Source organism: Halobacteria archaeon AArc-dxtr1 (genome assembly GCA_025517425.1).
GTDB lineage: Archaea > Halobacteriota > Halobacteria > Halobacteriales > Natrialbaceae > Halostagnicola.
On sequence record JAOPJY010000001.1, the window covers coordinates 1505530 to 1561943 of the forward strand.

Annotated in this window: 56 protein-coding genes (2 of these 56 only partly in view); 23 read left to right on the top strand and 33 right to left on the bottom strand. The window is 64.2% G+C overall.

What is annotated here, in order from left to right:
- Positions 1 to 959: the 5' portion of a purine permease gene (locus tag OB905_07760; GenBank protein ID MCU4925878.1), read on the bottom strand. Its footprint begins 436 nt before the window's first position; 959 of the gene's 1395 nt are visible here — the first part of the coding sequence; the start codon lies at positions 957 to 959; its stop codon lies beyond the left edge, outside the window.
- Positions 960 to 1140: 181 nt separating this feature from the next.
- Here OB905_07760 and OB905_07765 point away from each other — a divergent pair, with 181 nt between their 5' ends.
- A complete protein-coding gene (locus OB905_07765; protein MCU4925879.1) occupies positions 1141 to 2301 on the top strand; it encodes an MFS transporter in 1161 nt (386 codons plus the stop codon).
- A 25-nt stretch (positions 2302 to 2326) separates the two neighbouring features.
- Here OB905_07765 and OB905_07770 read toward each other — a convergent pair whose 3' ends face one another.
- Entirely contained in the window at positions 2327 to 4261 is a 1935-nt protein-coding gene (locus OB905_07770) for a CocE/NonD family hydrolase (protein MCU4925880.1), read from the bottom strand.
- A gap of 268 nt (positions 4262 to 4529) precedes the next feature.
- Between OB905_07770 and OB905_07775 the strand changes: the two genes are divergently transcribed.
- The 4 genes from OB905_07775 to OB905_07790 all read left to right on the top strand — a co-directional run bounded on the left by OB905_07775 (position 4530) and on the right by OB905_07790 (position 8832).
- Complete coding sequence (locus tag OB905_07775) at positions 4530 to 6104, top strand: purine/pyrimidine permease (protein ID MCU4925881.1); 1575 nt, start codon at positions 4530 to 4532, stop codon at positions 6102 to 6104.
- A 68-nt stretch (positions 6105 to 6172) separates the two neighbouring features.
- Entirely contained in the window at positions 6173 to 6613 is a 441-nt protein-coding gene (locus OB905_07780) for a hypothetical protein (protein ID MCU4925882.1), read from the top strand.
- Between the two features lie 58 nt (positions 6614 to 6671).
- Positions 6672 to 7877: a CoA transferase gene (locus OB905_07785; GenBank protein MCU4925883.1), complete on the top strand. Its 1206-nt coding sequence runs from the start codon at positions 6672 to 6674 to the stop codon at positions 7875 to 7877.
- A 265-nt stretch (positions 7878 to 8142) separates the two neighbouring features.
- Positions 8143 to 8832, top strand: coding sequence for a hypothetical protein (locus OB905_07790; GenBank protein ID MCU4925884.1), 690 nt, complete (start codon positions 8143 to 8145; stop codon positions 8830 to 8832).
- 21 nt (positions 8833 to 8853) lie between these two features.
- On the opposite strand, the gene OB905_07795 is transcribed toward OB905_07790, so the two are convergent.
- Entirely contained in the window at positions 8854 to 9222 is a 369-nt protein-coding gene (locus OB905_07795) for a group 1 truncated hemoglobin (protein MCU4925885.1), read from the bottom strand.
- Positions 9223 to 9338: 116 nt separating this feature from the next.
- On the opposite strand from OB905_07795, the gene hemC reads away from it, so the two are divergent.
- The 6 genes from hemC to OB905_07825 all read left to right on the top strand — a co-directional run bounded on the left by hemC (position 9339) and on the right by OB905_07825 (position 15496).
- Complete coding sequence (gene hemC / locus OB905_07800) at positions 9339 to 10562, top strand: hydroxymethylbilane synthase (protein MCU4925886.1); 1224 nt, start codon at positions 9339 to 9341, stop codon at positions 10560 to 10562.
- Positions 10559 to 11356, top strand: a complete 798-nt coding sequence (cobA, locus tag OB905_07805; protein MCU4925887.1) for a uroporphyrinogen-III C-methyltransferase — start codon at positions 10559 to 10561, stop codon at positions 11354 to 11356. The genes hemC and cobA overlap by 4 nt, the downstream gene beginning before the upstream one ends.
- Positions 11353 to 12129 carry a uroporphyrinogen-III synthase gene (locus OB905_07810; GenBank protein ID MCU4925888.1) on the top strand — a complete coding sequence of 259 codons (777 nt, stop codon included), beginning with the start codon at positions 11353 to 11355 and terminating at the stop codon, positions 12127 to 12129. The genes cobA and OB905_07810 overlap by 4 nt, the downstream gene beginning before the upstream one ends.
- Before the next feature lie 78 nt (positions 12130 to 12207).
- Positions 12208 to 13710 carry a DHH family phosphoesterase gene (locus OB905_07815; GenBank protein ID MCU4925889.1) on the top strand — a complete coding sequence of 501 codons (1503 nt, stop codon included), beginning with the start codon at positions 12208 to 12210 and terminating at the stop codon, positions 13708 to 13710.
- Positions 13711 to 14745: 1035 nt separating this feature from the next.
- Positions 14746 to 15060 carry a DUF5783 family protein gene (locus OB905_07820; protein ID MCU4925890.1) on the top strand — a complete coding sequence of 105 codons (315 nt, stop codon included), beginning with the start codon at positions 14746 to 14748 and terminating at the stop codon, positions 15058 to 15060.
- Positions 15061 to 15139: 79 nt separating this feature from the next.
- On the top strand, positions 15140 to 15496 hold the full coding sequence (locus OB905_07825) for a NifU family protein (GenBank protein MCU4925891.1): 357 nt from the start codon (positions 15140 to 15142) through the stop codon (positions 15494 to 15496).
- On the opposite strand, the gene OB905_07830 is transcribed toward OB905_07825, so the two are convergent.
- The 9 genes from OB905_07830 to OB905_07870 form a co-directional block, all read right to left on the bottom strand.
- Positions 15493 to 16392, bottom strand: a complete 900-nt coding sequence (locus OB905_07830; GenBank protein MCU4925892.1) for a ketopantoate reductase family protein — start codon at positions 16390 to 16392, stop codon at positions 15493 to 15495. The two genes, OB905_07825 and OB905_07830, sit on opposite strands and share 4 nt — an antisense overlap.
- Positions 16393 to 16451: 59 nt before the next feature.
- The gene (locus tag OB905_07835) at positions 16452 to 16751 is read right to left on the bottom strand and encodes a hypothetical protein (GenBank protein MCU4925893.1); all 300 of its coding nucleotides are present in this window, start codon (positions 16749 to 16751) and stop codon (positions 16452 to 16454) included.
- A 328-nt stretch (positions 16752 to 17079) separates the two neighbouring features.
- Entirely contained in the window at positions 17080 to 17238 is a 159-nt protein-coding gene (locus tag OB905_07840; protein ID MCU4925894.1) for a 30S ribosomal protein S14, read from the bottom strand.
- Positions 17235 to 17492 carry a hypothetical protein gene (locus OB905_07845; protein ID MCU4925895.1) on the bottom strand — a complete coding sequence of 86 codons (258 nt, stop codon included), beginning with the start codon at positions 17490 to 17492 and terminating at the stop codon, positions 17235 to 17237. The genes OB905_07840 and OB905_07845 overlap by 4 nt, the downstream gene beginning before the upstream one ends.
- Positions 17493 to 17724: 232 nt before the next feature.
- Complete coding sequence (locus OB905_07850; protein MCU4925896.1) at positions 17725 to 18993, bottom strand: GTP-binding protein; 1269 nt, start codon at positions 18991 to 18993, stop codon at positions 17725 to 17727.
- A 172-nt stretch (positions 18994 to 19165) separates the two neighbouring features.
- Complete coding sequence (locus OB905_07855; GenBank protein ID MCU4925897.1) at positions 19166 to 20404, bottom strand: FAD/NAD(P)-binding protein; 1239 nt, start codon at positions 20402 to 20404, stop codon at positions 19166 to 19168.
- A gap of 372 nt (positions 20405 to 20776) precedes the next feature.
- The gene (locus tag OB905_07860) at positions 20777 to 24481 is read right to left on the bottom strand and encodes a DNA polymerase II large subunit (GenBank protein MCU4925898.1); all 3705 of its coding nucleotides are present in this window, start codon (positions 24479 to 24481) and stop codon (positions 20777 to 20779) included.
- Position 24482: 1 nt separating this feature from the next.
- A complete protein-coding gene (locus OB905_07865; GenBank protein MCU4925899.1) occupies positions 24483 to 24902 on the bottom strand; it encodes a DUF296 domain-containing protein in 420 nt (139 codons plus the stop codon).
- Between the two features lie 184 nt (positions 24903 to 25086).
- Positions 25087 to 25248: a hypothetical protein gene (locus OB905_07870; GenBank protein ID MCU4925900.1), complete on the bottom strand. Its 162-nt coding sequence runs from the start codon at positions 25246 to 25248 to the stop codon at positions 25087 to 25089.
- Positions 25249 to 25387: 139 nt separating this feature from the next.
- Here OB905_07870 and OB905_07875 point away from each other — a divergent pair, with 139 nt between their 5' ends.
- Positions 25388 to 26239 carry a CBS domain-containing protein gene (locus OB905_07875; protein MCU4925901.1) on the top strand — a complete coding sequence of 284 codons (852 nt, stop codon included), beginning with the start codon at positions 25388 to 25390 and terminating at the stop codon, positions 26237 to 26239.
- 37 nt (positions 26240 to 26276) lie between these two features.
- Positions 26277 to 28061, top strand: a complete 1785-nt coding sequence (gene glyS / locus OB905_07880; protein ID MCU4925902.1) for a glycine--tRNA ligase — start codon at positions 26277 to 26279, stop codon at positions 28059 to 28061.
- A gap of 34 nt (positions 28062 to 28095) precedes the next feature.
- On the opposite strand, the gene OB905_07885 is transcribed toward glyS, so the two are convergent.
- Positions 28096 to 28824 carry a hypothetical protein gene (locus OB905_07885; protein ID MCU4925903.1) on the bottom strand — a complete coding sequence of 243 codons (729 nt, stop codon included), beginning with the start codon at positions 28822 to 28824 and terminating at the stop codon, positions 28096 to 28098.
- Between the two features lie 218 nt (positions 28825 to 29042).
- On the opposite strand from OB905_07885, the gene OB905_07890 reads away from it, so the two are divergent.
- Entirely contained in the window at positions 29043 to 29633 is a 591-nt protein-coding gene (locus OB905_07890; protein MCU4925904.1) for a dolichol kinase, read from the top strand.
- Here OB905_07890 and OB905_07895 read toward each other — a convergent pair.
- From OB905_07895 to OB905_07905, 3 genes are all read right to left on the bottom strand, one after another.
- Positions 29630 to 30256 (bottom strand): flavin reductase family protein, encoded by a 627-nt coding sequence (locus OB905_07895; GenBank protein MCU4925905.1) that lies wholly within the window; start codon positions 30254 to 30256, stop codon positions 29630 to 29632. The genes OB905_07890 and OB905_07895 overlap by 4 nt on opposite strands.
- An 86-nt stretch (positions 30257 to 30342) precedes the next feature.
- The gene (locus OB905_07900) at positions 30343 to 31176 is read right to left on the bottom strand and encodes an ABC transporter permease (protein MCU4925906.1); all 834 of its coding nucleotides are present in this window, start codon (positions 31174 to 31176) and stop codon (positions 30343 to 30345) included.
- Positions 31173 to 32117 carry an ABC transporter ATP-binding protein gene (locus OB905_07905; protein ID MCU4925907.1) on the bottom strand — a complete coding sequence of 315 codons (945 nt, stop codon included), beginning with the start codon at positions 32115 to 32117 and terminating at the stop codon, positions 31173 to 31175. Before OB905_07905 ends, OB905_07900 begins: the two co-directional genes overlap by 4 nt.
- Before the next feature lie 142 nt (positions 32118 to 32259).
- On the opposite strand from OB905_07905, the gene OB905_07910 reads away from it, so the two are divergent.
- Complete coding sequence (locus OB905_07910) at positions 32260 to 34770, top strand: DEAD/DEAH box helicase (protein ID MCU4925908.1); 2511 nt, start codon at positions 32260 to 32262, stop codon at positions 34768 to 34770.
- Positions 34771 to 34794: 24 nt separating this feature from the next.
- Here the strand turns inward: OB905_07910 and OB905_07915 are convergent, their stop codons facing one another.
- The 5 genes from OB905_07915 to OB905_07935 form a co-directional block, all read right to left on the bottom strand.
- Positions 34795 to 35247, bottom strand: a complete 453-nt coding sequence (locus tag OB905_07915) for a hypothetical protein (GenBank protein ID MCU4925909.1) — start codon at positions 35245 to 35247, stop codon at positions 34795 to 34797.
- 66 nt (positions 35248 to 35313) lie between these two features.
- Positions 35314 to 36033 carry a hypothetical protein gene (locus OB905_07920; GenBank protein ID MCU4925910.1) on the bottom strand — a complete coding sequence of 240 codons (720 nt, stop codon included), beginning with the start codon at positions 36031 to 36033 and terminating at the stop codon, positions 35314 to 35316.
- A 98-nt stretch (positions 36034 to 36131) separates the two neighbouring features.
- Positions 36132 to 36575, bottom strand: coding sequence for a TIGR00725 family protein (locus OB905_07925; protein MCU4925911.1), 444 nt, complete (start codon positions 36573 to 36575; stop codon positions 36132 to 36134).
- Between the two features lie 146 nt (positions 36576 to 36721).
- A complete protein-coding gene (locus tag OB905_07930; GenBank protein MCU4925912.1) occupies positions 36722 to 37585 on the bottom strand; it encodes a hypothetical protein in 864 nt (287 codons plus the stop codon).
- A 34-nt stretch (positions 37586 to 37619) separates the two neighbouring features.
- Complete coding sequence (locus OB905_07935) at positions 37620 to 38114, bottom strand: FxLYD domain-containing protein (protein ID MCU4925913.1); 495 nt, start codon at positions 38112 to 38114, stop codon at positions 37620 to 37622.
- A 210-nt stretch (positions 38115 to 38324) separates the two neighbouring features.
- On the opposite strand from OB905_07935, the gene OB905_07940 reads away from it, so the two are divergent.
- Positions 38325 to 39239 (top strand): malate dehydrogenase, encoded by a 915-nt coding sequence (locus OB905_07940; protein ID MCU4925914.1) that lies wholly within the window; start codon positions 38325 to 38327, stop codon positions 39237 to 39239.
- A 42-nt stretch (positions 39240 to 39281) separates the two neighbouring features.
- On the opposite strand, the gene OB905_07945 is transcribed toward OB905_07940, so the two are convergent.
- Positions 39282 to 40745 carry a cytochrome P450 gene (locus OB905_07945; protein MCU4925915.1) on the bottom strand — a complete coding sequence of 488 codons (1464 nt, stop codon included), beginning with the start codon at positions 40743 to 40745 and terminating at the stop codon, positions 39282 to 39284.
- Positions 40746 to 40826: 81 nt separating this feature from the next.
- Between OB905_07945 and OB905_07950 the strand changes: the two genes are divergently transcribed.
- A complete protein-coding gene (locus OB905_07950; GenBank protein ID MCU4925916.1) occupies positions 40827 to 41492 on the top strand; it encodes a helix-turn-helix domain-containing protein in 666 nt (221 codons plus the stop codon).
- Between the two features lie 6 nt (positions 41493 to 41498).
- On the opposite strand, the gene OB905_07955 is transcribed toward OB905_07950, so the two are convergent.
- Complete coding sequence (locus OB905_07955; GenBank protein MCU4925917.1) at positions 41499 to 41747, bottom strand: ferredoxin; 249 nt, start codon at positions 41745 to 41747, stop codon at positions 41499 to 41501.
- Positions 41748 to 41885: 138 nt separating this feature from the next.
- Between OB905_07955 and OB905_07960 the strand changes: the two genes are divergently transcribed.
- On the top strand, positions 41886 to 43094 hold the full coding sequence (locus OB905_07960; GenBank protein ID MCU4925918.1) for an inorganic phosphate transporter: 1209 nt from the start codon (positions 41886 to 41888) through the stop codon (positions 43092 to 43094).
- Positions 43095 to 43171: 77 nt separating this feature from the next.
- On the opposite strand, the gene OB905_07965 is transcribed toward OB905_07960, so the two are convergent.
- The gene (locus OB905_07965; protein MCU4925919.1) at positions 43172 to 43606 is read right to left on the bottom strand and encodes a universal stress protein; all 435 of its coding nucleotides are present in this window, start codon (positions 43604 to 43606) and stop codon (positions 43172 to 43174) included.
- A gap of 152 nt (positions 43607 to 43758) precedes the next feature.
- Between OB905_07965 and OB905_07970 the strand changes: the two genes are divergently transcribed.
- From OB905_07970 to OB905_07980, 3 genes are all read left to right on the top strand, one after another.
- Positions 43759 to 46164 (top strand): ATP-dependent DNA helicase, encoded by a 2406-nt coding sequence (locus OB905_07970; GenBank protein ID MCU4925920.1) that lies wholly within the window; start codon positions 43759 to 43761, stop codon positions 46162 to 46164.
- On the top strand, positions 46161 to 46676 hold the full coding sequence (cgi121, locus tag OB905_07975; GenBank protein MCU4925921.1) for a KEOPS complex subunit Cgi121: 516 nt from the start codon (positions 46161 to 46163) through the stop codon (positions 46674 to 46676). The genes OB905_07970 and cgi121 overlap by 4 nt, the downstream gene beginning before the upstream one ends.
- 139 nt (positions 46677 to 46815) lie before the next feature.
- On the top strand, positions 46816 to 47076 hold the full coding sequence (locus OB905_07980; protein ID MCU4925922.1) for a hypothetical protein: 261 nt from the start codon (positions 46816 to 46818) through the stop codon (positions 47074 to 47076).
- Between the two features lie 84 nt (positions 47077 to 47160).
- On the opposite strand, the gene OB905_07985 is transcribed toward OB905_07980, so the two are convergent.
- Both OB905_07985 and trxA read right to left on the bottom strand, forming a co-directional pair.
- On the bottom strand, positions 47161 to 48201 hold the full coding sequence (locus OB905_07985) for an FAD-dependent oxidoreductase (GenBank protein ID MCU4925923.1): 1041 nt from the start codon (positions 48199 to 48201) through the stop codon (positions 47161 to 47163).
- On the bottom strand, positions 48198 to 48557 hold the full coding sequence (trxA, locus tag OB905_07990; GenBank protein MCU4925924.1) for a thioredoxin: 360 nt from the start codon (positions 48555 to 48557) through the stop codon (positions 48198 to 48200). The genes OB905_07985 and trxA overlap by 4 nt, the downstream gene beginning before the upstream one ends.
- A gap of 134 nt (positions 48558 to 48691) precedes the next feature.
- Between trxA and OB905_07995 the strand changes: the two genes are divergently transcribed.
- Positions 48692 to 49135 (top strand): pyridoxamine 5'-phosphate oxidase family protein, encoded by a 444-nt coding sequence (locus OB905_07995; protein MCU4925925.1) that lies wholly within the window; start codon positions 48692 to 48694, stop codon positions 49133 to 49135.
- Between the two features lie 204 nt (positions 49136 to 49339).
- Here OB905_07995 and OB905_08000 read toward each other — a convergent pair whose 3' ends face one another.
- The 4 genes from OB905_08000 to OB905_08015 form a co-directional block, all read right to left on the bottom strand.
- Positions 49340 to 49744 carry a BlaI/MecI/CopY family transcriptional regulator gene (locus OB905_08000; protein MCU4925926.1) on the bottom strand — a complete coding sequence of 135 codons (405 nt, stop codon included), beginning with the start codon at positions 49742 to 49744 and terminating at the stop codon, positions 49340 to 49342.
- Positions 49745 to 49939: 195 nt separating this feature from the next.
- Positions 49940 to 51793, bottom strand: a complete 1854-nt coding sequence (locus tag OB905_08005; protein ID MCU4925927.1) for a cation:proton antiporter — start codon at positions 51791 to 51793, stop codon at positions 49940 to 49942.
- Between the two features lie 73 nt (positions 51794 to 51866).
- Entirely contained in the window at positions 51867 to 52895 is a 1029-nt protein-coding gene (locus OB905_08010) for a sulfite exporter TauE/SafE family protein (GenBank protein ID MCU4925928.1), read from the bottom strand.
- Positions 52896 to 53045, bottom strand: a complete 150-nt coding sequence (locus tag OB905_08015; GenBank protein MCU4925929.1) for a hypothetical protein — start codon at positions 53043 to 53045, stop codon at positions 52896 to 52898.
- A gap of 427 nt (positions 53046 to 53472) precedes the next feature.
- Between OB905_08015 and OB905_08020 the strand changes: the two genes are divergently transcribed.
- Positions 53473 to 54309: a universal stress protein gene (locus tag OB905_08020; GenBank protein ID MCU4925930.1), complete on the top strand. Its 837-nt coding sequence runs from the start codon at positions 53473 to 53475 to the stop codon at positions 54307 to 54309.
- Between the two features lie 63 nt (positions 54310 to 54372).
- Here OB905_08020 and OB905_08025 read toward each other — a convergent pair whose 3' ends face one another.
- From OB905_08025 to OB905_08035, 3 genes are all read right to left on the bottom strand, one after another.
- Entirely contained in the window at positions 54373 to 54723 is a 351-nt protein-coding gene (locus OB905_08025) for a DsrE family protein (protein ID MCU4925931.1), read from the bottom strand.
- Between the two features lie 85 nt (positions 54724 to 54808).
- On the bottom strand, positions 54809 to 55246 hold the full coding sequence (locus tag OB905_08030) for a PKD domain-containing protein (GenBank protein ID MCU4925932.1): 438 nt from the start codon (positions 55244 to 55246) through the stop codon (positions 54809 to 54811).
- 251 nt (positions 55247 to 55497) lie between these two features.
- Positions 55498 to 56414, bottom strand: partial view of an FAD-dependent oxidoreductase gene (locus OB905_08035; GenBank protein MCU4925933.1) — the 3' portion only. Its footprint extends 430 nt past the window's final position; the window shows 917 of its 1347 coding nt (coding positions 431–1347); its start codon lies off the right edge, out of view; its stop codon occupies positions 55498 to 55500.

A 56414-nucleotide genomic window follows, 5' to 3' on the forward strand; every position in this document is an offset into this window, starting at 1 on the left:
ATCAGGCCGACGTTCTGGGAGAAGGAGGTGTTGGGGAAGGCGTTGAAGAAGCCGGCGAACATGCTCATGAACCCGTCGGCGAGGAGCCCGCCGCGCATCTCCTCCGAGGTTGCTCTGCGCCCGACGCTTCCGGTCGTCCCCTCAATGTCGCCGATCGTTTCGATGGAGGTGATGACGTAGGCGAACGCCGCGATCAGGATCGCCACCGGGTGGAACTCGAGGCCGAACTCGAGGGGCATCGGCACGGCGACCCAGGACGCTTCAGCGACGCCACCGAAGTCGAGCAGACCCATCGGCCAGGCGACGAGGTAGCCGACGACGACCGCGAGGAGCACGCTCGCGATCGAGACGAAGCCGTCGAAGTACTGGTTCAAGCCGACGGCAAGGAGGAAGACGAGTCCGGCGAGACCGAGGTTGTACAGCGCCCCGAAGTCGTCGGCCCCTGGGCCGCCGGCAGAGTAATCGATGGCGACCGGGATCAGCGTCAGTCCGACGAGCATGACGACGATGCCGGTTACGAGCGGCGGAAACAGCCGCTCGAGGTCGTCGTAAAAGTATCCGACGACGATCTCGACCGGAGCCGCAACGATGATCGCCCCGAAGATCGCTGCGACGCCGAAGGCGGCGCCGATATCGATCAAGGGCGCGACGAAGATCGCACTCGTCCCCATCACGATCGGGAGCCGGGCTCCCACGGGACCGACGGAGTACACCTGAACGATCGTCGCGACCCCCGCTACCAGCAGCGCCATCTGGACAATAAACGCCGTTTCGGCGCCGTCGAGACCAATTGCCCCCGCGATGACGAGCGGCAACGCGACCGTCGAGAGGAACATCGCCAAGAGATGCTGTAAGCCGAGTGGAATTGCTTCGGCTAACGGTGGCTTGTCTTCGATTTCGTACTCGATCAGGGCGGTATCCATCCCGCCTTCGGAAGGTTGTGTGGTATCACTGGCCATAGACCACGGTATCACTCACCATAGATAGCTGTTTTGGCCGAAATAGCGTGGTAGAGGGCACGATCGTGAATCAAACACGGGATCTGAGAGCTGTTCCGGAACCGCCGTCGGGAGGGCGGAGCCAGTCCCCGTCGTCGGAGCGTCGTAACCGATATAGTGGCGTGTCGGAGTTATGGAGAGGATGACTCCGGAACCGGCGTCGGACGAGCCGAGCACGATCCCGTGGGCTGCGATTGCGGCCATCGGTCTGGGGTTGTTCGGACTCGGCCTCGCCGTCGGGGGCTACGGCGCGTACGTCTCCGTGCTCATCGAACGAGGAATCTCACCAGACGCGGCAGGGTTTGGGATGTCGCTGTTCTTGTTCGGACAGTTCGTCGCGGTGGTCCCGGCAGACCGGCTGACGCGGACGCGGCCGGTCGAACGGGTCGCTGCCGGCGGATTGGCACTCGCCGGCCTGGGAATCGCCCTCGGCGGAATCGTGACGCTCGAGGCGACGTACGCCTCCCGGCTCCTGCTCGGACTGGGGCAGGGGACGGCGTTCGTCGCCGGCATGAAGTACGTCGGCAGGCGGACGACGGGGGCGGATACGGCCACCGCGCAGGGACTGCTCGGCGCGTTGTTCACGCTCGGGCTGGCGGCCGGGCTGGCGATCGCACCGCCGGTCGTCCCAGCCGTCGGGCCGGTCGTTCCGGCAGCCGTCGCCGCCGCCGTGGCCCTGCTCGGTGCCGGGCTGACCGCCCGGGTGCCGACCACGGACGGGAACGCGATCGTGGAACTTCGATCGTACCTCGAGCCGTTCGCCTCGGCGGGCGGCCTCGCCCTCGGGCTCGGGAACATGGCCACGTTCGGCTTCCTGATGGTTGCGGCGACCTGGTACGCCGAGTTACTCGCGGGCGTCGCGCTTCCGGCGACGGCCGTGCTGGTCGGCTTTGCGCTAACGACGGTTTTGGGGCGGGCGATTGGCGGCTGGCTCTCGCGAGGGTACGGCGAGCGCGCAACGGTCGCCGGCTCGCTGCTGGGGCTCGCAGCGGTCCTTCTCGGGCTCGCCGCCGCAACCGCGGCCGGCTCGGCAGTCGGAATCGCTGCTGCGTTGATCGCAACCGGGTTCGGCTTTGGCATCCCGTTCGGACCGCTGTTTAGCCTGGCGTTCTCGGAGCTATCGGAGGACGCGGGCGTGACGCTGTCGGGGATGATGCTGGTCGGCAACGCCGGCGCGCTCGCCTACCCGTGGCTGGTCGGCTGGCTGCTGACCGCAACCGCCGGCTACGCGGCCGGTCTGGCTGCGATGGGCGCGTCGGTCGCGGCGATCTGGCTGCTCTGGCTGCGAGCGGTCGGCTACTGACCGCGGACCGCAGAAGGTGGCGACCTCAGCGCAGGATGGGCAACTCGATATGGGTCGCGTATTCTGCGTCGTGGTGGACGGTATTCGTCGCGACTCGGGACTCCTCGTCTCCATACAGTGGTCCACCCGTGTTCTGGTTGACATCGAACCGGGGCCAGTTCGACGAGGAGATGTCGAGTCGGATGCGGTGGCCCGCCTTGAACCGGTTCGCGGTGTCGTAGGGCTCCATGTAGAACTCGTAGACGTCGCCGGGTTCGAGAAGGTCGGGCTCCTCGCGATACCCCCGGTACCGACCCCGACAGATCGAGTCCGAGAGATTCAGCGCGTAGCCGTCAGGGTAGTCCTCACTTGGTGGGTGTTCGTCGATCAGTTTGGCCGTGAAGTCGGTGTCCTCGCCGTCGGTCGAGCCGTAGACCCGAACCCGAATCGGGCCGGCGATCTCGACGGCCTCCTCCAGTGGCGGCGTCCGGAAGACGAGAACGTCGTCGCGGTCGGCGAGGGGGCCGTAAGGTGCGGTTGCGCCGAAGGTGTCCTCGTCGGTGCGCTGGTCGTAGCCGCCGCGGCCGGCGAAGTCGATGATGTTTCGATCACCGAGGGGATAGGCGCCGACGGGCTCCTCGCGGGGTTCGTAGGTCAGATACGAGGAGGTGTTACCGCCGATCGTCGGGACGGGATCGTCAGGATCGAACTCGAAACTCGTCGCGGCGTTCTCGGCGTCGGGCTTCTGCTGGGAGAGGGTCCCGTCGCCGTGGGCGTAGAACGCCGTCATCTCCGTGCCGGCAGGTGGCCACTCCTGCGCACTGCGCCACTCGCCGCCGTGGAAGAGGTGGCCTGCGCCGGCTGGGTGGTCGTCGTCGGTCCGGTGGCCGTCGCCGGTCCCCATCAGGAAGTACTCGACACGCGGTCGGTCCCAGGTGTCGTCGCCCTTGAGGTAGTGATCGAAAAACGCGAGGCGCGTCTCGCGGTACTTTCGGGTCGCCTCCTCGCCGAAGGCGAGGTCGCCTGCGGTGGGGTGCTCCCAGGTCAGTGGCGGGAAGAGAAGCGCCTCACTATGGTCGTGACCGCCCGGTAGGCGGGCGAGGTGTGTCCACGGCCCCATCAGGAGGTAGTGATCCGCATCTTTTCGGTCGGCGAGCCCCCGGAAGTTGTCACAGGTCGCACCGGTGTAGGAGTCGTACCAGCCGCCGGCATAGACGGTGGGGACGTCTGCCGACTCGTCGTAGTAGCGCTCGAAGTTGATGCCCGGATTCTGCCAGAGATCGTCGCTCGCGCTTCCGGCTTCCATGATGTCGAACGCCCACTCCTCGTAGCCGGGGAGTTCGGCGAGGGCGGTCTCGCCGCGCTGGACGGGGGCGTCGTGCAGCACCTCTCGGAAGTCGACGTCGGCGAAGACCTGCTGGACCTCGGGATCGGCAAGCGACTCGTGGGCGAAGCCTGCACCAAGGGTGAACGCCCAGGAGAGCCAGCGCTGCTCGAAGGCGCCGTTGTGCCGGAACGTCTTCTTCCGGCCGTTGGCAGCCCCCATGTTGACGAACATCCCGCCGAGGCCGTCGGGATCCTGCGTCGCCAGCGCGCTCTGGACCCAGGCGCCGTAGGACGTGCCGAGCGTGGCGACCTGGCCGTCGCAGTAGGGCTGGTCGGCCAGCCACTCGACGGTGTCGGCGCCGTCTTCGGCCTCGTTGACGTAGATGTAAAAGTCGCCGTCGCTGTCGAACCGGCCGCGAACGTCCTGGATAGCGATGACGTACCCCCGCGAGGCGTACCACTCGCCGTGTCGGAGACGGCCGCCAGTTCGGTCGTACGGCGTGCGATCCAGCAGCACCGGTCTGGGCTCATCGATTGGCTCGCCGGTGTCGGGGTTGGCCGGGCGATAGATGTCTGTGGCGAGAGAGACGCCGTCGCGGGTCTCGATCTGTACGTTCAACTCGGCGTGAACCGCGTACTCCGGATCGGTCGGCATACCTCCTACAGAGTGAGGCATTCGGTAAGAGTGTATCCCCCAGCGAGCGGAGACGGGACAGCGGAGGGCGGTGAGGACTGCGGACGGCGATAGAAACGAACGTCGCTGCTCGAAAAAGTGCCCGAACAGTGGCGTGAACGGGTGGAAATCGCCAGACACCGCCGGAACTTTTATGTGTGTCGGCTGGGACTTTTAGCCCAATCTGTGCGAGTGTGGGGCACGCCCTCGTACAGCATTCCCGGTGTGGGGCCGGGCGATACGATCACACATGACGGAACACAACGACAACACAGACGAGACGCGAACGGACGGAGGCGAGATCTCCCGGGAGGAGGCTTCGTTCGTCGAGTATGGGATCGAAGACAAACCGCCGTTGGGAGAATCGGCATTCTTAGGCGTCCAGCACTACCTGACGATGATCGGGGCGACGGTAGCGATTCCGCTCATCCTCGCAGATCTCATGGAGATGCCGGGGCCAGAGACGGCGCAGTTGGTTGGGACCTTCTTTGTGGTCTCAGGGGTCGCAACGCTGTTACAGACGACGATCGGGAACCGGTATCCGATCGTCCAGGGCGGGACGTTCGCACTGTTAGCACCGGCGATCGCGATTATTCTCGCCGCAGGTGGACCGTGGGAAACCACGATCCTCGAACTACAGGGAGCGATCATCGCCGCAGCGGCGATACAGGTTATCCTGGGATACTCCGGCCTGCTGGGGAAACTCAAGTACTACCTCTCGCCGGTCGTCATCGCCCCGGTGATTGTGTTGATCGGGCTCTCGCTGGTCGACGTCGGTGAGGTAACTGACCCCGGTCAGAACTGGTGGTTACTCGGACTGACGCTGTTCCTGATCATCGCGTTCTCTCAGTACCTCGATCAGTACAGTCGGTACGCGAAACTGTTCCCAGTGCTGCTCGGCATCGCAAGCGCCTGGATCATCGCAGGCATCCTCACCGCAGCTGGCGTCTACACCGAAGCCAGCCACGAAGGAATGGGGTACGTCGACACTGCAGCAATGGTCGATGCCCCCCTCATCCAGCCGATCATGCCGTTCCAGTGGGGTATACCCGAATTTACACTGGCGTTCATGATCGGAATGTTCGCCGGTATCGTCGCATCGATGATCGAGAGTATCGGTGACTACTACGCAGTCGCTCGAATTGCTGGCGTCGGTGCGCCAAGCGAGAAGCGCATCAACCACGGGATCGGGATGGAAGGAATCGGCAACATCTTCGCCGGTATCATGGGGACCGGTAACGGGTCGACCTCCTACGGTGAGAACATCGGCGCGATCGGCATCACCGGTGTCGCCTCCCGGTACGTCGTCCAGATCGGTGCGATCGTGATGCTGGTCGTCGGGTTCTTCGGACCCTTCGGAGCGCTTATTGTCTCGATACCGAACCCGATCGTCGGCGCGTTGTACATTGCGATGTTCGGACAGATCGCAGCAGTCGGACTGTCGAATCTGAAGTTCGTCGACTTGGACGCCTCGCGAAACGTCTTCATCGTCGGTATCGCGTTGTTCCTCGGGCTTGCACTCCCGAACTACTTTGGGAACTTCGCTGGCCCCGACGAGTTCCAGGCAGTGGCAGAAGGTGCGGCGGTTATCGGCCCTGTCCTCGGAGAGCAGATCGTCTCTGACACGATCTTCGTCATCGGTTCGACGACGATGGCCGTCGGTGGGATCATCGCGTTCGTCCTCGACAACACCGTCAGAGGAACGCGCGAAGAACGCGGTCTCTCCCAGTGGGAAGAACTCGCGGAAGACGAAGACGAGTTCCAGACGGTCTTCGAGCGGATGCGTTCCGACGGCGATTCGCCCGCAGTCGACAAGGCAGACTAACCGCTCGACGGCGACGATTTTTTTGACGCGGGGAAACGTTCAATACCGGTCCGGACACAGTGTCGCCAATGCCGAGTAGACGCGGCCTCGATCTCGATCAAGGGGAACGGTTGCACTACCGCGGCACCCTTCGGAAGGGGGGCGAAATAGCCGTTACCGAGAGCCGGGTGCTAGTCCATACCGACGACGAGGTGACGAGCGTCCCCTACGAGAACGTCAGTGAGGTGGCAACCGAGAATCTCAACTGGTTTCTGGCGATCATGAGCGGCGCGCTCGTCCTGTTCGGGATCTACTCGATGACCGAAAACGCCTTCGTCGGCGCCTTCTTCGCCGCGTTCGGCCTGTGGAGCGTCTACCGGATCTACCGCAATCGCGATCGCATGCGGATTCACACCCACAGCCAGCCCAAGCCGGTCGAGGTCTTTCCCGAGGACGTCGACGCCCTGTACGCCGACTTGGAGCCGGCGATCGAGACCGTCCGGGCCGAACAGGAGCGCGACGCGGAGTGAGTTCGAGTCGGCGTGAGGCGAAGGTTTTTGCCCACACACTCGGATTGATCGATATCCCATGACAGGCGACCGCATCCTCGAGGGCGTCCGCGTCCTCGACCTGACGACGTTCGTTACCGGCGGCTTCTGCTCGCTGATGCTCGCGAACCAGGGCGCAGAGGTTGTGAAGGTAGAACGACCCGGCGCCGGCGACGACAACCGCCACTCCGGCCCCCCGTTCATCGACGGCGAATCGCCGTACTTCTGGACGGTCAACTACGGCAAACAGAGCGTCGAACTCGACCTCAAAAGCGAAGCCGGCCGAGAAGCGCTGTACGAACTCGCGAGCGAAGCCGACGTCTTCATCCAGAACTACCGACCGGGCACCGCAGCGCGACTGGACGTCGACGAGGAGACGATTCGCGCGCACAACGACGAGATCATCTACTGTGCGATCTCGGCGTTCGGCCAGACCGGCCCCTGGCGCGAACGGCCGGGATACGACCTGCTCGTCCAGGGGATGAGCGGGATCATGAGCGTCACGGGCGAGCCCGACGGTCGGCCCCTCAAGGTCGGGCTGCCGACGACCGATCTGATCACCGCGATGTGGGCCGCCTTCGGCATCTCGACGGCCCTCTACCGCCGGGAGCGTACCGGCGAGGGCGAGTACATCGACTTAGCGATGCTAGACGCCGCCCTGCCGTGGCTCACGAAGCAGGCGGGAAAGGTCTTCGCCGGCGAGTCACCCTCGCGCATGGGGACGAAAGATCCGGTGCTCGCGCCCTACCAGACGTTCGAGACGAAAGACGGCTACATCAACGTCGCCTGCCTCAACCAGAAGCTCTGGCGGGCGCTCTGTACGGCGATCGACCGGCCAGAACTGGCCGAGGACGAGCGCTTCGCGACCAACGCCGACCGCGTCGAGCACATGGACGAACTCGAGGCCGAACTCGAGGAGACCCTCCAGGAGCTGACGACCAGCGAGTGGATGACGCTGCTGGTCGACGAAGCGGGGATTCCGGCCGGACCAGTCTCGGACGTCGAGGACGCGCTGTACAACGAGCAGACCGACGCACGAAACGCCGTGACGACGATCGAAGACGACGAACGCGGCGAGATTCCGGTGATCGAGCATCCCCTCAACTACGGCCGGTCTGAGAGCGGCTTCGAGTCGCCGCCGCCCCGACTCGGCGAACACAACCGAGACGTCTTCCGGGACCTTGGCTACGACGAGGACGAAATCGACGAGCTTGCCGACCGAGGTGCGTTCGGCGATGGAGAGTGAGAGCCGCTTCACTCACGTTCGGCGAGAGCGTATCGACAGCGGTACTAGACAGACGTTTTCTCGACAGGTCTTGAGAGATCCCGATATATACCTACAAATTTACCCAGAAAAGATCGCTTTAGCAGAGATTTTGCCATGTAATACTGAGAGAGTCCCTCACTCAGAAGTATAGGTATGTCGGTTGTTTCGGCGTTGTGACGGCTCCCAAGAACGTCAGATGTCGAGCGGAGGAGTATTCAAGTTCGACCGAGTATCTCGGTCCGTGATGGGTTCGGGCGACCGGATCGGGGAGGGGGCGATCGACTGGGGACAGGTCATCGAGAGCCTAGTCTACCTCTTTCCGCCGGTGATCGGCGTCGGGATCGTGGGGCTGCTTCAGACGGCCGATCCCGGCGTTCCGGGGCTGCAGTGGGCGCTGGTGCTGTTCGGGACGTTTGGCTACGCCGTCCTTGCGCTGTCGCTTACGATCGCGCTGTTCGCCGACGCGCGGTCGTGTCGCGAGCACAGTGACTGGTCGCCGCGGCCGTGGATCATCACGCTGCTCGCGCTCGCGTCGGCACCGTTTGCACTTGCACCGTTCGTCGCCGTCGCCTACCTCTACCGGCGCTACGAGCACCTCGGTGCGACCGCGGGCTGGTCGGGATGGTGGCTCGTCGTCGCCGCCTCGCTCGCGGCGACGCTGTTCGGTCTGGTCGCGGCCGTCGTCGGGATCGTACTCGTCATTCCAGGGCTGTTACTGACGGGGGCGGCGGTTGCTGGTGCGGTCGCGTTCGGCTCGTTCCCGATCGCGATCCACCAGGACGCCGCCTACGTGGACTCTCGGGGGAGCGACTGGCAGCCCAATCCTGCGCTCTACCTGGGGCTCGCGCTCGCGAGTCTCTTCGTGGCGCCCCTACAGCCGCTGTTGGCGGGGTACTACCTGTGGCGACGGCGCCAGGCGCTCGGGGCGCCGTAGTGGTGGACGAAAGCGGGTCGTTCAGGCAGGCTGCGTGACAATCTCGTCCTCGTAGCTCGCGACGGCCTCGAGCACCGCCTCCCGATCCTCCGGATCGACGTCGAACTCGACGAGCGTCTCCGCCAGGTACGTCGCGATGGCCTCGAAATCGTCGGGCGTGATCTCGAGGTGGTCGTGTGCGGCGTCCATCTCCTCGCCGTCGTACTCGACGGGTCCGCCGGCGACGGCGCTGATAAATTGGGTCTGGTGGGCTCGCTGGGCCTGCATGTCGACGTCTTCGAAGAAGTGTTCGAGCGAGTCGTCGGCGAGGACCTTCTCGTAGAAGCGATCGACGACAGTGCCGACCCCATCGTTCCGGCCGAGTCGCTCGTACAGCGCCTGGGAGGTCATCATCCGCGGGTTTCGACGACTCGGATAAGTTCCCGGCGGGAATTCCCACTCCGAGGGGGAAGTGTCTCCCACCGCGAGAGCGTGCGCTTTTCATACCCCAGGCGCCCAGTTGACCTATGAACACGCGTGGGACGATACGGCTGGCGACGCGGGGATCGACGCTTGCCCGACGGCAGGCGGGCCTCGTCGCGGAGGCACTCGAGAACCGGCGGTACGAGGTCGAACTCGTCACCGTCGAGACGACCGGCGACCAGCTCACAGACGAGCTCATCCACCGGCTCGGAAAGACCGGGGCGTTCGTGCGGGAACTGGACGAGCGAGTCCTCTCGGGCGACGTCGACGGCGCGATTCACTCCATGAAGGACATGCCGACCGAACAGCCCAGCGAGCTCGTGACGGCGGGCGTCCCCGAGCGAGGTGCTCCCGGAGACCTTCTCCTGACACCCGACGGAACCGGGCTCGAGGAGTTGCCCGAGGGAGCGACCGTCGGTACCTCGAGTCTGCGCCGGGGCGCCCAGCTTCGAGCCGAGCGACCCGACCTCGAGATCGAACCGCTTCGCGGGAACGTCGACACCCGGATTGAGAAGCTACTCGCGCCCGCGCTCCAGCGCGAACATCAGGAGCGAAGCGAGGCCGACAAGGAGCGCAAAGGGAACGCAGGAGACAGCTACAAGCCGTCGTACGACGACAAAAGCGGGGACGAGGAGGGGACCGACGACCAGACGGTCGACGACTGGTTCGACGACCTGTCGGAACTCGAAAAGGAAGCCCTCGGCCGCGAAGTCGACGTCGAGTACGACGCGATCGTACTGGCGGAGGCGGGCCTCGAGCGAAGCGGGCTGGCCCACCACGTCGAGTACGAGCGCCTCCCGCTCTCGGAGTTCGTCCCCGCACCCGGCCAGGGTGCACTCGCGGTGACGGCGACCGACGGCGAGACGGCTCGCGACCTCCAGACGCTGCTGGATCACCCGCGCAGCCGCGTCGAGACGACCGTCGAGCGCTCGATTCTCGCCGAACTGGGCGGGGGCTGTATCGCACCGATCGGCATCTACGCCGTCCTCCAGGGCGAGTACGTCCACGCATCCGTCGCAGTCTTCGACCGCGAGGGCGAGGAGTCGATCCGGGAGAGCCGGGACCTGCCGGTCGAGAGCCACGCGGAGGCCGCCCGCGAGTTCGCCGGCGACCTCCGAGAGCGTGGCGCAGCCGACCTGATCGAGGCGGCTCGTAGAGCAGCGGAAGATGAGGGAGACGAGGAAGCTGAGGACGAAGACGAAGGGGAAAGAGCGGACAACGCAGCCGCCGTCCCCGATCGGACCGACGAGGTGGAAGAGGAGCGATGACGGCCGGAGCGACCGACACCGAAGCCGGAACCGTCGCGCTCGTCGGCAGCGGCCCCGGCGATCCGGAGCTGCTGACGGTGAAAGCGAAGCGGCTGCTGGCGGAGGCGGACGTGATCCTCCACGACAAGCTGCCAGGTCCGAAGATCATCGAGGAGCTACCCGAGGCAAAGCGCGAGGACGTCGGCAAGCGCGCAGGCGGCGAGCGCACGCCCCAGTCCGAGATCAACGAGCGACTGGTCGAGCTTGCCCGCGACGGAAAGTCGGTGGTGCGGCTCAAAGGCGGCGACTCGTTCGTCTTCGGCCGCGGCGGCGAGGAAGCCGAATACCTCGCCGAGCACGGAATTCCTTTCGAGGTCGTCCCCGGCGTGACCTCCCCGATCGCCGCCCCCGCAGTGGCGGGAATCCCCGTTACCCACCGCGATCACGCCTCCTCGGTCTCGTTCGTCACGGGCCACGAGGACCCCACCAAGGACGAGTCCGCGGTCGACTGGGAGGCCCTCGCCGCCACTGGCGGCACCATCGTCGTCCTGATGGGCGTGGGTCGACTGCCCGACTACACCGCCGCGCTCCGCGAGGCTGGAATGGGCCCTGAGACGCCGGTCGCGCTCGTCGAGCGCGGGACGTGGCCCGGCCAGCGCGTCGCCACCGGCTCCCTACAGACAATCGTCGACGTCCGCGACGAGGCCGGCATCGAGCCGCCCGCAGTGACGGTTATCGGCGAGGTGGCGGCCACCAGAGAGCGCGTCCAGGAGTTTCTCGCGAACGAATCAGGATCGAATGGAGGAGCAATATGAGAGATCTCAGCGTCGCCGTCTTCCGGCCCGATGACGAACGGCTCAGCGAGGCCGTCGAACTGGTCGACTCGCTAGGTGCGACCGCCGTTCCGGATCCGATGCTCGCGGTCGACCCAACGGGGGACTCCCCCCGATCGGACGCCGACTACGCCGTTCTGACGAGCAAGACCGGCGTCGAACTCGCCGCCGAGGCGGGCTGGGATCCCGAGGGCGCGACCGTCTGTGCCATCGGTCCGAAGACCGCCGATGCTCTCCGCGGTGCCGGCTACGAGGTCGATTTCATCCCCGAGACGTACACGTCGAGCGGACTGGTTGCCGGGATCGAGGCAGACGGCGCCGAGACGGCAGGCGGACACGAGATCGACGTCGACGGCACGCGCGTCGAGGTCGCCCGCAGCGATCACGGTAGCGACGTCTTGACTGACGGTCTCGAGAACGCGGGCGCGTACGTCCACGAGACGGTTCTCTATCGCCTCGTCAGACCCGCAGGGAGCGGCGAGTCAGCCGAACTGGCCGCGGCGGGAGATCTCGACGCCGCCTGCTTTACCTCCTCACTGACCGTCGAGCACTTCCTCGAGGCGGCAGCCGAGCAAGGGATCCGCGAGGCCGCCGTCGAGGGGCTCACGGACGCGGTCGTCGGCGTCATCGGTGAGCCGACCCGGGAGACGGCGGCTGGACACGGCATCGACGTCGACGTGGTGCCCAGCGAGGCCACGTTCGAAGCACTGGCCTGTGACACGGTCGAACGGGCCGCGCCGACGTACCACGAGTGACGGCGCTCCGGCCGGATCCGATCGACGGGCGGCGGCGGTGCGGAACTTTATAACCGAGAGAGCGTCTACTCGAGAGCAATGACCGGGCCAGTTCCAGAACTCGCCGACCACGCACAGGCGTGCGCCGAGCGCCTGCTCGCCGCCGATCGCGTGCTGCTGGCCTCGCACATCGACGCAGACGGGCTGACCAGCGCCGCGGTCGCCGCGACCGCACTCGAGCGCGCGTCGATTCCGTTCGAGACGGTCTTCGAGAAACAGTTAGACGAACCCGCGATCGAACGGATCGCGGCCACTGAGTACGAGACCGTCCTCTTTACCGACTTCGGGAGCGGGCAACTCGACGTGATCTGTGCGCACGCAGACGGCGCGTTCACGCCCGTGATCGCCGACCATCACCAGCCCGCGACGGACGAGGGGAGGTCGCGCATCGACACCGAATACCACCTCAATCCGCTGCTGGTCGGCATCAATGGCGCTTCGGAACTATCGGGCGCCGGTACGAGCTACGTGCTGGCGCGGGCGCTAGCCGCAGAGAGCGGCGGCACAACAGCCACGACCGAAGCGGAGACCGCCACAGACGGGGGCACTGCCGCCTGCGCGGGCGCGTCCACAACCGGAAACCGGGATCTGGCCGCCCTGGCGGTCGTCGGCGCCGTCGGCGACATGCAGGCCTCCGGCGGCGAGCTTCACGGAGCCAACGAGAACATCGTCGAAGAGGGCGTCGCAGCCGGCGTGCTCGAGACTGCGACCGACCTCGCAGTGTATGGCACACAGACCCGACCGCTGCCGAAGCTACTCGAGTACGCGACCGACGTCCGCATTCCGGGCATCTCGAACGACGCCAACGGCGCATTGCGATTTCTCGACGGACTCGATCTCGAGTTGAAGCGAGACGGGGAGTGGCGTCGATGGTCGGGGCTCACCCCCGAGGAGAAACAAACCGTGGCCAGCGCGCTGGTCAGGCGCGCGGTTGAGCGCGGTGTTCCAGCCGGAAAGATCGACGATCTCGTCGGTACCTCCTACGTCCTGACGCAAGAGCCAGTCGGCACGGAGCTGCGCGACGCAAGCGAGTTCTCGACGCTGCTCAACGCCACCGCGCGCTACGAGCGCGCTGACGTCGGTCTCGGCGTCTGTCTGGGCAACCGGGAAGGCGCGCTCGAACGAGCCCGAAGCCTCCTGCGGGAACACCGGCGAAATCTCTCCGCAGGGATCGATCTCGTGACCGAGGAGGGGGTAACGGTCGAAGCGCACGTCCAGTGGTTCGACGCGGGCGATCGGATCCGCGAGACCATCGTCGGCATCGTTGCGGGGATGGCGATGGGCAACGACGGTGTCAGCGCTCGAAAGCCGATCGTAGCCTTCGCTGCGAAAAGCGAAGCAGAGACGAAAGTCTCTGCGCGGGGAACACATCGACTCGTCCGCGACGGGCTCGACCTCTCGGCTGCGATAAGCGAGGCCGCTCGCACGGTGGGTGGCGACGGCGGCGGCCACGACGTTGCGGCGGGCGCGACGGTTCCCGCGGGCGCCGAGCAGGAGTTCGTCGAACAGATCGACGACCTCATCGGCGAACAGCTCTCCTGAGACGCGAACAGTAGGCGGTCACGAGTAGCGACAAGCGCAGAGAACGGCGAGCGCCGAGGATCTGTCGTCCGAAACGCACCAGTGTCGATAGTGATCAGCATACATCTGCAATTGATATAGCGTTATAAGATGTACGCAAAGCAGAGTGCAGGAACGATCCGTCGAAGGCGCTAATGGAGAGCCATCAGCCGTGCGCGTTCCCAGCGAGAGTGACAAGTCTCTGAGCTTGAGGAGACAACCTGCCCGCACCACGGCTGAAGTCGTGGAGTTATACTGACCACAGGCCAGCGCTGCTCCCAAGCGAGTCACGTGGGGTGTCGGCTGGCAGGACCTCGGTCGAGCCAGTACGACCCCGACTCAGACAGCGGAGATGGTGAGCCTGGCAGTATCTCGAAATCAGACGAGTCGAACCGCATACAGACTCGGTACAAGGTTGAGCCAACGGTTCCCCTACTCTCGCGGCGAACCACCGGTAAACCACATTCCCCTATATTGAATGTCGAGGGGCCGAAGGATCGGGAATGGAAGCAGACAACGGGACACTCTCGAACAGTTGGCGGAGAGTGAACGGATCGGAGGACTCCTCGAGATGAACACGCCGCATGCATTCGAGAAGCCCGTTCAGCGCAGCCTGACGAGTCGTAACGGAGCCGATCGTTCCGGTCGTCGAACAGTCCTCAAACGAATACCGGTAGCGTAGCACCCAGCACCGGATTGGACCGATCGGATACGAATGCGTCGTCGCCCGACAGACTCCCTCGAGTTCGATGGGTGAGCGAAGATGGCGGTAGACGAGCCGATCGTCGGTTACGGTTCCGCTACACCACCCAGGCGGGAGTTTTTCGGGTGGAATTGGCGGCTCGATGGTGTACATACAGGCGGGACGCGACTATCGGGGGTCTTCGTTTGGCTTGCATACGCAACCAGAACATACCCGACAAGACCGGATTTACCTCGAACGACTACGACAGACGCAGATCGACACGCCACGTTCGGATCGCCCGATTTTTGGTCACACCACCCGTTCGGAGGTGTATGACGGACTTCGATCCCGAGCAGTTCGAGGACAAGTACGCGAACTACTTCCCAGAGCTCCAGCAGGCGTACAAGAACGCGTTCAACCGCATGAACGACCGATACGACTCCGAGTTGGTCCACGCGATCGACCAGCAGGTACTAAACGAGAGCGAACCGTTCTATGAAGACGAGGACGGGTTCCGCGTCGAGCTTCCCGACGAGCCCTACAAGCGGCTCTCTGGCGTGATCGTCGAGGAAGAACGGTTCGAGACGGTTCTTGATGCCCACGTCACAGAGATCGAAACGGAGCTGGAGCGCGTATTCGGACTCTAGACCCGGCCTGCTGGTTCTGTTCGGCATCGAGAGTAGCGACGACGGAAGGTCTAAGGAGGTTCGCCACCAACCACGAGTCATGAGCACCGAAACCCAAGAGGGAGACGACCTGGAAGAACGAGTCACCAACTTCCTGCGTCGAAACTTCCCGCAGATTCAGATGCACGGCGGCAGCGCGGCGATCCAGGACATCGACCGGGAGACCGGCGAGGTCCACATCCAGCTCGGCGGTGCCTGCAGTGGCTGTGGCATCTCCCCGATGACGATCCAGGCGATCAAGAGCCGGATGGTAAAGGAGATCCCGGAGATTCAAAAAGTGCACGCGGGAACCGGAATGGACGGCGGTGACGAAATGGGTGGCGGGATGAGCCCGTCGTTCCCCGGCGAGACCGTCGACGACGGCGAGGCAGACGAAGGACCAGAAGCTCCGTTCTAACGGTTTTCGAGGTTCGTTTTTGCTGACGTTGTACGGACCAGCGCCGCGAGCAGTCGGTTCGTTGGCGCGTCGAGCCCAGCGGCAGCCGCAGCGTCGGCTACGTACCCCGAGATGGCGTCGATCTCCGTTGGGCCGCCGGCAGCGACATCCTGGAGCATCGAGGAGGTGTTCTCTGCGGTCGCCTCCGCGACGGACTCCATCGCCGAGACGGCCTCGCGATTCGAGAGCGAGACGCCTCGCTCGCGGGCGAGGCGGGCAGCCTCACGAGTCGCGGCCCGGGAAATTGGAGTTGCCGCCGGCTCCAGGACGACGCGATTGCGGCGCCGAGTCAGTGCCGTCACCGGATTGATGCCGGCGTTGATCGCGAGCTTTTCCCACTGGCGTCGGGGCATATCGGTGGCCGCAGTCAGGGCTAGGTCGCCGGGTGTGTCGGAGAGACGATCCGAAACCGGCGATTGCCCTCCGCCGTGGGGTCCCAGAGCGATCTCACCGAGACCGGTACACTCGACGACGCCCGGTTCACGCAGAACCGCGCCGTAGGTCGCCGTCCCCGAAAGAATCTCGGCATCCGTGTAGCGCGCGAGCGTCTCCTCGTTACCCATTCCGTTCTGGAGAGAGCAGATCGCGTCGAACGAGCCCGTTGCAAGCGTTCGAGCCGCGTCTTCGGTGTCGAACGCCTTGACCGTGAGGAGCGCGAGGTCGCCGGCCAGATTCGAGCCGTCAGCGGTCGCCTGCGGATGGACGGTGCGCTCGAACGCACCAGTCAGTCGCAGCCCGGAGTCCCGGACGGCGTCGGTGTGGTCCGGTCGGCCGACGAGGGTGACGGCATGATCGTCGGCGAGCAGCCCGCCAACGAGGCTGCCGAGGCTGCCGGCGCCGAAGACGACGATTTCCATGGCGAGAGGTGAGAGAGCGCGAATAAAATTGCTTTCGTGCGAGAGACGTCGAGATCAGCTCAATCTTCAGTCCAGTAGTACAGTGACTCGCGTTCGGCCCCGCAGTTAGGACAGGTATCGGGGAGGTCGTCGCGTAGATCGCCCATTTCACCGCAGTCGAGACACCGCCACATCAACTCCGCCTCGCCGAGGTTCTTGCCTGACCTGACGTGGTGGACGCTCATGCCCTCTACTCCCTCGCGAACGGTAACGTAGAATCCCTCCTCGTCGAAGCCGCGAACGTGACCGACCTCGGTCCCGTCTTCCGTGTAGACCGACGTTCCGAAGCCGAGTGTCGATGGATCGTTATTAGTTGCCATAGGTTTGAATAGCACCCCAGTGCACTATAATCTAGTTGCAGCGGTTGATAGGCCTGAATTTGGAAGTTTCGAGAGGGTGCAGCTTGAGCGAACGTAGCCAAGATAAATCGCATAGCGCAATATAGAATGAGCTGTGAACGCATTCGTGCCGTTCGTGACCGCGTGGAGTTCTCCCGATGGAGCCGTTTCTGTTCTTCTCGGAGAGATCGAGAAGTCCCACGGTTGTGGTCGCTCTCGGGGTGTCGGAAAGTACGGCGCTGAGTGAACCGCTCGGGGTCAAGCCCCGAGGGACTTGCCTTGCTTTCTCTGTAGAAGTGTTGCCTATCGGTCAGCTGTACTTTCGAAAGCCCATGTCGCGGGCCATCTCCCGAAACGACTGCCGACACAGCCAAATATCGTACTTGCCGATCAAGCCCTGTTCTCGACCAGTGTCTCTGCAGACGCGTTGATTTCCGGTACGTCCATCCTCGGGATCGGTATCAGTCATGCTAACTCGTCCGCTCGCTGCCGCAAGGACGGTTCGACCGTCGTGTCCTCAGCGAGTTCCTCCAGAACTGTCGACGCGTTACAGTCGGCGAGTGCGTTGAGTGCGTGTCGACGGAACTCCCCACGGAGGCCGCCCATCTGGACGAGAATGCCGAGGTTCGTCGTCTCGTTCTTTCGAGCAAGCGAATCGATTGCGTCGTATCGTTGCGTTCGTGAAACGTTCTTCTTGACTGCTGTTTGGAATGTTGTAGACATCGTTCAGTAGGTTTCGGTGGTGGTTATCGTGCGTCTTCGAGTGTACAATACGAGCCGTCGTGGGCCGAGATCCACGCAGTCACCAGCGAGTCTTCGGGCACAACCGAGTAGATTGTACACAGATCCGGCTCCGAGTCCCTCGATTCGACGATCGCGAGACACTTCGACGCTGGATGCGTGACCGCCGGTGGTGCTCCCGATTCGGCTACGTGATCGGTCGAGTGCTCGGAGGTCAATCTGCGATTCCGATCTCCGTCTGGCCATCGTGTTGTTCTGGCTCACCGTCTTCGAGCTGTGCTGGCTCCTCGAACGTCGGGAATCGATCGTCGAATGCATCCCACTCGGCGTCCATCTCCTCGTCCGTGAGCAGACAGAGTTCGAGATGTTCTCGGATCGACTCGTGGTCCATCTCGGTGCCGATCAGTACCAGTTGACTGCCGCGGTCGCCCCACTGTTCGTCCCACATCTCCTCGAGTTCAGGGTAGGCGTCGAACTGCTCTTCGCGCTCTTCGGGTGGGAGGGTGGCGATCCAGTTGCCGGCGAGGGCAACCCGAATCGACTGTCCAGCGACGTTCAACATGAGCGCCATCTCCTCGCGCCCAGCGAGCCAGAAATGGCCCTTGGATCGGACGACTTCCTCTGGAAACGCGTCAAGTAGTTCGGCGAAGCGCTCGGGGTGAAAGGGACGGCGAGCTTCGAAAACGAAGGAGGTGACGCCGTGTTCGTCTTCGGCGGACTGGTGAGGTTCTTGGAGTTCTTGTATCCAACCGGCCGACTGGCTCGCCTCCTCGAAGTCGAACCGACCGGTCTCTACAACCTCGTCGATGTCGACCTGTCCATTGGTCGTCCGGATGATTTCCGCGCGGGGCTGGAGCATCTCGAGGGTCTCCTCGATTTCCTCGAGGGTCGTTTGGTCGACGAGATCGCACTTGTTGAGCAAGAGGACGTCACAGAACTCGACTTGCTCGACGAGGAGGTCGCCGAGATGTTTTTCGGTGCCGTCGTCGTCGAGAATCTCGTCGGACTGCATCGCCTCGTGGAACTGGTGGGCGTCGACGACCGTCACGGTCGTATCGAGATGGCAGTGTTCGAGCGGTTCGATACCCGTCTCCTCGTAGAACTCGGTCGGATCGAGATCAGACTGGTCGAACCCGTGTGTAAGCGTCTGAGCGACCGGAAGCGGTTCGGCGACGCCGGTCGACTCGACGATGAGCGCGTCGAACTCGCGCTCGCGGGTGAGGTTCCCGACGGCGTCGAGTAAGTCTCCGCGTAGCTCACAGCAGATGCAGCCGTTCGAGAGCTCGACTAGCTCTTCGTCTTCGGCGGAAATGTCCGAGGACTCGGCGACGAGGTCGGCGTCGACGTTGACCTCGCCCATGTCGTTGACCAGCACGGCGAGATCGCGGTCGCCGCCCTCGTGTAGGAGGTGGTTCAGCGTCGTCGTCTTCCCCGCACCCAGTGTTCCCGAAAGCACCGTTACAGGGATCGTCTGCTCTTCCATGTATTGCCAATAAAAATGCCCGAACTAATATATCTTATTATCTCAGTAGATCTTTTTATTAACGTTCAAGAGCGGTGGCTGAGGAAATTCGAGTAGCACGCTGGCTGTTACGAATTGGATCAGTACGTCACGAGTGAGGTGAGTTCGTCCGGCGAACTGGGTTCGATTCAGTTCACAGCGTGGCTGTTCGTTTCTCGGCGGTGCGTTCGGACTCGAGGAATCCAACGATCAATTTTCCCGCCCGCCTGGCACCGATCACATTGCGAGCGAACGGTCCAAGGACCTGCTGTGCGGCGACGCCCGAAACCGCAATCCGCGAGGGCGCCCCGTCCTGGCGCATCCACCGGAGCGTATCGTCGTCGAGAACTGGCGCCCCGCGATAGCCCGTCTGTAGCGTCGATTGGTGGCGAAGATGACGGAACAGCTCACCGTCGTATGGTGATCCAAACCCCGTCGCACAAACTAGTTTGTCGAGACAGAACGCGCTGTCATCCTGACAGGTGACGACGACTGCTCCGCCGGCTTCGGTTGCAACCGCAATCTCCGATCGTTCGAGTTCGATCCATTCTCGCTCGAACGCTCGCTGTAGTCGACGAAACACGTACGGAGGCATCGTTCCGTCGTATCGGGCGTCGACAACCAGTTCCTCGCGAGCACGCGAACCGGGTGGACGGGCGTGGAGGTCCTCGATACGCCCCGAGAAATGCATCCAGTCGGTGCTCGCCTCGATCGTCTCGACGCGAAACGGGCTTCGAGCGAAGAGGATGACGTCGCGGCCCGGTTGAGCGAGCGTCGTGGCAAGCTGTGCCGCAGTAATCCCGCCTCCGACGATTCCGACCGTCGACGTCTCCCCGATAGCACCAGGGTCGAACCCCGAATCCCAGACGTGAGTTACCGGTTCCGTCGAGGCCAGGTCCGTCGCCCACGCTGGATAGGTGACCGAGCCACCGTGGCCGACAGCGAGGAGACACCACTGGGAGCGAACAGGCCCGGCGGTTGTCTGGATCTCGACGGAGTCGCCTTGATCGACGATATTCGTAACATGAGCGTCGACCCGGATCGACTCGAGATCGTACTGCTCGCAAAGTGACTCCGCGTGATCAAAAAACAACGACACAGTCGGTCGCTCCGCCCCAATCGTACTCGGAATGAGCTCGTCTTCGCGCCCGTGTGTTCGGGCAAAGTCCCTGAGTGAAAACGGATCGGTATCGACGTGGTGGACAAGTGGTGATCGAAACTCGACCATTCCACACTGGCGGCACTTCCGGCGAAACGAGTCGAGAAGGCCCGAGGAGTCAACGATACGAAGCTCACCCGGGTCGACCAGATCCGCTTGTAATAGCCGAACAGCGAGATGAACGCCGTGGACACCGCCACCGACAATCGTGACTACCGCGTCGGTGCGTCTCATCGCCCGCCATGGTTCATCGGCGAGACCGCAATGCTCGGCTCGAGGCGACACAGTGTTATCGAATGTTCCCTTAGATATAATCAAAATTGTTATTCTGAAGTGTACAGTTAATACCAAATTCACGATATGGCTGATAGAGAATATAAATGGCACGCCTCTACGACACTGATGAGGAAACTAACCGACCCGTGGACAACGCCGAAGATCGGTGCTCTTCGCGTTCGTCCGTTGTCGCGGTAAGGGCAAGGTATCGATCCGAGTCGAAATTACGAGTATCGAGGGCGATAACGAGGAGAGAACAGGCTATCGCTCGAAGTTGCGGAAGATCCGTAGAAACAGCTAGGCTACGCGTGGGGAGACGAAACGCAACTGCTACATGAAGTCTTCAATACCCGACTGTTTGTTCTTGTCATTCTCGAAAATACTCTCGAGAGCCTTTTCTAAGACCTCGAGGCGCTGTTTCGTGTAATCTCGACAGTCGTACTCGTCAGCGACGTTGATCGCTGTCTGCATGTACTTGTTCACCGAGCCCTTGTGGACGGTGAGGTTGACCCGACCACCACACTCCCGGCAGTCACCGGTCAGGGGCATCCGACGGAACTTCTCGCCACAGTCGAGACAGCGGGTTTCCTGGCGAGAGAAGGCGCGTAGGTTGCCGATCAGGTCCGGGAGGAAGTGGTACTCGATGACTCGCTCTGCGACGTCGGTCTCGTCGACTGCCTCAAGCTTGCGTGAGAGTTCGAGCTGGGCGTCCATCTTGTCCATCATCGAGCCGAGCGTCTTGTACGCTGAGAGGTCCGGCCCCATCGCGATGTCGGTCGTATCGTGGGTGTGTTCGAAGCCGGTGTACTCGCCGTCGGTGCCGAGCGTGTCCTCACCGATCTGGATGTCGATCTCCTCGGGGTCTGCCTGCTCTAAGGTCTCGAGATAGAACTCGCGGGGATACTGGCTAACGATGTCCATATTGTGTGCCTCGTCGTCGATTTCGGAGGGATCGATACGCGAGGACATGACGAGCGGCGCATCCATACGCCCCCCTCTCTTATCTGGCAAGAAACTGATACTGAAGTTCAATAGGCCATCCATGAGGAGCATCACACAATCTTCGTCACCATCACAGTTGCGGCGCTTCGCGGCGTGAAAGTACGGATGTGCGTATCCGACTGCGGCGCTCGTGAATCCAATCACTCTTCCGACAGTTGCGGCGCTCGTGTGGGGTGCCATCCCGAAGACGAGCTCACCGACCAGCTCCTGGCGGTCCTCGATCTCGTAGAACGGCTCGAGGCCGTAGTACTGCTCGAGTAGATCGTCGATGAAGTTCGCGGTCTGCATCATGTGCTGGGCCGCGCCGTCGGAGAGCACGACGTCTTGGACGTTTAGCTCGACAAGCTGGTCCTCGTGGACGAGGGGTTCGCCGTGAATATCTTCCTCGTAGCCGAGTGCCTGCAGCTGGCCGACGTCGATGTCGAGCTCACTGGCTCGAACCGAGGTCACGGGGAGGTCGGTCATGTCGTAGCGGACGGTGCCGTCTTTGAACGCCGAGACGTCGTGCTTGGCTCGCAAAACGCCCTTCTCGATGGGTTCGGGGACCTTCGTCGTCGACATCAGCCCCTTGACTCCCTTCAGGATCTCGAAGGCGTTCTCGCGCTCGCCGACCGATTCGAGGGCGTCGCGGTACTCGCCGTGGATATCGACCTCGCGATTCTCGACGCAGGTCGCTTCGATCTCACAGCGGCCGCACTCGACGCGGCCGGCGTCGTCGGGATCGACGCGCTGGTCGCAGTCGGGACACCGGTAGTCGGGTTTCGTCCGGGCGTCACACTCCGGGCAGCGGTTCTTGAACGTCTCCGTCTCGCAGTCGGGGCAGCGCTGGCGGCCGATCTGGACCTCGACGACGCCGGGGGTGTCGGACATCGTCTCGGCGTGTGTGGCGGCGTCGGCGACGTTTCGCTGCGTGCCGCCGGCTTCGCCGATGGGGAAAAGCGTGTGGACGGCGGGACTCAGATCTCGGCTCTCGGACTTCTCCGGGCGACCCATCCGGTTGCCGACGCGCGTTGGCGCGCGCTCTCGGACCGCGAAGGGGGCGACCTCGTTGACGGCCTCGATGGCGTTGTCGCCCGGTTCCTCGCCCTCGTGACTCCAGTTGTGCGCGCGCTGAGAGAGATCATCGTCGTCCCAAGTGCGCACGAGTTTGACGTCGGACTCGCCAAGAGCGCGGCCGCCAGCGGGTGCATCTGGTGGGCCCGCCTCAGACGCGCCGTCGGTCGCCGTCTGGCGGATCTCACAGCCGAGCGTCCGAACGAACGGACGCCAGTCGTCGATCTCGAGTCGACCGTCGTCAGGGCGCTGGCGGTGTTCGATGACGATCGTTTCGAGCGCGCTACGGGTATCCGCAGCGTACTCGAGGACGAGTGTGCCGTCGCCGACGTCAGCTGCGGCGTCGAAATCGGCGCCCTCGATCCAGCCGTCCGCGACCGCGTCTGCGAGGGCACAAAAGTCGCCTACCGAAAGGTCGTGCCAGAGGTAGGTGTACGTGGGGTGGAGCGGGGCATCGTACTTGCGTGCCCACTCCAGGACACGGTCGGCGTCGGGGTGCTCGAGGTCGATACTGGGATCGTCTTCGAACGCCTGAACGTCCGCGCCTGCCGCTTCGAGATCCTGAATCCACCACTCGGGAGTGTAAGAGGCGGGCGCGAGGGGGTGGTTGTTCTCGACGAACTCACCGTAGTTGACGAGGTACTCCCCGAGGTCCAGAATCTTCTCGACGCCGTTTCTGATCTCGAGAGCCTCCTCGGGGTCGTCTACCTGGCGAACGTCGCCGTTGGCGAGTTTGACGGTCGGACCCTCGATAGAGTCGACCGGGACGACACCGGCGGCCTTCCCGGGCCGTTCGGTCTTGATTTGAGTGCCGGTCGCGAGGAAGTCGTCGACGAGGTGCATCGCGGCGGGATGGACGCCTGCGGTCGCGAAGCCGTGGTTGCGCGCCCGACCGTACCGAAGGCGGAAGCCGCCGTTCGCACAGGGGTGTGAGAAGACGGGTCGGCCGGCGATCAGATCGCGGAGGAACTTCGTCGACTTCTCGACGCGGGGCGGACCAGCCGGGTCGTCGGCGTCGGAATCGCCGTTCGTCGTCGCCCCTTCGTCATCGTCAGCGTGCTCGGTGTCCTCGTCGTCTTCACTCTCGCCCTCTCCGTCGGCTCCGCCTTCGTCGGCCCCGTCGGCGTCGCCAGCGTCGTCGCCGTAGGTGCCGTCGATCAGATCCTGAAGCCACGGCCAGTCGATCTCGTCCAAATTGCGGGTGTAGCGCTGGATCTTGGGTGCTTTGAGGGCGATCCCCTCAGCCATGACGAGACACATTCCGCCCCGGGCGTTGTTAGTGTCGACGCGCTCGAGATCGCGGAAGCCCGAGACTTCCTCGTCGCCCGTCGCCTCCCCATCTAACATGATCGGGAGGTGTTTGGCGATGAATTTTGTCTCCTTGTCCTTGGGCGTATACTGCAGGCCGGTCTCCTTGTCGTAGAGGGCGACCTCTTCGGCGTAGCGCTCGACCTCGTCGTCGCGAGCGTCGTACTGGGAGAGCCCGACGAGCGCACGGGTGTAGTCGGCGACGAGCACCGACAGCGCCTGGGCGGTCCCGCCAGCCGAGCGAATCGGCCCGGCGTAGTAGACGTTGACGAACTCGGAGCCGTCCCCGTTCTGTAACAGTTCGACCTTGTCGATTCCCTCGATTGGGGCTGCGACGACACCCTCCGTCAGGAGCGCGACCGCGGTCCGGACTGCACCCTCGACCTTCCCGGCTTTGGTCTCGTAGTCGCCGACTCGCCCCTCAGCGAAGTCTTCCGCGAGTTCGAGGGCGGCCTCCTCGCGGGACATCTCACCTTCGAGCTCGCGGACGCGCTCGGCGACGCCGTCGATACCGAGGATGTTCTCGACCCGGTCGGCCATGTCCTTCGCGACGGGGATCTCGACTTCGGGTTTCGGGTCCGCACCACGTTCTTTTGCTCGCTCTGCGACGTCGAACGCCTCGTCGAGCTGGGATTCGAGCCGCGAAAAGTACCGGGTGTCTTCCTCGCGCATATCAGAGCCAGAGGTCGAGTTCGGTCGTCTCGTCGTATTCGCGCTCGAGGGAGGCGTCGAAGGCCCGCATGTAGACTTCGCCGGCCCAGACGGTCGCCTCGTTCAGGTGTCCTGCGAACGCCGCCCCGTCAGCGTCCGAGAGCACGGCGTGGGTGTGTGCAAACCGCTGCCCGTCTAAGAGCGAGACGTTTCCGACGCAGCTGGCGACCTCGAGCGGTTCGTCGAACTCGATCGACGAGTACTCACAGGCGTCCTGATCGTAGAACCACAGTTCGGCGTCCTGTACCGCACCGAGTGCGGTGAACCAGGCGGCGTCGGCGTCGACCGCCGCGGCGAGCGCCTCGATCTCGGCCCGCCAGTCGGCCCCGGTCTCGAGGCGGGCGAGGTACTCTCCGTCCGTCTCGACGGCGCGATAGTTCATACCAGCGTACAGTGCGCGCCGGGCGAAAAAGTCCATCGGTCAGCGTCCGTGACTGGGACGACCAAGAACCAGCGGCAACTATCAGAGGCGCTACGCGCCGCCAGGAGCGGAAATTGGGGACGCGGCGGACGTTGTTCGGCGAGGGCGTAGAGGACTGTTGGGTGGAGGGCGTGCAGGGGCGAGATTACCGCCAGTCCGACAGAGAGGGGGCATCGACGGCGCCCATCGAGAGCCACGCTCCGTCCGCGGAGATGTCCGCGATGACGTACTCCTCGCTCGAACCGGCCGCATCGATCGTCCCGACGATGGTGTCGTCTGCCGACGAGTGTGCGTGAGTCGTGGCCATGGTGAACAGTCACACATGACGACGTATAAACCCGTCGGAACGGCCGTACTGGTCGTCTCGTGAGAGGTCGGTTAGGATCGGCGACCCGAACGCGCGTGAAACACTGGGTTTATACGGATTTTGGCCGTACGAGGGGGACATGAACGTAGCCGACGCGATGACGTCCGGTTCGGCGGTCGTGACCGTCGAGTTGCCGGGAACGAGAGGCGACGTCCTCGAGTACCTCCAAGAGCGATCGTTTTCCTCGGTTCCGGTGGTCAAACCGACCGACGACGGACTCGAGTACCGCGGGCTGGTCTCGCGGGATACGCTGATCGAACAGCCCGACGAGGACCAGCTCGTCATGCTGATGGACGACGTGCCGACGACGACGCGCGAGACCTCCCTCGAAGCGGTCGCACAGACGATGGTCGCAGAAGATGCCCGTCGAGTTCCCGTCGTCGACGGGGAGTTCGAGGGGATCGTGACGGTGACCGACGTGATCCACGCGATCGCCACGGGTGACCAGGAGACCGACGGAGAGGTCGCGTCTCACGCCAGCCAGAACGTAAACACGACCTACGAGGGCGCGCCCCTCCCCGTCGCCGAGCGCGAACTGTCCTACGCGAACGTCCCCTACACCGTCGCACTCGACGACGACGGGCGTATGAGCGGCGTCTTAACCGAGGTCGACATCATCGACGTCGCCCGAATCGTCGAGGGCGAAGAGGAGACGGGGAACAACTTCCCCGACCAGGACGCCGACTACTCCTGGGAAGGTATCAAGGGCGTCGGCAGCCGCTACCTCCCGACTCGGGACATCGAGATTCCAGCCGAACCGGTCCGGAAGTTCATGAGCGACGACGTCGTGACCGTCTCACGACGGACCGCGATCCAGGAGGCCGCCCAGCGGCTGATCAGCAACGACATCGAGCAGATTCCGCTGGTCGCGGGCGACGACCTCGTCGGCATCGTCCGAGATGTCGACCTGCTGTCGGCGCTGTACGAGTGAGCACGAACGCGAGACCTGCGGAGACATCAATTCCACTATGACACGAGCACGCAACGAAGCGAGCGACGAGCCAGACACGGACGTCAGCGAGCAGCTGGTAGAGCTCGCGAAGCGTCGGGGGTATTTCTTCCAGTCGTCGGGCGCCTACGGCGGCGTCGGCGGTTTCTACACGTTCGGACCACAGGGAGCAGCGCTGAAGGACAACGTCGAGGACGCCTGGCGCGACCGGTTCGCCCTCCAGGAGGGGAACATGGAGATCGACGCGCCGACTATCATGCCCGAGCCGGTCTTCGAGGCATCGGGCCACTTGGACGGCTTCGACGACATGCTGGTCGAGTGCCCCGAGTGTGGCGAGAGCCACCGGGCCGACCACGTCGTCGAGGACGCAACCGACTACGAGGACGCCGAGAGCCTCCCCGTCACCGAAGTCGAGGACGTCATCGCGGAGTACGAACTCGTCTGTCCCAGCTGCGGAGCCGGGTTGGCCGGCCAGGCTGTCGAGGCCTTTAACCTCATGTTCGCGACGCAGATCGGCCCCGGCGACTCCCAGCCAGGCTACCTGCGACCCGAGACCGCCCAGGGGATCTTCGTCGAGTTCCCCCGACTCAAAGAGTACGCCCGCAACACGCTGCCCTTCGGCGTCACCCAGATCGGACGGGCCTACCGCAACGAGATCAGCCCGCGCCGGTCGATCATCCGCACGCGAGAGTTTACCCAGGCCGAACTCGAGTTCTTCGTCGACCCCGACAGCGAGGGTCCCGACCTCGAGTCGGTCGCCGACGTCGAGGTAACGCTCTATCCCGCAAGCGAGCAGAACGCAGAGGGTGGGAGCGAGATCCGGACCACGATCGGTGAGGCCGTCGAGGAGGGAATCGTCACGGACGAGTGGGTCGCCTACTTCCTCGGTGTCGCCAGACCGTGGTACGAGGCCGTCGGCGTCGACATGGACCGGTTCCGGTTCCGCCAGCACCTCTCAGGCGAGCGCGCCCACTACGCCGCAGACTGCTGGGACGCCGAGGCCGAGATCGACGACAACTGGATCGAGCTCGCAGGATTCGCCCACCGCGGCGACTACGACCTCTCGAAACACGCCGAACACTCCGGCGACCGCTTTACCGTCTTCCGGCAGTACGACGAGCCCAAAACGGTCGAGCGCGCGACGGTCGACCCGGACATGAGCTACCTCGGACCGGAGTTCGGCGGCGACGCTCAGGCCGTGGTCGGGGCACTCGAGGAACTTGCAGAACAGGATCGGTCGGCGTTCGAGGGTGACACAGTCGACATTGATCTCGACGGCGACATCCACGGGATTCCCGTCGAAAAGACCGGCTTTTCGGTCGATGAGGAGACCAAAGCCGGGGAACACATCGTCCCCCACGTCGTCGAACCCTCCTTCGGCGTCGACCGCCTCGTCTACACCGTCCTCCACCACGCCTACCGCGAGGATGAGGTTGACGGCGAGGAGCGCACCTTCCTCGAACTCGAACCGGCGATCGCCCCAACCTTCGTCGGCGTCTTCCCGCTGCAAAGCGACGACGAGCTGGAGGGACAGGCCGAGGAGATCGCCACCGAACTCCGCGAGGCCGGGCTCTCCGTGACCTACGACGACTCGGGGAACATCGGCCGGCGCTACCGCCGCCAGGACGAGGTCGGGACGCCGTTTTGCGTGACCGTCGACTACGAGACGGTCGAACAGGAGCCGACGACGGTCACGGTTCGCGAGCGCGATTCGACCGCCCAGAAGCGCCTCCCGGTCGACGGCCTCGCCGAAACGCTGTCGGCGCTTCGCGAGGGCGAGGTCGCCTTCGAGGACGTGGCGTAGTCGGATTCTGCGGGGGAGACGTTTCGGAAGGAACTCACGAGCGTTCGTCTTCGACCTCTGCAACGTAGGTTTCAGTCTCCCTCGGAGTAGCGAATTCTCGAAAACTGAACGTTATTTTCGCAGTCGCCGGGGTATGTGAAACTCGGAAGAAGGTATAGACCCTTCCACCAGGAGGTTCTCCCCCTCCGCCAGCCCACGGATCGCCGACCCGGCAACAATAGATGTGGACTGTGTCATCGTTCTCGAGCCCGACTGCCTCGATTGCGATATTCTCGTCACCGCTCCATCTCCACGGGAAGACGATCAGGGCACTCGTTTCGAAATCGGTTTCTTCGATAAACGTCGGTTCATTCGCATCTTCAGGCCCGGTGAGCGGCGTATCGCCATCGAGGGCGCTGAGATTTAACCGATCTGTCGTCTCCTCGGTAATGATCGACACGCGGTTGTCGTCCGTTCTGTGATCGAGTTCCCAGTATCCGTCTTCGAGTAGCGTCGGCGTACCGGCGGTTGAATAGTGGGACGTCGTCCACGTTCCATACTCGATCTCGGTGAGTTTGTCCGGTGGCTCGGGGCACATCTCCTCCTGTGGTCGCATCTCCTCATCGTCGTTCTCGTCATCCCTGTTGCTGGTCTCGTCGTCATCGGGTTCGGCGGTGTCATCGTCGGACTGGTCGGGATCTACCCCTTGAATTTCATCGATACAGCCGCTCAGTCCCACGAGTGTGCCTGCACCAGTCATCGCAAGGACAGTACGACGTTTCATAGTGGAAGGATTCAGTAATTATACAGTTATACTTTGGGGTCACTCAAATGGCGATTTTAGTTGGAAGAGGAACAATTGGGACGATCATGCAACTACTGCCGGGTATGGTGACAGGTGGTGGTCCATTTGCATACACACGAACCGCGTGGCACCCACCGCGACCGACCGGGGGAACCGTTTCGACGTACTGAAGGTCACATGCTCCAAGCACTCGGTACATGGCCGACGAACTGAAGCGACGGCTGGTCCACGCGAGCGGCGCCGGCCTCGTCGCGCTCTGGCTGCTCGCCCAGTCTCTCGAGGCGGGACTCACCTGGGCGCTGTTCGGCGCCCTGATGGTCGGCCTCTCGGTCGGCGTCCTCGTCCTCGAGTTCCTCCGGCTCCGGGTCGGCCTCGAGTGGTGGATCTACGAGAAGCTCACCCGCGAGTACGAGGCAGACCAGTTCGCCGGCTACGGCTACTACATGCTGAGCATGACGGCCGTCGTGCTCGTCTTCCCGCCCGAGATTGCCCTCCCCGCGATGTTGATGCTCGCGATCGGCGACCCCGTAAGTGGGGCGGTCTCCGACGACACGCTCCGGCGGGTGAAAGGGGCCAAGGTACTCGTCACAATGTTCGTCGTGAGCGCCATGCTGGCCGCACCGTTCCTCGCCGAGTACCCCCAGGCCGTCGTGGCGGCCGCACTCGGCGCAACGCTGGCCGACGGCGTGACGGTTCGCATCGGCGACTACATCGTCGACGACAACCTGACGATCCCAATCTACGCGGCCGTGCTGGCGTGGCTTGCGATCGAGTTCGTCCCTCTCTAATCCAGTTCGAGTTCTTCCGTCCGCGCGTACGTCGTCCGTCCGAGGTGGCCGACGGCGTCGAGCTCCGAGGCGTCGATCAACTCGTTACTCGCCTCGTCTGAAATCGTCCCATGCGAAATCGCTCCGTCCGAGAGCACCCCGTCCACGACGTGGACGGCGACGACCCGGCCGAACAGTAGCGTCCGGTCGCCGACGGCGAGGTCGTCGTGGTGGACGCACTCGAGCGTGACCGGCGCGTCCGCGACTCGAGGCGGATCGATCCGATCGCAGGCGCCGCGTTCGACGCCGGCAACGTCGAACTCGCTTTCCTCGGGCGGGAGGTCGGCGGCGGTCGCGTCGGTCGCCTCGACCAGCGACGGGGTCACGAGATTGATCGCGAACGCACCGGTCTCGCGGGCATTTCGAAGCGTGTCCTTGGGTCGTCCGTCCTCCCGGTTTCCGATCGCGACTGCGACGATGGGTGGCTCCGCGGAGACGTGCGTGTAGGCGCTGAAGGGGGCGAGGTTGTCGACGCCCGCGGCGCTCGTCGTACTGATCCAGGCGATCGGACGTGGCGAGACGACCGCAGAAAGAAGGTGGCCGGCTTCACCTGGAGAGAGGGAGTTGGCGTCGTAGGTGGGCATACTCGGACGGTTTTCGCGCGAGCGCCAAAGCGTTTGTCGCGGTAGGGGCGTCAGACCGGAAGCCACGGGGCTGGGAATCGCGCGGCTCAGAGATCGGCCGACCGGAACCGGTGGTAGCCAAGGCCGACGGAGACGACGATCCAGCCGAGCAAGATTCCGAGCGCGAAGCCGGGCCGCTCGTAGAACGCGGGCTCCGCAGGCGGCTGGACGAGCGTCCCTGGACTGACGTCTTCGAAGAGCCCGGAAACCAGGTGCGTGTAGGCGGCCACAGGGTTGAGCGCCTCGACGAAGGTGACCCACTCCGGCGACGCGTCGGGCATCGAGAAGCCGTGGCGAGCGTACAACAGCGCCTGGGGAACCGCCGTCCAGAGCTGGAAGTAAAAGAGCAAGAACAGCCCCATCGCGCCCGCAGTCGCTCGGGTCGTCGTCCGAGAGATCGCAGAGAGTCCGATCGAGAGGGCGGTAAACGTCACGCCGAGCAGCGAGAGCAAGAGGAGTGCGCCGACGAACCCGACGGGGTCGAGGGGAACACCCTGAACCAGCGCGACGGGGACGGCTGCGAGAAAGGCCGCAAACAGGGCGCCACAGATGACGATGCTGCGGCCGAGGAAGGTCCCGAAGACGACGGTTCCGCGGGAGACGGGCAGCCCAAGAACGACTTTGAGCGCCCCACTGGCCCGTCGTTCGACGACCGCTGGCGCGAAGAAGCCGAGCGTAAGCAGGACGGTGAACATGGTAAACAGCGGGAGCAAGGGTTCTGCGACGGTCGCCTCGTCGCTACCCGCCGACCGGCCTGCAGTGTAGGTCATAAACAAGCTCAACAGCACGTAGAGCCCGACGAAGATCTGTAACTGACGCTCGCGTCGCGTGTCGCGGATATCCTCGCGGACGAACAGCGAGAGTGCAGCGAGGCGGCTCACTGGGCGACACCTCGCGTGTACCGCTCGAAGAGGTCGTCGAGGGAGGTCTCCCCAGTCTCGACGTTCGTCACCGTCGCCGGCGAGTCGTGGACAGCGGCGATGGCGGGTGCTTTCGCGGCATCGTTGCAGGTGACGACGACGGTCGTTCCCTCGGCCGTAACGCCGGCGACGCCCTCGATGGTGCGGATTCGGTCGAGAGTGGGTTCGGGAAGCGCCGCGTCACCCGAAAGTTCGATCTCGAGCGTCGCGGAACCGCCGGCCGAGTCGCGAAGGGCGTCGATCGTGTCGACGGCGACAAGCGTTCCGCCGTCCAAAATGCCGACGCGGTCGCAGACAGCCTCGACTTGCTCCATGATGTGACTCGAGAAGAACACCGTTGCACCGCGCTCGTTCTCCTCGCGGACGATCTCGCGCATCCGGCGGGCGCCGTTCGGGTCGAGTCCAGTCGAGGGCTCGTCGAGCACGAGGAGATCGGGCTCGCCGACGAGCGCGACTGCGAGCATGAGCCGCTGGGCCATCCCCTTCGAGTACTGCGCGACGGGGTAGGCGTCGGGCCCGCGCATGCCGACGCGCTCGATGAGCTCGTCGGGGTCGTCGTCGGCCCCTTTCGCTTCGATCGCGAACTCGACGTGCTCGCGGCCAGTTCGCTCCCCGATCGGACCGAAGCCGTCGGGGAGGACGCCGACCCGACTTCTGGCCGCGACGCCCTCGCCGGGAACGTCGTAGCCGAGCAGTTCGATCGAGCCGTCGGTCGGCTGCGTGTAGCCGAGCAGGATGTCAATCGTGGTCGACTTCCCGGCGCCGTTGGGACCCAGAAAGCCGAAAACCTCGCCCTCGCGAACGGAGAGGTCGACGTCGCGCAGAGCGGTGACCGAGCGGTTTCCCAAGAGCCCGTAGCTGACGTAGCGCTTGGTGACGCCGCGGAGTTCGATGGCGGCCATACTCGGAGGAGTGCAGGTAGGGGTTGTAATTCTTGTGGATCGAATTACACGTCTCCGGCGGTAGCGAGCGTCGCATGGACGGCAGGTTCACTTTCACCGCGGTACATCAACGCTTATTCGCGGCGGCGGCGAACGAGTGACAATGGCAGCGACGGACGAGCACCAGCCCGCGATCGAGCATCCGCTTTTACAGCCGGACTTCTTGGAGCGCCGGCTCTACCAGTTGAAACTCGCCGGAACAGCGGCAAACGACCATACGCTCGTCTGTCTCCCGACAGGCCTCGGGAAGACGACCGTGAGCCTGCTCGTGACGGCACGGCGGGTAGACGAGGTCGGCGGGAAGTCGATGATGCTCGCACCGACCAAACCGCTCGTCCAGCAACACGCCGACTTCTACCGCGAGGCGCTACAGATTCCCGACGACGAGATCGTCGTCTTCACGGGCGACGTCAGCCCGGACGACCGCGCCGCCCTCTGGGAAGAGGCGACGGTCGTAATGGCGACCCCGCAGGTGATCGAGAACGACCTCGTCGGGAGCCGCATCTCGCTTGCGGACGTCACCCACCTGACCTTCGACGAGTGCCACCGCGCGACTGGCGACTACGCGTACAACTACATCGCCGAGCGCTACCACGCCGACGCAGAGAATCCTCTGGTGACCGGGATGTCGGCCTCCCCTGGAGGGGACGAGGAGGCCATTCTCGAGGTCTGTGAGAACCTCGGGCTCCGAGAGGTGGAGGTGATGACCGAAGACGACGCCGACGTCGCCGAGTTCACCCACGACACCGACGTCGAGTGGGAGCGCATCGAACTGCCCGAAGAGGTACTCGAAATCCGAAACGCGTTGAACGAGGTTATCAGCGACCGGCTTGAGAAGCTAAAGGAGCTCGGGGTGGCGAAGTCGACCCAGCCCGACCAGTCCCAGACGGACCTGAATCGAATGCGGGCGGAGCTCCAGCAGCTGATCAACAACGACCAGTCGGAGGGGTACAAGGGAATGTCCGTCCACGCCGAGGTGATGAAGCTCCGCCAGGCCGTGACGCTCGTCGAGACCCAGAGCGTCGAGGCCCTGCGACGGTACTTCGAGCGCCAGCGCAACCAGGCGCGCTCATCAGGGGCCTCGAAGGCGAGTCAGCGAATGGTCAGCGATCCGCGGGTCACGGAAGCGATGCGCCGCGCTGAGAGCTTCGATCAGCTTCACCCGAAATACCGCAAGACTCGGATGCTGCTCGCCGAGACTCTGGGACTGGAAGGCGGCGAGCGCGTCATCGCCTTCACCGAATCACGAGACACGGCGGAGGCGCTGACGGAGTTCCTCTCGGAGAGCTTCGACGCCAAGCGGTTCGTCGGCCAGGGCGACCGCGAAGGGAGCGACGGGATGACCCAGAACCAACAACAGGAGGTTCTCGACGACTTTCGCGCCGGCGAGTTCGAGGTGCTCGTCTCGACCTCCGTCGCCGAGGAGGGCCTCGACGTCCCCGAAGTCGACCTCGTACTCTTTTACGAGCCCGTGCCGACGGCGATCCGATCCATCCAGCGCAAGGGTCGGACCGGCCGCCAGTCCGAGGGGCGGGTCGTCGTCCTCCTCGCAGAGGACACCCGCGACGAGGCGTACTTCTGGATCTCCCGCCGTCGCGAGAAAGAGATGGAATCAGAGCTACGCGAGCTGAAGGGAATGGCCGACGACCTCGAAGCAGAGCTCGACGACGCCCAGCAGTCGCTCGCGGCGTTCGACACCGGAGCGAAAGTGGACGCCGGGGACGGAAAAACGCAACCAGGCGACGGGGAGCGCAGTGGAACTGAGGGGGTTGCCTCCCGGCCGGGATTGACCGACTTCGCGGGCGACGATGAGGGGGACGAGAGCGACGCCGAGGGGGAGGGCAACGACGCCGAGACCGACGACGGTGCCGGCAAACGGGAGGAGGCCGATGTCGACGAACCAGACGAGATCGAAACGCACGAGCCCCACGCCGAGGGCGACGCGATCGAGATCGTCGCCGACCAGCGCGAGATGGACGCCAACATCGCCCGCGAGCTCTCCCGACGCGAGGAGATCGAGATCCGCCTCGAGACCTTAGACGTCGGCGACTACGTCTGCTCTGACCGGGTCGTCGTCGAGCGCAAGTCCGTTGCGGACTTCGTCGACTCGCTGGTCGGGGGCGACCGCTCGGTCTTCGAGCAGGTGGGTGCGATGGCCAGAAGCTACTCGCGGCCGGTCGTGATCGTCGAGGGCGAGGGACTGTACGAACAGCGGGACATCCACCCGAACGCGATCCGGGGCGCACTCTCCTCGCTGGCGATCGACTTCGGCGCGAGCGTTCTGCGAACCGAAAGTGAGGACGACACCACCGAACTACTCGCGGTCCTCGCGGGTCGCGAGCAGGAAACGGCCGACCGGGAAGTCTCGGTTCACGGTGAGAAGGGCGCGAAGACGCTGGGCGAGCAACAGGAGTACGTCGTCTCCTCGATCGCCGAGATCGGCCCCGTCACGGCGCGCTCGCTGCTCGAGACGTTCGGCGGCGTCGAGGCGGTGATGACCGCCGACGAAGACGACCTACAGGAGGCAGAGGGCGTCGGCGCGGTCACCGCAGAGCGTATCCGGGAGGTCGTCGGAAGCGAGTACGCCGGTGTCGGATCGGGCGACGGTGAGTGACTGAAACGAGAGATGGGTTCCGTTTCAAAACAGGAACACGAGGAGAATCAGCGGCGACACTACCAGGAGTGTGAACAGGTGGCGCCACGTTCCGTACGGCGGTTCGCTGTGAACGTCGTCACGCGATCGCGCTCGCTCGTAGGCGATCCACGCGCCGAGGACGACGGCTACGGCGCCAATCGGGACGAGCGCGAACATGACGAAGCTCCAGCCGAGGAGCGCGGCGAATCCTGCGAGGCCGACGACGAGACCGATGAGGGCGCCGCCGAGGAGCGCACCGGTCGAGAGGCGGCGCCATACGCCCAGTACCGTCGTACCAATTGCGATGGCGGCGAGCCACCCGACGAGGACGGTGTCACCGAGCGGCGAGAGCGGGGTCGCCAGCGGCCCGGTCACCACATACAGTGAGGTTGTGGGGACGAGCGCGCCGAAAGCAAGCGCCTCAGCGACCATGAGAACGGGGATCCGGTCGGTCACGAGCGGCGAATGGGTTCGCGCCCGAATAGTCGTTTGGGCGCGCCTCACGCGATCGTGTGTCCGTACTCACCGCAACGCATCGAGGGCCTCGGCAGCCTCCCGCGCGGCCTGCAGACAGTCCCTCGCGTATCGGGGGTCGTCAGTCTCCGCGGCCGCCTGCGCGAAGCGTTCGAGCGCGGCGACAAGCGCGTCGTGGCCGGCGTCGAGATCGCCGTCGACGCCCGGTTCCGACGCGCCGGTGGCGGGTGGAGCCGACGCCTGTCTAGAAGTCGACGGCGCCTCGGCGTTGCGAGGCGACTCCGAACGGGATGGCCCCTCGTCGTTGGTCCGAGCGATCGTCGGATCGGCGGTGACTGCTTCCGGATCGGGGTCGGCGGGACCACCCTGTGGCTCGGAAGCGGACGCGACGCCGTCGTCCGACTCGTCAGCGGCGTTCTCGTCCGGTTCGGGCGCTGGGGTATCGGCACCCGGTTTGGGCGCTGGGGAATCCGCCGGTTGGGAGGTGGCGGCGCCCGATTTGGACGTTCCGGCACTGCTCGATCCCGGCTCGTTTCCGTCTTCGATCGACGCCTCGACGCCCTCGGGACCGCCGTGACAGGAGGGGCAGAACGTGGTCCCGTTCTGCTCGAACAGCGGATCGCCGCAGGTTCCACAGTGCGTGTTGGTCATCCGAGCGCCCTTCAAGAGGAGGTCGCTCATCCGCTGGGTCGCCTCGCGATCGGCCTGCTCCTGCTCGTACTTCTTGCGGAGCTTCTCGCGTTCGGCTTCCTTGTCGAAGTCGCTCATACGCGTGGACACGTCGCCCGAGAGGGAAAAAGCTGCGACACGAACGGGGTGCTTGCGGACGGGACCGAACAGCGTGCGGCGCGACAGCGGAGCGCCGCCTACCGCATGGCCGCTTCGACGGCGTCGACAGCTGCCGCGGGCGTCTCGACCGCGCGGACGTCGGGGACGTCGTGCGTATCGATCCCCACGACGGGACGGTCGTAGATCCCGGCGAACCCAATCTCGGAGAGCGTGCCGGCGCCGCCGGCGAGCGCGATCACCGCGTCGCCGTTCATCGCGACGAGCGCGTTCCTGGCGTGGCCCAGTCCGGTCGCGATGGCAGTGTCGATGTGCTCGTTGGCCGCCTCGCGGCGCTCACCCGGTAGAATACCGATCGTCTCGCCGCCCTCGCGCTTCGCACCGCGACAGACCGCCGTCATCGTCCCGCCACGACCGCCACAGACGACGATGTGGCCCCGTCGGGCGAGTTCGGCGCCCAACTCCTCGGCGATCACCGCACCATCTTCGGAAACGGTTCCACCACCGATGACGCTGACGCGCATACCAGAAGATCGGTGGCGGGAGCTATGTTCGGTTCGGTTTCCCACGAGACGTCCCCAGAGACGAGAGTCGGGAGAACGTGATTACAGTCGGCCTACGGAGAGGCTCAAAAGGGCCTCGCGGGCAAGGATCGCGTTCCCCGGACCGCTTACGGATCGTTCGCCCACACCCAGTCGGCGGGCTCGTCCGCGTCGCTCTCGGCGACGCCGTCGGTGTACGCGGCGAGACTCTCGAACTCGTTGCGCAGGCCGTGGTCGTAGTAGGGACGTTCGAAGCCCGTGCCCTCCTTGGTCGTCATCCATGGACTGTCGACGGTGACCGTTTCGTGGATCTCGCTCGGTTCCTCGGTCTCCGAACTCCCCGGTCCGGGGACTTCGACTGGTGGCGGCCGGAAGTACACGTCTGCTTCGCGATCGCGGATGTGAAGTTCGTAGAACGAGTAGCCAGCCACGGCGGGAAACGAGACGACGCCCGTGTCCGTCCGGGCGACGTCATAGACGTCGCCCCACGCGTCGAGAAGCAACATCTCCAGGTCGTCACCCTCCAGGGGTTCGTCCTGGTACTCGACCGTCACGGTCACCTCGACGACGTTCCAGTCGTCGCCCGGTTCGACTCCGATCCCGTAGCTTCGACCGCCTTCGATCTCCCGGGTTTCGGTTCGATACTCGTCGTGCGTGACGACGAGGTAGTACGTCGTGCCGTCGTCGACGTCGAACCAGACCTCGCCCCACTCGTCTGTCGTCTCGCGGTGAACGGGTGGCTCGCCACCATTGTACTCGTCCCGGGTGCGGTACAGTTCGACGGTCGCGCCCTGGAGGAACTCCGCGTCGGTGGTCTCGACGCCGACAAAGGTTCCCCCCTCTACCCAGTCCGCATCCGCGTCTTCGACGTCGCTGTCCCCGTTCCCGTTCGCGCCGTCCGAACCCGGATCGCTATCCTCATCGCCGTCCGAATCCGGATCGCTGTCGTCACCGCCGTCGCTCGCACACCCTGCGACGGTGACGGTTCCCACCAGTGCAAGGAGGGATCTCCGTCGTAGGGGGCAATTAGAACGAGCCATCAGTAACGCCGATCGTGTACTCTTCGACCTCGTTCGCTTCGGACGTCTCTCCGAAGAACGTGACGTCGAATAGCCACTCCTCGCCGTCGGGGAGGTCAGTGGTACTCGTCGCGTCGGTCCTCAGTCGCTGCCCCTCCGCGTTGTAGAAGACGACGCTTACCTCGACGCGACGCAACTCCTCGCCGGTATTGTTGGCGACGACTCCCTCGACGCCCGTGTCCGCCCCGAGCATATTGCTGTAGAACTCGTGTTCGAGGATCTCGAGCCCGTCGCGAGTCGATTCCCGTTCACTGTCGGTGAGTATCTCTTGGGGGTCCAGTTCCGTGCCGTCGGAATCGGTCTCACCGGAGTCGTCGTTGCTATCATCGTTTCCGTCATCATCGCCGTCGTCGTCACCGGTACAGCCCGCCAGTAGTGCGAGGCCTGTCCCGGTCACCGACGCGGCCAGCAGCTGCCTGCGCGTAGAAGAATGGTCGTCCATTGCTAGTAACGGAGAGAAGAGTTCGCAAGTGTGTTCGTGTGCATCGCTCCCACCATTATATCGCGGGCTTTCGATTTGGGTCCGCTGCGCTCGCTTCACTCGGTTCGTCGCCCGCCCCAATCGACGATTGACGTATCCCGAGTCGTCAAACCATCCGAATTGATACCTTCCGACGCATTTAACGCGTTTCCAGATCCAAATCCACGTGGTATGGCAAAAGTTAGCGTAGTCGGTGCGGCCGGAACGGTCGGCGCGGCAGCGGGGTACAACATCGCGCTGCGAGACGTCTGTGACGAACTCGTCTTCGTCGACATTCCCGACAAGGAAGCCGACACCGTCGGCCAGGCCGCCGACGCCAACCACGGCGTCGCCTACGACTCGAACACGACGATCCGGCAGGGTGACTACGCCGAGACGGAGGGCTCTGACGTCGTCGTCATCACGGCCGGCATCCCGCGCCAGCCGGGCCAGAGCCGGATCGATCTGGCGGGCGACAACGCGCCGATCATGGAGGACATCGGCTCCTCACTCGCCGAGTACAACGACGACTTCGTCACCGTGACGACGTCGAACCCAGTCGATCTGCTCAACCGCCACCTCTACGAGACCGGCGAGCGCGACCGCGGCAAGGTGATCGGCTTCGGTGGCCGGCTCGACTCCGCGCGATTCCGGTACGTAATCGGACAACGCTTCGGCGCCCCCGTGGGGAACGTCGAGGCCACCATTCTGGGCGAGCACGGCGACGCCCAGGTGCCCGTCTTCTCGAAGGTTCGCGTCGACGGGCGAGACCCCGAGTTCGACGCGGACGAGCGCGAGGAACTGCTCGCCGAACTCCAGGAGTCGGCGATGAACGTCATCGAGAAGAAGGGGGCGACGGAGTGGGGGCCGGCCACGGGCGTCGGCCACACGGTCGAGGCCATCCTTCGAGACACGGGCGAGGTGCTGCCCGCGAGCGTCGTCCTCGAGGGCGAGTACGGCCACGAGGGAGCCGCCTTCGGCGTCCCCTGTAAGCTGGGTTCAGACGGTGTCGAGGAGGTCGTCGAGTGGGATCTCTCCGCGTTCGAGCGCGAGCAACTCGGCGAGGCCGCCGAGAAACTCGCCGAGCAGTACGAGAAAATCGCGTAATCGGTGGACCAGGGCCTGACACACGGGAGAGTTCCTACCGGCTCAACGCCGCGTTTCGACCCGCATCCGTACCTCGCCCGGATCGAGCGTCACGCGAAACGTCGGGTCGAGTTCGTCGGAGACGCGCTCGAAAGAGACGCGCTGGGCCATCGTCGCGAGCAGCAACTGGAGTTCGACCATCGCAAAGCGCATCCCGAGGCAGTGGCGGGGACCGCCGCCAAACGGGAAGTACGCGTACTCTGGACGTCCCTGTTCGCTCGCACCGAGGACGGCGGTCCGGTCGTCGTTCAGCCACCGCTCGGGACGGAACGTCTCGGGGTCGTCCCAGAAGCGCTCGTCGCGATGGATCGCGTAGACCGACAGCTGGAGGGTCGTTTCGGGATCCACCCGGTAGCCGCCCAGGGTGGTCGGCTCGTGGGCTTCCCGGTAGAGATCGGCGACGGGTGGATAGAGGCGCATCGCTTCCCGAGCGATCGCCTCGGTGACGGCCAGCTCGGACAGATCGGCCAGCTCGGACAGATCGGCCATCTCGGGATCGCGGTCGCCACAGACCGCAGCCAGTTCCTCGTCGAGTGCACGCCTGACCGTTGGGTGGCCAGCGAGCAACCACCAGGCGTAGGTGAGCGCGAGCGCGGTTGTCTCGTGGCCGGCGAAGAGGAACGTGACGAGCTGGTCGCGGATCGCTTCGGGAGACATCCGGGAGCCATCGGGGAACTCGGCCGTGGCGAGTAACGTGAGCAAGTCGTCGCCGGCGTCGACGCCGCTGGTTTCGCCATCACCCGGTCTGGAGTCGTCGGTCACCGCAGCTCGGCGTTCGGCGACCAGTTCGTCGACGAGATCCGTGAGGTCGTCCATGGCACGCTCGAAGGAGCGCTCGCGTGACGTCGAGACGGCGTCGGGGAGCAGCGCGCGGAGCGCGAGCACGTCGGCGTCGACGAAGGCGTTCATCTCCCGCGCGGCCCGTCGGACGACGTCGCCACGCGACCCGTCGAAGTCGAGGTCGAACAGCGTCCGGGCCAAGATGTCGAGTGTGAGCGCGGATGCGGACTCCCGAAGTTCGACGACATCGCCGTCAGCCCAGGTCCGGACCGTATCGGCCGTCTCCTCGACCATGGCATCCGCGTAGCTCGCGACGTGTGCCGGAGTGAACGACGACTGGAGGAGGCGCCGCTGGCGGGCCCACTGCTCGCCGGTGGTAAAGGAGACGCCGCGGGGCGCTACCTGCTGCCCGAACTCGGTTTCGAACCCGCCCTTACCGAACTCGTCGCTCCGGGAGACGAGGACCTCCTCGACCAGCCCGGGGTCGAAAACGGCGTAGAAATCCCGCCTGAAGGCGTCGTAGGCGACGACGTCGCCGTACTCTCGAGCCCGCTCGAGGAACGCGAGTGGATCACGCGCGATCGAGAGAGTGTTCCCGAGCAGCGGCACTCCCCGGGGCCCCGGCGGCGTCGGCGCGGCGTTCCCTTCGTGTGTCCCCCGTCCAGCCACTGGTGATCGATCGGCCATACTAGCTCCTCGAGATCGACGGGTGTCGCCTTTATGTGCACTTACTGAAGGTTTTTATATAGTCTCCCGCAACGTCTGGCCATGCAATCGGCCGATCTGACGCTCCGGCTCCCGCCGGCGGCGCGGCTCCCGGTTCCCGACCTCGTCTCGATGGGCGCCGTACATCGCGAGGAGGTGCTCTCGTGGGACATCGATCAGGAGCGAGGGCGCATGCGCTTTCTCTCAGTGATCGCCGGAGAGATCGACGCCGTGCGAGCACTCGCCGACGACCTCAACGTCGAGGAGTCGGTGACCGTCCACCGCTACGGTCTCAGTCCGATCGACGACGACACGTTCTACCTCTACGGCGAGCTCGACCTGCGTGACGGCGATGCCCTGCTCTTCGAGCCGTTCGACCACCCGGGCCTCGTTGTCGTCCCCCCAATCGTTTACGAGAGCCGTGACGTCGTTCGGTTTACCGTCCTGGGCGAGGGCGACGCGCTGACGGGTGTGCTCGAGGCCATCCCCGAGAGCGTCGGCGTGGACGTCGGCCGAGTGAGCGATCACCGACGGCGAACAGAGACCCTGGCCGGGCGGTTGACGAACCGACAGTTCGAGGCGCTACGGGCGGCGAAGACGCTCGGCTACTACGAGGTCCCCCGAGAGAGCTCTCTGGCCGACGTGGCCGAGCGACTGGATTGCTCGGAGAGCGCAGCCTCGCGATTGCTCCGATCGGCAGAGAAGCGGCTGGTCGACTCGGCGGTGTGAGCCGGGTTAGGGAATGAGTTGCTCGCCGTCGTCGTCGTAGACGGTGATCGCGTCGACCGGGCAGGTCCGGGCGGCGAACTTCGCGTCGAGTTCGGCCCCTTCTGGGACCTCGCGGACGTAGATTCCGTCCGCTTCTTCCTCGCCGTCGACCAGAACGGCCTTGCCGGCGTCTTTGTCCTTCTGGAAGCCGTCGCCCCACTCGGCGACGCACTGGTACATCCCGATGCAGGTGTCCTCGTCGAACTCGATTCGCATATCTAGGAGTTGGTGAGTGTGCCCTATAGCGCTGACGGGAGCAGTCGCCGCACAGACCGGGGCGTCGAGCGTGTGGGGCGAGATGGGTGCCGAGCAACGAACGTTTTTATCGGGAGGGACAGAAGAGGATCGGAGAGGATGGTGTCTGCATCGTTTGCCGTGCTCGTGGGAGCCGCCGTCGTCACCTGTCTGTTCATGGCCTGGGTGCTCGGCGCTAACAGTAACTCGCCACCGTTTGCCCCCGCAATCGGCGCGAACGCGATCTCGACGATGCGAGCCGCGTTCGTTATCGGGATCCTCGCCGCCGCGGGGGCGCTCATGCAGGGGGGAAGCATCTCCGAGACGATCGGCGCTGATCTCATCGACGGTGTGACGATCACACCCCTGGCCGCCACTGCCGGCCTCTTGACTGCGGCGAGTTTCATGGCAATCGGGATCTACACCCGATATCCGATTCCCGCAGCCTTCGCAACGACCGGGGCGATGGTCGGCGTCGGGCTCTCGCTGGGTGGCGATCCGGCGATGGCGACCTACCAGCGACTCGGGACGTTCTGGTTGCTGGTGCCGTTTATGTCCGGCGGACTGGCGTACGTGACGGCGACGCTGCTGCGGCGCGATGACGTCCCCGAAGCGGTCGGCGTGCCCCTTCTAGGGGGGATCGTCGGCGCGATCCTCGCAAACATCCGCCTCGGGGTGATTCCAGATCCGACCGCCGACCAGGGGACGCTCGCGCGGTTCGTCTCTTGGCAGGTTGGCGGCGGGCCGACGATCGCCGCCGGCGTCGATCTCGGGACGATCCTCGTGACGATCGGACTCGGAGCCCTCTCGTTCTACTGGGTGCGACAGCGGGTTCTCGTCTCCGTCGAGGACGGCATCCGGTCGTTTCTACTGGTGCTTGGCGGTATCGTCGCGTTCTCCTCGGGCGGCTCGCAGGTGGGACTCGCGACCGGTCCCCTCGAGAACCTCTTTCGTGTCGAACTCGGACTTCCGGGGATCGTCCTGCTCGCGATCGGTGCGACCGGCCTCCTCGCCGGCGCCTGGATGGCCGCGCCGCGGCTGTTACAGGCGACCTCTCGGGAGTACGCCCAGCTCGGCGTGAGACGATCGATCGCGGCGCTCGTCCCAGGATTCATCATCGCCCAGCTGGCGATCGCGCTCGGAATTCCAATCTCGGTCAACAACATCATCCTCTCGGGAGTCATCGGAGGTGGACTGGCAGCAGGTTCGGCGGGCGTCTCGAAGCGAAAGATCGGCTTCACGATCAGCTTCTGGGTACTGACGCTTGGGAGTTCGATCGTCGTCGGATATGGAGTATACCAGCTGTTGGCGGCAGTCATGGGCGGCTAACCCGTTCGGCCGGAGCCGTCGGTACAGACGGTGGGACGAAGGCGGATCATCGAGAGGAGCGACCGGCTACCACAGCGTTAGTCGAGAACGGTGACGGGAGCGGCCGTTCGGTCGACCACCGTCGCAGCGATGCTTCGGCCAAGAAGTCGGCGGGCGAGTCCCTTCGTCCCAGCGTCGTGGCCCTGCATGACGACGTGGTCGGCGTTCGCGTCGCGAGCGTAGGCGGGAACGACGGTTCCGGGTCGGCCCTCGACGAGGTCGATTCGAACGCGGTCTGCCGCAGCCGATCCCACCGCCGATTCGAGTGTCGCCTCGGCGTTCGCCCGGGTCTGTTCGGTGCGCGCCTCGTCTCGTTCGAGAACGCCGCCTTCGCTGAGCGGGGCGTCGAGGGGCGTCACGACGGCAAGCAGCGTCACCTTCGCCTCGGGAAACTGCTCGATAGCGTACGCGAGCGCGTCGTCCTCGCGGGGCCGGCCGAGCGTGGGTACGAGGACGTGGGACGGACCGGTCATGGATCGCTGTTCGGTTGCCGCGCATTTCGGTCTGTCGACGGGTTGGCTCCGACACTCCGTCCGGAGCCATGGCCTGGCTCTCGAGCGAGATGTCGCGCGCTCGCAGCTACCGAGCCGACAGTTTAAACCCCGGGAGCCGCCAACACCGGCCAATGAACGTCGAGGAGCTGTCGGGGCTCCCGTCCGGCGCCGTCTCGCACTTCCGGGCGGAAGGGATCGAAGCGCTCTACCCGCCACAGGCGGCGGCCGTCGAGGCCGGCGCGACCGACGGGAAGAGCCTCGTCGCCGCCGTCCCCACGGCCAGCGGGAAGACGATGATCGCCGCCCTCGGGATGCTGTCGGCAGTCGAGCGCGGCGGGAAAGCGCTGTACATCGTCCCCCTGCGAGCGCTCGCCAGCGAGAAGAAGGCCGAGTTCGACGCCTACGAGGAGTTCGGCGTGACGACGGGCGTCTCGGTCGGTGATTACGAGTCGACCGACGACTGGCTCGCGACAAAGGACCTGATCGTCGCGACCAGCGAGAAAGTCGACTCGCTCGTGCGAAACGGGGCCGACTGGCTCTCGGATCTCACCTGCGTCGTCTCCGACGAGGTCCACCTGGTCGACGACCGCAATCGAGGACCGACACTGGAGGTGACACTGGCGAAGCTCCGAGAGCTGAATCCGGGGCTCCAGACGGTCGCGCTCTCGGCGACGGTCGGCAACGCGGGCGAGATTGCCGACTGGCTCGACGCCGAACTGGTCGAGACCGACTGGCGACCGATCGAGCTCCAGACCGGAGTTCACTACGGCAACGCCGTGGAGTTCGACGACGGCTCGACCCGAGAGGTTCCGGTCGAGGGCTCTGAGCGCCAGGAGGCTGCGCTCGTCCGGGATATCCTCCGAGAGGACGGCTCCTCGCTCGTGTTCGTCAGCTCCCGACGCAACGCGGAAGCGGCCGCAAAACGGCTCGGGCAGGTTTCGGGACGTGAGCTCACGGACGGTGAGCGCGCCGAGCTGGCCGAACTCGCAGCGGAGATCCGCGAAGATAGCGACACCGAGACGAGCGCAGATCTGGCAGACTGCGTCGAACGGGGCGCCGCCTTCCACCACGCCGGGCTCTCGAGCACGCAACGGAGCCTCGTCGAGGAGGCCTTCCGCGAGCGTCTGCTGAAGGTGATCTCGGCGACGCCGACGCTTGCAGCCGGGGTGAATACGCCCGCGCGGCGTGTGATCGTCCGCGACTGGCGACGGTTCGACTCGAGCGCGGGCGGAATGGCCCCTCTCGACGTCTTGGAAGTCCACCAGATGATGGGGCGGGCGGGCAGGCCGGGACTCGACCCCTACGGCGAGGCAGTGCTGATCGCGAGCAGCCACGACGAGCGCGAGGAGCTGTTCGACCGGTACGTCTGGGGCGAGCCCGAGCCGGTCCGTTCGAAGCTGGCGGCCGAGCCCGCCCTGCGCACGCACGTTCTCGCGACGATCGCCTCCGGCTTCGCCCGGACGCGAGAGGGGCTGCTCGCCTTCATGGACGCGACACTGTACGCGAGCCAGTCGACCGAGTCGGGCCGCCTCGAGCGCGTCACCGACGATGTCCTCGCGTACCTGGAGCGAAACGACTTCATCGAGCGCGAGGGGGGAGCTGGAACGGCTGCCGACGAAGCGGGCGAAAATGAGGAGGACGCGGCGGACGCGTTCACCTCCGCCGCAGAGCTCGTGGACGAAAGCGATGGCGGGAGCGAGAGCGGCACGATCGATCTGCAGGCGACGAGCCTGGGCCACACCGTCTCTCGGCTCTACCTCGACCCCATGAGTGCCGCCGAGATCGTCCACGGACTCGAGGGCGCGGATGAACGCCCGACCGCGCTCGGCCTCTACCAGCTCGTCTCGCGAACCCCGGACATGTACGAACTCTACCTCCGGTCGGGCGAGGACGAGACCTTCGGCGAGCTGTTCTTCGAGCGCGAGTCGGAGCTACTCGGCGACGTTCCGAGCGAGTACGAGGAGGGGCGATTCGAGGACTGGCTCGCCGCCTTGAAGACCGGCAAACTCCTCGAAGACTGGGCCGAAGAGGACGACGAGGAACGGCTCACCGAGCGATACAAGATCGGGCCCGGAGACCTCCGCGGGAAAGTCGATACGGCGGAGTGGCTGCTCGGCGCGGCCGAGTCCCTGGCGGGCGAAATCGACAGTGAGTGGACCACCGCCGTCCGAGAGGCCCGCGCCCGCGTCGAGCACGGCGTCCGCGAAGAGCTGCTCGAACTGGTCTCGATCCGGGGTGTCGGCCGCAAGCGCGCCCGTCAGCTCCACGCGGTCGGCATCGAAACCCGGGCAGATCTCCGAGAGGTCGACAAGGGCGTCGTCCTCGCGGCGCTCAAGGGGGAGAAGACGGCCGAGACGATCCTCGAGAACGCCGGCCGCGAGGAGTACTCGATGGACGACGTCGAACCCCGAACCGACGCCGAGGGTGTCGAATCGGGGTCGGACGGGGGCGACGAGGCGGCGGGTGGCGGCGCGGCGAGTGACTCGGACGAGCCAGACGCGAATGCGAACCAGTCCAGCCTGGGTGAGTTCCAGTGAGGATTCTTGAGGGACGGCTTACGGTCTCTGATCTGGACGCGTTCGTCGCCGAACTCGGCGAGATCGGCGACCGCTACGGCGTGACGATCCAGGCGTTCGACGCCCGGTACGTCGCCGGAGAGACCCACCTCGAGCGCGCGGTTGCGCTCGCCGACCGGGCGATCGCTCGGGGAGAGAACGTCGCCCGCGACCGGGCGGTCGAGATCCTGCTGTACGCCGCCGGCCGCCGACAGATCGACCGCGCACTCGAAATGGGGGTCTCCGAGGGAGGGAATCGGGTCGCCATCGTCGTCGCTGCAGACGCCGAGAAAGGCGACACGGCCGCCGAAGAACGAGCGTGCGAGGAACTCGAGGCGCGCCTCGAGCTCTCCCCGGAGCCGACGCTGTCGGAGCCGAACGCGGCGACGCTGTCGAACTTTTTCGAGATTACCGAGGCCGAGCGCGAGGCGACCGACGCGACGCTCGTGGAGCTGGTCTGTGAGCGCGTCGTGTTGCTCGAAGTCGAGAAATGATAATCGTTGGCAGAACGGAGCTGACCAGAGTAATTGCGCCGTTTTGGTATCAGTACACGTGACGGGGTGGTTCCCGGAGCAGTGGAAGGGGTGTAAGGACTATGTCTCACGACACCGTAGTCCAATCGAGGTGAGACCCGTGCACCGCTACGACTGGATCCTCCTGGCAATCGCCGTCGCTCTCATCGGTGGATGGGTCGTCGGCGCGCTGACGGTGGTCCCGATGGAGTACGGACTGGTCGCCGGATTTGTGCTCGCTACACCGTTCGTCTACGACGCAATGTTTCGGAACCCGCCGCTTCCAGCGAATGATGCTCAGCGGGTCACTGCCGCGATCGTCTGGCACGCGCTGCTGATCTGGATCGTCATAGACGCGTTGATGATAGTGTCGCTACCATAGAGCCCATCGTCCGATCTGCTAGTTGTGAGTCAGCCGGAACCGAGTTCGTCGAAGGCCGCGCCCGAATCCACGTCGCCGGGGTTCCTACTCGTTGGCGACGAGCGGTGAGACAGTTTCGACCGCTGGTGTTGGGTGGGCGTCGAGCCACGCTTCGGCGTCGAGAGCAGCCATACTACCGGTTCCGGCAGACGTAATCGCCTGTCGATACTCCGGATCGATCACGTCACCGGCGCCGAAGACACCCTCGACAGCGGTCTCGGTCGTCATGCCGTCGAGCGTCTCGAGGTGTCCGGATTCGGCGATGGAGACCGGCGTCTCCGCTAAGAACGCGGTGTTGGGGACGTGACCGACGCCGTAGAAGATGCCATCGACGGCGATCTCTTCACGGTCGACCTCGTTGCCTGCCCCGAGTTTCTCCGTTGGCCGCCCGTCGGGGTGGGAGACGAGCGTCGCACCGGAAACACCGTCTGCTTGCGAGCCGTGGATCTCGAGTAGTTCAGCGTTCCAGCGAAATGAGATGGTCTCGTGATCGCGGGCTCGCTGGGCCATGATATCGGAGGCACGCAGTTCGTCACGGCGGTGGACGACCGTGACGCTGTCGGCGAACTTCGTGAGGAACAACGCCTCTTCCATCGCACTGTCACCGCCGCCGATCACGAGGACGTCGTCGCCGCGATGGAAGGCGCCGTCGCAGGTTGCACACGTCGAGACGCCGTAGCCCATGAGTTCGTCCTCCCCCTCAGCGCCGACCCAACGGGCGCTCGCACCGGTCGCGACGATCAGTGTGCGCGTCCGGAGCGTGTCACCGTTTGCGAGTTCGAGTTCGAACGGTCGCTCCTCGAGCGACGCGTCTTCGACAGTTCTGTGGACGAACTCGGCTCCGAACCGTTCGGCCTGTTCTTTCCCGCGTTGGATCAGTTCCATGCCGCCGACGCCCTCGGGGAAGCCGAGGAAGTTCTCGACGTCTGTCGTCAGCGTCAGTTGGCCGCCCGGCTCCGGCCCCTCGAGGACGAGTGGCTCGAGGTCGGCCCGCGCGGCGTAGACCGCTGCTGAAAGGCCGGCGACGCCCGAGCCGACGATGACGACGTCGCGAACGCTCGCGCCGATCTCAGTCCCCTCGTTCATTCGGTGTATCCCTCGATCAGGCTACGGAGTCGATCTTCCGGCAAGGCGCCGGTGTGCTGTTCGACCTGTTCTCCGTCTGCAAAGAGAACGATCGTCGGAACGCCGCGTACACCGAACTCGCCGGCGAGTGGCTGATTGGCGTCGACGTCGACTTTCGCGATTACGGCTGCGGTGTCAGCTGCCAGCCCATCGAGGACAGGTTCGAGCATCTTGCAGGGGCCACACCAGTCGGCGTAGAAATCCACCAGTACGACATCGTAGCCGGTGACGACCTCCTCGAGATGATCTGCTCCGTCGATGTAGACAGGTTCGTCGACCGAGACACCGTTCGATCCGCTGTGTGCATCAGTTGCCATCATCTGTCTGTAGGGGCTGATAGTGTTTAAAGGTTTTGTGAGGATTGTGCAATACCATTACGACAGAAGACGAGATTGTCTGCATACTCGAGATCCGTGGCAGATTCATACCCTCTGAGAGCGTTCGACAGACCATGGATCGCATCGAGTTCGTCTATACGCTGGGGATGTCCAACGAGGAGGTCGAAACGTACCTCAAACGTATCGGTACCGGAGTTCTCTCGCTCGCGTCGGACGACGACGCGTACGCGATTCCCGTCGCCCACCACTACGAAGACGAGACGCTCTACGTCCGCCTATCGACCGACGGTTCGAGTACGAAGCAATCGTATCTCGAGGAGACAGAAACCGCGTGTCTCACACTGTACGACGTCGACCCGCCCAGAGAGTCCTGGAGCGTCGTCGTGACCGGGTCGCTCCGGCAACTCGACAACCCCGAACGCGAGGGGTTCGACGCTGCAACGGTCAACGATTCGTTCCTCGAGTTGCGGGTCTTCGACGAGGACATCGAGGCGATCGACCTCAAGCTCTACGAGTTTGAGATCGACACGATCACCGGTCGAAAAACGGGAACATAGCGGTCGAAAACCGGCGACAGAGGACGACGTGCGAACGTCTGGGTAAGCCCCGTGTTGTTACATTCAGACAATACAGCCACCGACCACCCCGTCAGGACGCAGTCGGTACCATCGTCGGGCCTCGTACTCGTCACGAAACCTGGAGGGACGTGACAGCAGTGACGGAATAGTAGATGGCCAACGTTTGGTAGGGACTCAAATCGATTAGCGTTCGGCCATCGGTGAGTCGCTGTCGACGTGGTCGTACTTGTCCTCGAACTCCTGGATGAGTTGGCCCATCTTCGCGTACCAGTCGTTTAACCGTCGTTGCATGTCGGTTGCGATCTGTGCGGGATCGGTCGGGTAGTAGACGTGGTAGTACCCACCCTGATCGTAGTTGACCTGCTCTTTCTGGATGAACCCTGCCTGGAGGAGGCGCTGGATCGAGCGGTAGGCCGTCGACCGTTCGCGGTCGACGCGCTCTGCCACCTCGTCGATCGTGAGCGACTCGTCGCTCTCGACCATCGCTCGGAAGCACTCCTTGTCCAGTTGCTTGAGGCCGTGAATACACTCTAACAATCCTTCGCACTCCATATCTTGCTGGAGTTGTTCTGCCATCGACGTAGCCATGATAGCTACACCGAGGGGCCCGACGGGTATAAGGGTTATGTGAATATTGCGCAATTGTGTTGTGCCGCCTCCTCAGCCCATCTGAGTGCGAATTCTGGAGTTTCTCTCGAAAAGTCGCGATCGTCACGCATCGAGCGATCGGACGCTGAACGTGCCCAGAGTGATTGCTCGTACTCGGCCGAGAGCATTGGCTAGTCAGTCGTGGGGATGGAATCGCTTGGTGGCGCGCTCAACAGCTCCTGTCTGGCCGAGGAACGTCACCCGGTCGCCATCCCGGAGCTCATGATCGCCGGTCGGGACTTCGGTCGTGCCGTTTCGGTGGGTAAGCAGGCCGACGATGACGCCGTCAGGAATTTCGGCATTGAGGTCGGCGATCGTCTTCCCCACGAGATCCGTCGCCGTCACTTCGATCTCCTGGACGTCACCCGTTCGGCCGAGTTCGTTCATCCACGCCGATAGCGACGGCCGTTCGAGGACGTTCTCGAGCGACCACGCGGTCGCCATCGAGAGGTCGATCGCGTGGACGCCGAGCGATTCGAAGGCGTCGACGTTGTCGGGCTGGTTGACCCGCGACGCAACCTGTTCGACATCGAAGGTCGTCTTGGCGAGCTGACAGACTAGCAGGTTGACGTCGTCGTCGGGCGTGGTCGCGATGACCGTCTTCGCACCGTCTGCGCCCGCTTGCTCGAGGACGTCGGCGTCCGTGCCGTCGCCTTCGAGCGCAGTGAGACCGCGTTTGCGGGCTTTCTCGACCGCGTCAGGATTCTGGTCGACCAGCAGTACGTTTTCTCCGTCCTGTTCGAGCCGTTCTGCGAGAGACAGGCCGACCCGGCCTCCGCCGATGAGTATCGTGCGCATTGGTGATACCTCGAGGTAGTTCGCGATCTGTCTCGCGAGGCCGGCCTGGAGGACGACCGTCGCGAAGATGATAAGGAAGACGGTGCCGGCGAGTAGCTGGGCTTCCTGTGGCCGACCGAGTGCCTGCAGTTCGACGGCGAACAGCGTCGCGACGCTGGCGGGGATGATCCCGCGGGGGCCGACCGCCGAGAGGAAGAGCCGCTCGTTGCGCGTGAACCGCGCGCCGGTCGTCGAGAGGTAGATGACTGCCGGTCGAAGCACCACGGAGATTGCGACGACGATGGCGATCCCGGCGAGGCCGAGCGCCCGGATATCGCCGAAGTCGATCAGTGCCGCGAGAGCGACGAAGACGAACGAAAGCACGACGACCGAGAGATCGTCGAGAAAGTCGATCACGTCCTCGTGGTAGGGGAGATCGACGTTTCCAAGTGCGAATCCGGCCATCGCGGCGGCAGCGATACCCGTCTCGCTGGCGATCGTCTCGGCGCCGCCGTAGGCGACGACGATTCCGGCGAGGACGATCAACCGGGCGTGCAGCGGAGCCGCACACGGCCTGGACCGCCCGCGATCGAGGAGCAGCCACACGACGGCGGCGACGATCGCACCGAACGCGAGTCCGACGACCAGTCGCATCGCGAAGTCGCCGACGAGGGCGGCCGGGGTACCGTTGCCCGCGACGAGCACTTCGAAGACGGCGACCACCAGGATCGCCGCGGTGACGTCGTTGATGATTCCCTCTCCCTCGAGGAGGGCCGCAACGTGGTCTCTGACGGTAACGACCTGGAGGATGGGGCCAACCACCGTCGGACCGGTTGCGATCAACAGCGCGCCGACCAGCAGGCCGACCTCGAGACTGGTCTCGAGGAAGACGACGACCGCGGCCGCCGTCCCCAGCCAGGTGATCGCCGCGCCGACGGTAACGAGTCGGGTCAGCGCCGTCGGACTCTCGCGGAGTTTCTCGAGGCGGAGGTGGTAGCCGCCCTCGAAGAGGATGATCGCGACGCTGACGCCAACCATCGCCGAGAGGCCGCCGCCGAACGTTTCCTGTGAGACGATACCGAGCATCTCGGGCCCGATCGCGATCCCTGCGACGATCAAGAAGAGGACGCTCGGAATCCGCAGTCGGTCTGCGAGCACGCGGGAGGCGACGCCAAGTGCGAGCACGAGCGCGATGATCGCAATGAGGCTCACGGCTGGTTGTAGGTTCCCCTATCGGGCGTGTGAGATCGTGGCTCGATACCGAACTGGTACGCCATCACAGTCATCAGTCACTTCCGTCGGCAGCTGGCTGTACGCTCGAGTCCGGCTCCCTGGCCGACTTGAGGACCTGGTAGAGGATCATCGACGCGACGAAAAACGACGAGCCGACGAGCAGGAGGACGCTCACCAGATCGAGTGCGCCCGTTCCCAGCCAGTTTGCGAGTTCCGAAAGCGCGATCCCGGCGCTGGCGAGCACCATCATGATCCCGAAGTAGACGATGACGTCGTCTTCGTCGACTCTCGTCGTCGCGGCCGAACCGATCCGGGCGCCGAGAGCGCTGCCAACCAGCAGCAAGGAGACGACCGTGAGGTCGACGCTGCCAGACATTCCGTAGGTGAACGTGCCGAACGCACCCGAGAACAGCCCAGCGAACAGGCTAGTTCCAACAGCGGCAGTTAGCGGTGTGCCGATCAGGTAGTAGATCGCAGGCATGCGAATGAAGCCCCCACCGACACCGATGAGACCGGAGACGAGACCAACGCTCCCGCCGGCACCGCTGATCGTCCACAGCGACGCTCGGCCGCCGGAGGTCAGAGAGATCATCGGTGGGACGGTGTACGACTGGATTTTCTGGCCAACCGCCGGAATCTCGTCGTCGTCGACGTCCTCTTCGTCGCCCTCGGTGTCGGCGTCCAGATTTGCGGCTCGGCGCAGGAACAGCGCCCCGATCCCCCCCAGCAGGACGACGTACGCGACGCCCGTGACGAGGTTCGCAACGCCGAGCGCCTCGAGGCCGAAGACGAGTCGACTCCCGAGTTCGATCCCGATCGAGAGGACGACGAACAGGATCGCACCGAGTTTGTAGTCGACCTGGCCGACGTCGTAGTGTTTGAGGACGGCAATCACTGAGGTGCCAAAGTAAAACGCCAGCCCGCTGCCGATCGCGACGGAGGCGGGGTAGTCGAGGAGCAACAGCGTCGGCGTGATCAGGAACGAACCGCCCATTCCGAAGAAGCCGAACAGTACTCCGACCATAAAGCCGAAGCTCACGAACAGCATCAGCAGGGCCAGACTGAGTCCGAATAGCTCCATCTATCGTGCGTCGGTGATCGTTTCGATCAGTGGTGTTGCGACTCGTTCGAGAACGCCGTAGCCGGCGTAGAGGGCGACCGCTTGAACGAGGATGACGGCTACGAGCAGCGTCGCCTGTATCGGTGCGGGGAGCGCCACGGATTCGATCATCCCGTCCACCCCTCGTCGACGTCCAGTTTTGTGCAGACCATGGGTTTCTACTCACTCTCATCTACCCGGAGGAGGTGTATAACGCTTTTGGGCCTCGTGTACAATATTACTGCAAGATATGGCACGGATATCCAACGAGAATATCTGTATACGTTATGCAGATATCAGCAGCCACGCGACGGTCCGATTTTCGCCCCATATCCCATCATCCGCGTGATACGTGTCATTCGCGGCACTTTGGAGGTTCTAGTGGCGTATGATGGTAGCGAACGAACCATTGTGATAGATTCAAGCAGCAGTCCCTGAACGGCGGGTGACTAATTATGGAGAACAATCTGGACACTCACCCGACTGAAACTTCGGCTCTCGAGGAGACAGTATATTGGGGAACCCAAACAATATTATATCGGCAGACCCTACGACCGGTATGAAAGCGGTACTCGCAACCGACCTCTCGGCCGCCAGCGAGGCGACCATCGAGAACGAAACCTGTCTCGGGTGCCTCGGCCGAATCGGGATCGACGAGATGCACCTCGTGACGGTCATCCCGTCGAACGTCCACAGAGGGATGCCCGGAATCGACTTCGAAAAGCGACGACGGAAGGCGATTCGAAGCTACGAGCGCGTCATCCAGGCCGCCGGCTTCGACGTCGAGGTACACGTCGTTCGCGGGACACCACACAGGCGGATTCGGGGCATCGCCGAGACGATCGGTGCGAGCCTCACGGTCGTCGGCTCGCGGGGAAAAAGTCCGCTCGAGAACCGCGTCATCGGCTCGACGGCGCGCAACCTCGCGCGGACGACCGAGACGCCGCTGCTCGTCAACCGAGTCGAGCGCGAGGCCGACGATCCGTCCGTCGTCAGACAGCACCTCTTCCAGCGCATGCTGTACGCGACGGACTTCTCCGAGAACGCCGAGCGGGCGTTCGAGGCCTTCTCGTATCTCCGTCACGCGACCCAAGAAGCGACGCTCGTCCACGTCGAGACGCCAAAGGATCCGGGACCGTCGAACAGTGACGAGCCCGAAACACAGCTGTCAACGCTCGCCGATCGGCTCGAAGAGTGGGACATCGAGACGCGAATCGAGGTCCGGCAGGGCGATCCGGCAGACGAAATCCTTGCCGTCGAAGACGCCGTCGACCCGACGACGATCCTCGTCGGCTCGCGCGGTCACAGTCGCCTTCGGAGACTGCTGCTTGGAAGTGTTTCAGAGGATCTCGTCGCGCGAGCGAACGGGAATGTGATGCTCGTGCCACCCGCCTGAGTGGAATCGGATCTTTTCGTGGGGGTTATCAGGCGCTCGGACGGCACACCCGTCCGACGTCGGTTAGCCGATCGTCAGTACGCGATCGGACGCAGTTACAATTTCGAGGAGGTCCGACATCGTCGACATCGGGCAGTACTCACTCTCTTCGCTGTCGCGAATCTCGAGACACGTCCCACACGCCTGCAAATCACCTCCGGCATCGACGAACGCTTCCATCCGGTCACGGACGTCGAACTGCTCGTCTGTGATTTCCTCCGCTTCGACGCCCTCTCCGAGCAAAAACACCGATACCTCGTTTCCATCCTCAAGTGCCGTAATCCCGAGCCGAAGCGCGTTCCAGGCGCGTTCGGGATCCGCCGTTTCGAGTACGATGCTGAGACTACTGATCGAGGAGTCTGCTTCTTCGAGCATGGTTGTGCTATATGTCCCCAATACTATAAACACTCGGTCGCGTTACTGGGAGGTCGAACGAAAGAAATCACGAAACAGCCGACGATCACTCCGTCTGAACCTCGATATCTCCAACCTGCGTCGCTTCGTGGTATGTGCAGATGTACACAGACATCTCCTCAGATGCGACGACTCCCTCAAGCGTCGTCTCCTCGCCTTCCTCGCCGACATCGTCGCTTTCGTAGTCGTCGATAATTTCGCCATCATCGTCTCGAATTTCGAGGTTGTGTGTCACGCCGTCGGCATTGACCCATCTAAAGTCGTATTCGTTCCCCTCGATGAGCGTAATAGTCGGGTTGTCTTCACCGTCGATGAGGGCCGGTTCTAGTCCGGTCCACGCTTCGACACGGCCTTCGAAGTAGAACTCGTCGACAGCCTCCCAGTCGTCGTCGGGTTCGTCAGTTTCTACGTCGTCCTCGTCCGAGACTTCCTCGTCTGTGCCGTTTTCTTCACCAGGACCGCCACACCCTGCAAGTACAGCCATACCCGCTACACCGCTCGCTCCGAGGAGCGCACGACGTGTCATAGTTCTATGCATGGGGTGAACTACCACTAGATGGCTGCTTAAATAGCTATTAGAGGTGAGATAGACTGTCTGACCAGCCGAGCATTCGGCCTACGACACGCATTGCAACGAGAGTCGACAGCAATAACGCAAGTTACGGAACTCAGAGAACCAACCCGCAGGTTCAGGTGGCTCGTCTGTTTGGGTACCCGCACTCGAGGTGGTTTCTCTCACTCGAGTTTCCCGCCCAGAACCTTCGCAGTGGTTAGGATCGGGTCCCAGACGGGACTGAACGGCGGTGCATACGCCAAGTCAGCGTTTTGGAGTTCAGAAACGGTCAGTCCGGCGTGCAGTGCCATCGCGAGCGTATCGATCCGCTTGGCACCTTCACGGCCGACGACGGTACCGCCGAGCACCGCTTCGCTCTCACGATCGGCGACCAGCGTCACCGTGAGCTCCGATCCGTCGGGATAGTAGTGAGCGCGCGATGCGGCCGAGATCGTCACCGAAACGGGATCGAAACCTGCATCGCGGGCGCGTTCCTCGTCGACGATGCCCGTTCGAGCGGCCCCGAGATCGAACGCCTTCACGATCGCGGTCCCCGCAATGTCGCCGACGAGCGTCGGATCACCGGTGACCGTCTGTCCAATCGCACGCCCAGCACGATTTGCAGTTAACGCCAGCGGAACGTGGTCCGGTTCGCCGGTCACGACGTGGCGCGCTTCCGCACAGTCTCCAGCTGCGTAAACGTTCTCGACGTTCGTCCGCCCGTACTCGTCCGTCGCGATCGCCCCCGTTGGACCGCGTTCGATACCGGCCTCGGCAGCGAGTTCGACGTTCGGACTCACACCGACGCCGACGATCGCAATGTCGGCAGCAACGGTTTCGTTTTCGAGTTCGACGCCGTCGACGCGCTCGTCGCCACGGAATCCAGAGACAGTAGTTTCGAGGTGGAGTTCGACCCCGTGCTCGCGAAGGTGGTCCTCGACGACCGACGCGACGGTCTCACCGAACGGCTGCATGACGTGGGGAAGCATTTCGTAGAGGTGCACGTCGGCGCCGCGGGCCGACAGTGCCTCGGCCATCTCGATCCCGACGTACCCGCCGCCGACGATCGCGGCAGTCTCGAGCTCGTATCGCGTGACGA

Coding starts and splice junctions, on each gene's coding strand:
- OB905_07765 (MCU4925879.1), top strand. CDS start 1,141: ATGACTCCGGAACCGGCGTCGGACGAGCCGAGCACGATCCCGTGGGCT.
- OB905_07770 (MCU4925880.1), bottom strand. CDS start 4,261: ATGCCGACCGATCCGGAGTACGCGGTTCACGCCGAGTTGAACGTACAG.
- OB905_07775 (MCU4925881.1), top strand. CDS start 4,530: ATGACGGAACACAACGACAACACAGACGAGACGCGAACGGACGGAGGC.
- OB905_07780 (MCU4925882.1), top strand. CDS start 6,173: ATGCCGAGTAGACGCGGCCTCGATCTCGATCAAGGGGAACGGTTGCAC.
- OB905_07785 (MCU4925883.1), top strand. CDS start 6,672: ATGACAGGCGACCGCATCCTCGAGGGCGTCCGCGTCCTCGACCTGACG.
- OB905_07790 (MCU4925884.1), top strand. CDS start 8,143: ATGGGTTCGGGCGACCGGATCGGGGAGGGGGCGATCGACTGGGGACAG.
- OB905_07795 (MCU4925885.1), bottom strand. CDS start 9,222: ATGACCTCCCAGGCGCTGTACGAGCGACTCGGCCGGAACGATGGGGTC.
- hemC (MCU4925886.1), top strand. CDS start 9,339: ATGAACACGCGTGGGACGATACGGCTGGCGACGCGGGGATCGACGCTT.
- cobA (MCU4925887.1), top strand. CDS start 10,559: ATGACGGCCGGAGCGACCGACACCGAAGCCGGAACCGTCGCGCTCGTC.
- OB905_07810 (MCU4925888.1), top strand. CDS start 11,353: ATGAGAGATCTCAGCGTCGCCGTCTTCCGGCCCGATGACGAACGGCTC.
- OB905_07815 (MCU4925889.1), top strand. CDS start 12,208: ATGACCGGGCCAGTTCCAGAACTCGCCGACCACGCACAGGCGTGCGCC.
- OB905_07820 (MCU4925890.1), top strand. CDS start 14,746: ATGACGGACTTCGATCCCGAGCAGTTCGAGGACAAGTACGCGAACTAC.
- OB905_07825 (MCU4925891.1), top strand. CDS start 15,140: ATGAGCACCGAAACCCAAGAGGGAGACGACCTGGAAGAACGAGTCACC.
- OB905_07830 (MCU4925892.1), bottom strand. CDS start 16,392: ATGGAAATCGTCGTCTTCGGCGCCGGCAGCCTCGGCAGCCTCGTTGGC.
- OB905_07835 (MCU4925893.1), bottom strand. CDS start 16,751: ATGGCAACTAATAACGATCCATCGACACTCGGCTTCGGAACGTCGGTC.
- OB905_07840 (MCU4925894.1), bottom strand. CDS start 17,238: ATGACTGATACCGATCCCGAGGATGGACGTACCGGAAATCAACGCGTC.
- OB905_07845 (MCU4925895.1), bottom strand. CDS start 17,492: ATGTCTACAACATTCCAAACAGCAGTCAAGAAGAACGTTTCACGAACG.
- OB905_07850 (MCU4925896.1), bottom strand. CDS start 18,993: ATGGAAGAGCAGACGATCCCTGTAACGGTGCTTTCGGGAACACTGGGT.
- OB905_07855 (MCU4925897.1), bottom strand. CDS start 20,404: ATGAGACGCACCGACGCGGTAGTCACGATTGTCGGTGGCGGTGTCCAC.
- OB905_07860 (MCU4925898.1), bottom strand. CDS start 24,481: ATGCGCGAGGAAGACACCCGGTACTTTTCGCGGCTCGAATCCCAGCTC.
- OB905_07865 (MCU4925899.1), bottom strand. CDS start 24,902: ATGAACTATCGCGCCGTCGAGACGGACGGAGAGTACCTCGCCCGCCTC.
- OB905_07870 (MCU4925900.1), bottom strand. CDS start 25,248: ATGGCCACGACTCACGCACACTCGTCGGCAGACGACACCATCGTCGGG.
- OB905_07875 (MCU4925901.1), top strand. CDS start 25,388: ATGAACGTAGCCGACGCGATGACGTCCGGTTCGGCGGTCGTGACCGTC.
- glyS (MCU4925902.1), top strand. CDS start 26,277: ATGACACGAGCACGCAACGAAGCGAGCGACGAGCCAGACACGGACGTC.
- OB905_07885 (MCU4925903.1), bottom strand. CDS start 28,824: ATGAAACGTCGTACTGTCCTTGCGATGACTGGTGCAGGCACACTCGTG.
- OB905_07890 (MCU4925904.1), top strand. CDS start 29,043: ATGGCCGACGAACTGAAGCGACGGCTGGTCCACGCGAGCGGCGCCGGC.
- OB905_07895 (MCU4925905.1), bottom strand. CDS start 30,256: ATGCCCACCTACGACGCCAACTCCCTCTCTCCAGGTGAAGCCGGCCAC.
- OB905_07905 (MCU4925907.1), bottom strand. CDS start 32,117: ATGGCCGCCATCGAACTCCGCGGCGTCACCAAGCGCTACGTCAGCTAC.
- OB905_07910 (MCU4925908.1), top strand. CDS start 32,260: ATGGCAGCGACGGACGAGCACCAGCCCGCGATCGAGCATCCGCTTTTA.
- OB905_07920 (MCU4925910.1), bottom strand. CDS start 36,033: ATGAGCGACTTCGACAAGGAAGCCGAACGCGAGAAGCTCCGCAAGAAG.
- OB905_07925 (MCU4925911.1), bottom strand. CDS start 36,575: ATGCGCGTCAGCGTCATCGGTGGTGGAACCGTTTCCGAAGATGGTGCG.
- OB905_07935 (MCU4925913.1), bottom strand. CDS start 38,114: ATGGACGACCATTCTTCTACGCGCAGGCAGCTGCTGGCCGCGTCGGTG.
- OB905_07940 (MCU4925914.1), top strand. CDS start 38,325: ATGGCAAAAGTTAGCGTAGTCGGTGCGGCCGGAACGGTCGGCGCGGCA.
- OB905_07945 (MCU4925915.1), bottom strand. CDS start 40,745: ATGGCCGATCGATCACCAGTGGCTGGACGGGGGACACACGAAGGGAAC.
- OB905_07950 (MCU4925916.1), top strand. CDS start 40,827: ATGCAATCGGCCGATCTGACGCTCCGGCTCCCGCCGGCGGCGCGGCTC.
- OB905_07955 (MCU4925917.1), bottom strand. CDS start 41,747: ATGCGAATCGAGTTCGACGAGGACACCTGCATCGGGATGTACCAGTGC.
- OB905_07960 (MCU4925918.1), top strand. CDS start 41,886: ATGGTGTCTGCATCGTTTGCCGTGCTCGTGGGAGCCGCCGTCGTCACC.
- OB905_07965 (MCU4925919.1), bottom strand. CDS start 43,606: ATGACCGGTCCGTCCCACGTCCTCGTACCCACGCTCGGCCGGCCCCGC.
- OB905_07970 (MCU4925920.1), top strand. CDS start 43,759: ATGAACGTCGAGGAGCTGTCGGGGCTCCCGTCCGGCGCCGTCTCGCAC.
- OB905_07985 (MCU4925923.1), bottom strand. CDS start 48,201: ATGAACGAGGGGACTGAGATCGGCGCGAGCGTTCGCGACGTCGTCATC.
- trxA (MCU4925924.1), bottom strand. CDS start 48,557: ATGGCAACTGATGCACACAGCGGATCGAACGGTGTCTCGGTCGACGAA.
- OB905_07995 (MCU4925925.1), top strand. CDS start 48,692: ATGGATCGCATCGAGTTCGTCTATACGCTGGGGATGTCCAACGAGGAG.
- OB905_08000 (MCU4925926.1), bottom strand. CDS start 49,744: ATGGCTACGTCGATGGCAGAACAACTCCAGCAAGATATGGAGTGCGAA.
- OB905_08010 (MCU4925928.1), bottom strand. CDS start 52,895: ATGGAGCTATTCGGACTCAGTCTGGCCCTGCTGATGCTGTTCGTGAGC.
- OB905_08015 (MCU4925929.1), bottom strand. CDS start 53,045: ATGATCGAATCCGTGGCGCTCCCCGCACCGATACAGGCGACGCTGCTC.
- OB905_08020 (MCU4925930.1), top strand. CDS start 53,473: ATGAAAGCGGTACTCGCAACCGACCTCTCGGCCGCCAGCGAGGCGACC.
- OB905_08025 (MCU4925931.1), bottom strand. CDS start 54,723: ATGCTCGAAGAAGCAGACTCCTCGATCAGTAGTCTCAGCATCGTACTC.
- OB905_08030 (MCU4925932.1), bottom strand. CDS start 55,246: ATGGCTGTACTTGCAGGGTGTGGCGGTCCTGGTGAAGAAAACGGCACA.